The sequence below is a fragment of the Geobacillus sp. GHH01 genome, assembly GCF_000336445.1.
Lineage (GTDB): Bacteria > Bacillota > Bacilli > Bacillales > Anoxybacillaceae > Geobacillus > Geobacillus zalihae.
This window is the reverse complement of record NC_020210.1, coordinates 507,501-564,438: the sequence shown is the minus strand read 5'-3', so window position 1 is coordinate 564,438 and position 56,938 is coordinate 507,501. Positions and strand designations below refer to the sequence as shown.

Below are 56,938 nucleotides of genomic sequence, written 5' to 3'. Positions count from 1 at the left end.
CAGCGGGCATACATTCATGTTGCTTCCTCCTCTAGGATGTTCCTTATCTTTACATATTCCCTAATGGTGACAGCGGTAAAACGTTAAAAATTCCCATATTCTCCCCATGCATAACAGGCAAAAAACGTCCCAAACTATGAGTACCGCCAGCGAAACCACCCATCCGTTGCAACAGGGACGCTGGCGAAGCCAAAAGCGGGTGGGCCGGTGGGTTCAGCCAAGCTTGGCACATGCCTTGCAACGTGAAGTGTTGGTGCAAATCCAACCACCCCAACCATCAAAAATTTTTAAGAGGAGATGATCAACGATGGCACGCAACAATAACAACAACCAACTGTTAGTCGCTGGTGCTCAACAAGCCATTGATCAAATGAAGTACGAAATCGCCCAAGAATTTGGTGTGAACCTCGGCGCTGACACGACTTCTCGCGCGAACGGTTCGGTCGGCGGCGAAATTACGAAACGTCTTGTCGCCATGGCTCAGCAACAACTTGGCGGCCAATTCGGCAACATTCAATAACCGCCTTAACGAACAACTTCATATAGATGGCAAACGCCCCGGGCCGTCAGCCCGGGGCGCTTTCATATGGGAACGGGGAGCGAATCAGGCGCCTCCCGCCTGCTCGGCAAGCGGTTGGCTCAATGAGACAAGCACTTTGCGAATACGGCGATTGTCGACTTGGCGGACGGTGAACGTCAGCGATCCATATTGCAACGTTTCGCCGACGGCTGGAATGCGCTCAAACATCTCAAAAATCCAGCCACCCAACGTATGCGATTCACTCTTTGGCACGTCGATGTTCATCACTTCGCAAAATTCATCCAGCGGCAGTTCGGCGCTGAACTCGAAGCTGTGCTCGTCGATTTGACGCACCGTTTTCACCGCCTCATCATGCTCATCCCATATTTCGCCGACAATTTGCTCGAGAATATCTTCGAGCGTAATCAAGCCAGCGGTGCCGCCAAACTCGTCGACGACGATCGCCATATGCACTTTGCTTTTTTGCAGCTCCGGCAGGAGATCGGACACTTTCATGGACTCGACAACGAACAACGGCTGGCGCAACAAATCGCGGATGCGCACCTCCCGCTTTTGCACAAGCTCGCTGAAAAAGTCGCTTTCCGACAAAATGCCGATCACGTTGTCAATATCCCCTTCATAAACCGGGATGCGGGAATATTTCTCTTCCAAAAACACGTCGCGAATCTCTTCAATCGGCTGGTTCACTTCCACCGCCACCATATCAGCGCGCGGCGTGAAAATTTCTCCGACCAAAATTTCATCAAAATCGAGCGAACGTTGGATCAATTCTTTTTCTTTGTTGTCAATGACCCCTTCCTCTTCACTCAGCTCAACCATCACTTTAATATCTTCCTCCGTCACAGCCGGCACAGCCACCCCATTGGCGAACCTCTTGGCGATTCGATCTTTTAAGGCTTGGAGCGACGCCGTAACCGGCGTCATCAACTTCATCAGCGCATAGGCAAGACTGGCGTATCGGATGGCGAGCTGCTCCGCATGCTCTTTCGCCATCGATTTTGGCAAAATTTCACCGAAGACGACAAATAATACGGTCATCACCGCCAGCGTGGCAAACAAGCCCATCTGTTCCCCAAGCAACGAAACGGCGATGTCCGTAAACAGCACGACCGTCACGACGTTGGTGAAGCGGTTGGCCACAGCAAGCGCCAACAACACGCGGTCAAGCTGACCGATCACCGCTTGGAGGCGCTTATTGTGCAGATGCTCTTCCGCATAATGCCGCAACCGTGCCTTGCTTGCCAGGGAAAACGCGGCTTCTGCTGAAGCGAACAGCACATTGGCAAGCAGGGAGAGGAAAAACCACCCGAATAACCTTAACGGCCACTCTTCCAATGAATCTTCACACTCCTATGGATGGTGACGATGTTATTCATATCCATTTTTCCGCCGAATCATGCTTATGGAAACAACGTTGGCTGCACGGAGCGCGCGGCCGGCGGAAGCCGGCGTTGCCCTCCTTACTTTAAATATAACAAATTTTTCGCCAACTGACTACAGCTGGCGGTTTTTCTTCCACCATAAATCCAGTTTCTTGAATGAAAACATGGCTGTCTTAAAAGACCGTGCTCTCCTAAGCAGGGAGCAATAGATCGTTTTGATCGTGTTGAATTTATACAGCAAATAACAAATAAGAAAAGGTGTCCCGATCCTTTTGGGACACCTTCACATCATGACTCAAACCAACAAGAACCAATGAAATACACAAGAACAAGCAATGAGGCAATGTTGAACGTCACCGACCACTCGTCCATTCCTTCTCCCTCCCTTTCCATCCCCGCTTTCATCATACCATATAGATGGCGAAAAAAAGGGGAGAGGAAGGACATGGATTTGACAGTTTGATGACATTGCCATATTAAGACGAAAGCGGCCGCCAATGCATGGGGTCTCGCTTTAGCCTAAATAGCGATAATAAATGGCTTTGGCTTCCTGCACGTCTTTCGTGCCGTGCACAAGCGCACGGCCGTCGCGAAAGACAACCAATCGCTTGTCACCAAGCGAAACGGAGACAAGATACGGGTTCGCTTCCGCTTGAAGCCCTTGGCGGCGAAACAGCTCCGCCAATTCATTCAAGTCGTACTGGCGCAAAGCAGGCGGACGGATTTGCACGGAATCGCGCCCGCACAAGACGGCAGTCTTCGTCCGTTGTTCATAGGAAAGAAACGGATAAGATGGATAACGTCCGCACGTCGGGCAACTGTCCTTTTTCACCCCATCAATCCGAATGGCGGCATATTCGTTCGTCCAAAGGTCAAACGAAACGAGCTTGCCGCGGAGCGCCGACCAGTCCTCCACTAAAATTTTTAACACCTCAGCCATCTGATAGCTGACAACCATTTGCACCGCTGGGCTGATAATGCCGGCCGTATCGCACGTCAATCCCCCTTGCGGCACCGTTTCAAGCAAGCAATACAAACAAGGCGTGCGGTTCGGAATGAAGGCGCAGCTTAAACCGTAACTGCCGACACAAGCGCCATAAATCCACGGAATGTTGTACTTGTAGGCAACGTCATTGATGACAAGGCGCGTATCAAAATTGTCTGTCGCATCGATCCATAAGTCAGGGCGTTGCTTGAGGGCGATCGTTTCCAATTCTTCCGGGCCGGCGTCGCCGACAATGGCCTCGATCTCAACCTCGCTGTTGATTTGTTCAAGGCGCCGTTTGGCGGCGATCGCCTTTGGCAGCCGCTCCTTCGCATCCGCTTCGCTGTAAAGCTGCTGGCGCTGCAAGTTGCTCCATTCGACGTAATCGCGGTCAATGATCGTCAATTTGCCGATGCCGGCGCGAACGAGCGCTTCGGCGTTGCCTGTGCCGAGCGCTCCGGCGCCGACTAACACGACATGCTTTCCCCGTATTTTCTTTTGCCCTTCCACGCCAATCGGTGCAAACAATTGCTGCCGGGAATACCGTTCGTTCAAACAACACTCATTCCTTCCGTTGGACTGCTCGCTGACGCGTACCGTTTTTTCGGGATGCGTCCGGCTTCATAGCCGAGCCGGCCCGCTTCCACCGCCAGCTTCATCGCTTTCGCCATTTTCACTGGATCGGCCGCGCCGGAAACAGCGGTGTTCAAGAGCACCCCATCCGCGCCAAGCTCCATCGCCAGCGCCGCGTCCGCCGGTCCACCGATGCCGGCGTCGACAATGACCGGCACGTTCGCCTGCTCAATGATAAAGCTCAAATTGAGCGGATTGATGATGCCTTGCCCGGACCCGATCGGCGAGGCGCCCGGCATGATCGCATGGCAGCCAAGCTCCTCTAGCCGCTTCGCCAGCACGACATCATCGGATGTGTACGGCAACACGATAAACCCTTCCTCAAGCAGCATTTCCGCCGCTTTCAACGTCTCGATCGGGTCTGGGAGGAGCGTTTTGTCGCAGCCGATCACTTCTACTTTTATCATATCACACAATCCGGATGCCTTGGCGAGTCGGGCGATGCGCACCGCTTCTTCGGCCGTTTTCGCCCCGGCGGTGTTCGGCAAAAGCTTATATTTGCTTAAATCGAGCTGCTCTAAAAAGTTCGGCTGCTCCGGGGAAAAGATGTTCATCCGCCGGACGGCGAACGTTAAAATTTCCGCCCCTGATGCTTCCACCGCTTCTTTTTGCACGTCCAAGCTCGGATATTTGCCCGTGCCGAGCAACAGCCGCGAAGAAAATTCATATGGGCCAATTTTCAACATCATCAACCGCCTCCTACAAAATGAACGATTTCCACGCGATCACCATCGCATAGCACCGTCGTCCCATACTCATGTTTTTGGATGATGCGGACATTGACTTCGACGATGCAAAGCTTGTTCTCAAGCCGGAAATGGGCAAGCAAATCGCCCACCGTTTTCACCTCGTCGGGCACGGCGACCGTCTCCCCGTTAATCACTAACGTCATTCCACCCCCACCTTTCCGATATGGCGTGTCAACGAAAATGGCGCAAGATCAAACGCCGTCTCTTTCCGCTCCACTAAGTCGGCGACAAGCAGACCGGTCAATGGGCTGAGCAAAATGCCGTTCCGGTAATGGCCGGCAGCGACGAATAAGCCGCGCCGCTCCGGATGCTCGCCTAGATAAGGCAAGCCGTCTTCGGTCTGCGGCCGAATGCCGCTCCATGATGCCACCCATTCCGCCTGTTCGATGTCCGGAACAAGGTGGGCGGCGCGGTGAAGCAAGTTCATCACCCCACCGGCCGATACGCGCCGATCGAACGTGCCGGGCGTGGACGTCGCTCCGATGAGCAGCCGGTTTCCTGATTTCGGAACGATGTAGCAGCCGTTTTTCGCAAATACAGTCGTTTTTAACAACGGAACCGGAGTGCGCACCATGACGCATTCCCCTTTGACCGGATAAACGGAAAGCGAAAGCCCGACCCGCGCGCCGAGCCGCGCCGCCCAAGCGCCGGAAGCGATGACGACCGCCTCGGCGGCAAACGTCCCGCCTGTTGTGTCTACCACATGCCCACTGCTGTCGGAACGGATGTCGAACACTTCCGTATACTCGTACAGACAAGCGCCGGCGGAGGCGGCGGCATAGGCGAGAGCAGCGGCCAAATCCGGAGCGCTCACTTGCCCATCGCCAGGGATGTACATCGCGCCGGCAAGCGCTTCCGCCGCAAGACGCGGCTCCATTTCAAGCGCCTCCCCTTTCGTGAGCCACTGCACCGGTTCGCCTATGCCCCGCCAAAATGTATAATGGCGATAGAGATCGTCTGCTTCCTCTTCCGTTGTCGCTAGTTTGATCAATCCTTTTTCGACAAGGCCGATATCGATGCCGGTCCTCTCCCTCAGCTCTTCAGCCAAGGCCGGCATGAGAGCTCGGCTTTGCAAGGCAAGCGGCACAAGCGGGCTTGACGTCGAAAACTCGGATTGCGCCCCAAGCATGCCGGCTGCCGCGCTTGACGCCCCGCTTCCCATCGTTCCTTTTTCAAAAATGGCGACGCGATGCCGCCGCTTGGCGAGCTCAAAACCGATGGCCGCCCCAATCACTCCGCCGCCGACGATGGCGACGTCATACCAATGCGTCATCCCCTATCCCCTCCCTTTCACGATGTCTGCCAGCCGTTTGGCCTCAGCAACGGGGTCAGCAGCGAAAAAAACAGCCGACAATACTGCCACCCCGGCTGCGCCCGCTTCCAGCACCCGACGGGCGTTGCCGGCGTGAATGCCGCCGATGGCGATGACTGGAATGGACACGGCGGCCACGATTTCCGCAAGCGAGTCCAGACCGCGCGGCGGCAAACCGGGCTTGCTGTCCGTCGGAAAAATATGGCCATACAAACAAAAGTGAGCGCCATCCTGTTCGGCTTGTTTCGCCTCCTCCGACCCGTGCACCGAGCAACCAACCGTCAAGTCCGGAAACGAGCGGCGGACGGCGCGGACCGGCAGGCTGTGATAAGCAAGCTGCACACCTTTGACACCGTAGACAGCGGCGACATCAACCCGGTCATTGACGATGATTTTTTGCAGCGGCACCCCGACGCGAAGCAGTGCCGCGACAAACGCCGCCACTTCACGCGCCGTCTTCCCTTTTTCGCGAATATGAATCAGGTCGGCATACGGATGGGTGTGCGCACAAATCGCGGCGAATTCGTCAACCGTCTGACGCCCGGTGGAAACGAAATGGAGAACCCCCATCGCCATCCCTTTCTTTCTACCGTACATCGCTTATAGAAATATACGGATAATGAACACCGACATAGTAGGCGGCGAACATCAAAGCGGCAAACAAGGCGACAAGCCAAATATCATATTTGCCGAACCCGATTTCATAATAAAACGTGCGCCGCCCGCTGCCGGAAAATTGTTTCGCTTCCATCGCCACGGCGATGCGCTGGGCGCGGCGGATGCTTTGCGACAACAGCGGAATGGCGTAGCGCTTCATTTTGCTGAGGACGCCCTTATTCGGCACGCCGCGCACTGTTAACGCATAGCGGATCGCCTGAAACTCTTCAAGCATAATCGGCAATAGGCGAACGGCCGCCAAAAAACTGTACGCATACTTTGGCTTCAGTCTCAACTGCTGCATGAGCGAATAAAACAACGGAACCGGCCGGGTCGTCAGCGAAAAAATCAAGCCGAGAAGCCCAAGCGCCAAAGCGCGAAACCCGATGTGCACCCCGCGCCAAAAACTTTCCGCTGTAACATGGATGAGCCCCCAGCGAAACCATGTCGTCGTTCCCTCGCCAAACATCATCATCGATGAAGCCGTCGAAACAAACACGAGGAAAAACGGCAAAAACAGCCAAAACAACACATTCGCCGGATAGCCGGTGCCAAAGCAAAACAAAACGAAGAGAGCGAGCGAAACGTTAATCAGCACGTTCGGGTTATGAATGAACAACACCGCAAAAAAGAGCATGACGAGCACAATGAGCTTCAAACTCGGGTTCGCTTCATAAAGCCATGTTTCACGGCGCTGAATGTCCCAGTTCATCGCCATGTTCCTCCTTCGGCCAATACAGGCTCCACAGCAGCAAGGCGCTCATCGCGAACAAGCGCTCCATCTTCAACGACCCACCGTCTCGTCGCAAAACGACGGACAATTTGCTCGTCGTGGGTGACCATGATGATCGCCGCCCCTTGCTCACGGTATGATTCAAGCATCGCCAGCAACGCGAACGTGTTTTTCGCATCCTGCCCAAATGTCGGCTCATCAAGCAAAAAGAGGCGTTGGCCGGCGACGATCGAAGCAGCCACGCTCAGCCGCCGTTTTTGCCCGACTGACAGCTGGTACGGGTGCTGGTCTTGCTGCTCAACAAGGTCAAATTCACGCAACAGGCGGGTGATGGTTTCCTCGATTTCCGCTTCCGGCCGCCCTTCAAGCCGAAGCGAGTAGGCGAGCTCTTCGCGGACGGAATGGGCGACAAATTGCCACTCCGGATTTTGGAAAACAAACGCAATATGGCGGTAGATCGGGTGTTGCCGCTTGATGTCGGCGCCTAGCAGCATATACTCTCCGTCCGTGCGGATGAGTTGCATAAGCGCGTGCAGCAACGTGCTTTTACCGGCGCCGTTTTTTCCGGTGACGGCAATCCATTCGCCGGCGTGCACCGTTGCTTTAGGAACATAGATTTTCGCCTCCCGGCCGCGGAACCCGCGAAAACGGTCGAGGCGAAGAAGCTCCTCGCCTTGATGGCGAGTTCGCTGCCTTGCCGTCCGGTCATAGTCGTCCCAGACGCCTGGATACCAGATCCCTTCAGCGGCAATGACGTCTTTATAGTCGGAAAACACCGCCTTCGCCTCGCCGTCGGCGATGATGCGCCCATCGCGGCCGAACAAGACAATGCGATCCACAAAGTCGAGCACATGGTCAATTTTATGCTCGACGATGATGACCGTTTTGCCGCGGCCCACCTTCTTCACCGTTTGCCATACCGCCTTCGTCCCTTCTTCATCAAGCAGCGCCGTCGGCTCATCCAAAAACAAGACATCCGGCTCAAGCGCCAGCACCGAAGCGAGCGCCAACCGCTGTTTCATCCCGCCGGAAAGCGTATGAATATCAGTATGCGGAGCGATCTCCAAACCGACTTGGTTCAGCAGCGCACGGATGCGGACGGGCATCTCGTGGCGCGGCACGCTTCGATTTTCGAGGGCAAAAGCGATTTCCTCGTCCGCATACGGCATGCAAAATTGCGCATCAGGATCTTGGAAAACATAGCCCCACCGTTCCGGCCGCTTAAGGCGCTCCGCTTTCATCGGCACATCGATCGAGTGGGGAATGATGCCAGCCATCACTTGCAATAATGTCGACTTGCCGCATCCCGACGGACCAAGGAGGAGCACTTTCTCCCCCTCGGCAATCGAAAGCGACAAGTCGCGAAACAGCAGCCCGTCGCTCCCGGGAAATTTCAGGCGCAGCCGATCAATCGCAATTGCTTGTTTCATCGCCATTCGCCGCCTTACCGGTTCAATGCATCGTAATCGTCTTTCGAGGCCGGCCGCCACATTTGCGTCACTCCGGTTTTTTCGAGCGCTTTCGCCAATGAAACAGCAAGCACGCCGGAGATGAGGATGGCGCCGATAAAACGCGCCAGCAAAAAGAGCGCCATATTCCATGGGGCGAGCGCCTCAATATAGCCTTTGTAAAAGTCCATGATGAGCGAGCCAATCGTCGCCCCGACCGCGCCGAGCGATACAACGAACACATCAAAGCGCCGATAGCGGAAGGCGGCAAAGACGAGCTCGGCAAACAGCCCTTGAACGACCCCGTAAATGAGCACTTCAAGCCCCCATTGCGATCCCATGATCAGCTCGCCGGACGAAGCCGCAATCTCCGCGAGCAACGCCACCCCTGGCTTGCGAATGAGCAAATAAGCGAGCGAGGAGGCGATAAACCACATGCCGTAAATGAGTTGATCGAGATGAAACCCTACTGCTCCCACCGCGCTATATAGCGGGCCCCATAATTTGTAAATAATGCCAAACACAATCGCAATGACGATCGTCGTTAAAATATCCGCCAATTTTAACCCTTTTGTCTTCACTTCCATCCTGTTCTCCTCCTTGTCTTGCGTCAACGGCTCGCCGCCAATTCAGCCGACGGCCACTGCTCAAGCCGATACGCCATCTCCCAAAACTCGTACTCATATTCGCTGCTGATGAGGAAATGCTGCTTCATCCGATGGCGATCCTCTTCGGTGACCTCGTCAGCGATGTCGTCAAGCCGCGCGATTTGCTCTTCCACAAGCGAGCGGAACCAGTCCGAACTGTAGGTGCCGATCCATTTTTCATAAATCGGATCATTCGGGCGGCACATTTTCAAGCGCTCGCCAATTTCGTAATACAGCCAGTAGCACGGCAAAATGGCGGCGATAACATCACCGAGATGCCCTTCGTACGCCGCGCGGTACATGTGCGACGTATAGGCGTACGCCGTCGGCGCCGGAATGAACGCCGCCCTTTCCTCTTCCGTAATGCCCAAGAGCTCGGCGAACGTTTCATGCAGCGACAGCTCGGCTTCGCACGTGCTTTGTGCATGGTGCGCCAACCGGGCTGTCGTCGCCAAATCCGGCGATTTCGCCGCCCCGATCGCCTGCACGCGGGCAAAATGGCGCAAATAATAGGCATCTTGCATCACGTAATAGCGAAACTTCTCGCGCGCAAGCGTCCCTTGGCCAAGCTCCTGAACAAACGGATGGCGGAAACTCGCCTGCCAGATCGGATCGGCCGCTTGGCGCAATTGTTTGGCAAATGACATTCGTTTTCCCCCTTTTTGGCAAAATAAAAACGCCGCTTCCTTTGCCGATTGGCGTAAAGAAAGCGGCGTGGGCATGCGACGTTGGCAAGGCAAAGCCTAGCCTTGCTGTGCTGCTCCTCCACTTCCCTACGCTGGCATTACCCAGATCAGGTGCTAAGGGTCTCAAAGGCACACTTTGATCTCAGCCTTTCTAAAGGCCCCCCTAGTGGATGATGGTGCAATTTTCAGTTTTCTTTACACTTAATCATACCATGGCACGAACGATTGTCAATCTTTTTTTCTCCGACGTTGCGCTATGCGTTGCAATCCGCTATGATGGAAACGCAGCAATTGACGACGGAATGGGAGTGGAAACGATGGCGAAGGTCATCCTGAAAAGAGAACGGAAAAAACGGCTTGAGCAAGGGCATCCATGGATTTTTCGAAGTGAAGTCGACCGCATCGAAGGCGATGCGACGCCGGGCGACTTCGTTGACGTTTACAATCATCAAGGTTATTGGCTGGCGAAAGGATATATCAACCCCGCTTCGCAAATCATCGTCCGCGTCTTGACGCAAAACCCAAACGATGAACTCGATGAGCGCTTTTTCATCGACCGCATCCGTCAGGCGTGGGCGTACCGTGAACGGATGATTCCCGGCGTTCGCTCCTGCCGCGCCGTCTATGGCGAAGCCGACTTTTTGCCCGGATTGATCGTCGACAAATATGAAGATGTGCTTGTTGTGCAAATTTTGGCGCTCGGCATGGAAAGGCGGAAAGACTGGATTTTGCGCGGCTTGCTTGACGTGTTTGCCCCAAGGGCCATTTATTTGCGCAACGATGTGTCCGTTCGGGAGCTTGAGGGTCTCAAACAAGAAAAAGGCTTTTGGTACGGGGAAGCGGAAACGGAAATCGAAATCGAGGAAAACGGCGTGAAATACATCGTCGATATTGAAAACGGACAAAAAACCGGCTTTTTCTTCGACCAACGGCAAAACCGCGCCGCTCTTCGTCCGCTCATCGGTCCGGAGACAACCGTGCTCGACTGCTTCACCCATACCGGCTCGTTTATGCTAAACGCTTGTCTGTATGGGGCAAAACATGCTACTGCCGTCGATATTTCCGAACATGCCATCGAAACGGCGAAACGGAACGCCGCGTTAAACGGATTCACGAACGTTGAATTTGTCGTCGCCAACGCCTTCGACTATTTGCGCGAATCAGTGCGCGCCGGCAAACAGTGGGATGTCGTCATCATCGACCCGCCGGCATTCGCGAAATCGGCCCATGCCGTCCCGAAGGCGCTGCGCGGCTATAAAGACATTAACTTAAACGGATTGAAGCTTGTCAAAGACGGCGGCTTTTTCGTCACATCAAGCTGCTCGTACCACGTCCGCCCGCACCTATTTCAAGAAATGATCGCTGATGCGGCATTTGACGCAAAAAAAGTGCTGCGCCAAGTATATTGGAACGGCGCCGGCTACGACCACCCGAAACTCCTTGCCGCGGAAGAAGGCGACTACTTAAAATTCGCCATTTACGAAGTGCATTCCCGGCGGTGACGAGCCGCTCTCAAAGGCCGTTTCGATGCGCCGCTGGGCAGAAAAAACGCCTAGGGGTTATCCCTAAGCGTTTTTTCGTTCCCTGGGGCGAAGCGATTGTTCTTTATGCAAGACCGACAGATAGACAAGCATCGAAAGGAGCACCGAACCGCTAGCAGCTAAATAAATGCTCGGATAGCCGAACCAATGGCTGATTTGGCCAAACACCATCGCCCCGACGCCGACCCCTAAATCAAAAAACGAGAAAAATGTCGCGTTCGCCATTCCCTTGCGGTGGGCAGGCGCCCGCTCGACGGACCACGCCTGCAGCCCCGGTTGCACCATGCCAAAGCCGAAACCGTACAGCACCGCCGCCAAAAGCAACGCCCATTCTCCCGGCAGCCAAGCGAGAAGAAGCATCGCCAGCAAAATAAGCCCCGCACCAGGGAGAAAGACGGCTCGATGCCCTTTTCGGTCATACAACTGGCCAGCGAACGTTCGCGTCACCATCAAGGCCAGCGCGTAAAGCAAAAAGTACAGCTGCAGGCCGCCGATCTGTTTTTGCGCCGTATATAGAGGCAAGAATGAGGCGATGCCGCCGAACGTCACCGTCAAGAAAAACAACAGCAACGACGGGGTCAAAGCGCTTTTTTCATACAAATCCCATCTGTTCGCCCCTTTGCCATGCACGGCTTCCGCTTTTTTATACGTGATCGCGGCGGCAAACAGCACCGAAGCGACTCCAAGCGCCGCACAAATGGCAAACAGATGGCTAAACGGAATCATAGCGGCAAGCACAAGTCCAAGCGACGGACCAAACGCCAAGGCGATATTCCCCGACAGCCCGTAATAGCCCATTCCTTCCCCGCGGCGGCTCGCTGGAATGATGTCCGTCGCCACCGTTCCGGAAGCGGTTGTCGAAAACCCCCAGCCAATTCCTTGGACGACCCGCATCAAAAAGAGAAGGAAAATGCTTGAGATCAAGCTGTAGGAACCGACAGAAATGACAAAAATGAGAAGCCCCAATAAAAACACAAACCGGCGCCCTTTCGTCTCAAGCGCATGGCCGGCGAACGGACGGACGATGAGCGCCGAAAACGTAAACACACCGACGACAACGCCAATCAGCTGATCGTTGCCGCCCAAATGCTCGACAAACAGCGGAAGGGTCGGCAGCGTCATTTGAAACCCAAGAAACACAAAAAAATTGGCCAAACAAATCAAAACAAAATCTTTCGTCCATATTTTTTCTTTTTGTTCTGCCATAAGCGGCTGCTGCTCCGCTCCCATACCGATCCCCCTTGCGAACGATGTATTTCGTGTCCCTTAATATTTGTTAGTATAACATAATCCTATGCCGCCGTTTAAGCAAAATGTGATTTCACCGTTCTCCCGGCAAGATGACGACAAAAAAGCCCCGCCCAGCCGGCGGTTCCCGGGTGTTGTTTGCGCAGCACCATCCTTCTATGATGCGTCAACTACCCCCACTTCGCGAACGCTTGAAGTGAGGGCTTGCAACTCCCCAGAAGTGCAAACGGACTTCGTCCTCCTTCCTTGACTTGGGGTTGCATCAGGGGGCAGGTTGACGACTGCCCAACGACGCAGGTCATGCCTGCATCGTTACCGATTCTCTCGGTGTGTCTGTTGGCAGTACTTGGCTTCCACACACAACAGACGGACCTACGCTCGATGTTTTGCGGTTGCAACGTTTCCTGCAACCAACTCCATACATCGAGCAGCCGTTATGGGAGTGCCTTTATTGAACGGTTTTCTCCACGCCTTTATTCTATCATACACAAAAGAAAGGGGGAACGCGCATTCCTCTCCCACTTACTCCCTTTGGTCGTTGAAGTGGGAGTCTCCTGCGCGAAATAGGATGAAGAAAAAAGCCGCCGAACAATCGGCAGCCTTTACCATCCTTTTCGTTTGCGCAACGACACAATTTGTGCGGTATGATGTTTCCCATGCCATGCATACAACGCGGTCAATACATACAGCGGCATCTCCCCCGCTGCCCCTTCCGGCCGAATGGTTCGGTGAAAATCCACCTCCGTCATCGATTCAAGCAACACCGTCCAGCGCGCATGCAGCCCGTCAAGCAGTAAAAGCGACGATTCAATCGACAATGTACGGGCATCAGCTGTTTTCGCCCATTCACTTTCCGCAAACGGCTTCACCGTTGGGCCGTCTTCCGTCACTCCCCATTTCGTGCGCAAAAACGCATTCATGCTTGCATCAGCCAAATGATGGACGACTTGGGCCACCGTCCAGCCGCCGTCGCGATACGGCGTGTTCAGCTGCTCATCGTTCAAGCCGGAAACAGCGGTTCTTAAGTCGTTCGGCAGTCCGCGGATGGCAGCAATCCACTTTTGCACCTCCTCAGCCTCAAAACGCTCCGGCTCTTGAAACGTTCCGATCGGGTAGCGAATCGGATCGACCGTCGCCATGTTGATCATCTCCCTTCCGTATTCATTCATTCCACACAGAAAGGCAAATTCCTTCTTATTCTTTCCAGATGTATACGCGCGCCTCGTACGGCTTCAGCTTAAAACGCGTCGCATTTTTATGCGGACGGACCGGGTAGTTCGAGAGCGCCAAATCGCTTGACTGAAGGCGGAAGCCGTCATAGCGGTAAAGTGAAGGACGATCAGATACGTTGACCATGATAAGCGCCCGATCGCGGCCAAGCGTTCTTGTGTACGCGTAAATGGATGGGTGGTTTTCCAAAAGCAGATCGTACGTTCCGTAAACAAACAGCTCGTTCGCTTTCCGAAGCTGAATCATTTGTCGATAAAACGACCATACCGAGTTCGGGTCGCGCCGCTCGGCCTCGACATTGATCGTACGATAGTTTTCGTTCACCTTGATCCATGGCGTACCTGTCGTGAATCCAGCGTTTGGGGCACCAGACCATTGCATCGGGGTGCGCGAGTTGTCGCGCCCGGTTTGCCAAATGATCTTCATCACTTCCTCATGCGTCCGGCCGTTCGCCCGTTCGAGTTCATACAGACGCAAGGCAGCGACATCGCGGTAGTCGCGAATGTCGGAAAATTGCACGTTCGTCATCCCGATCTCTTGCCCTTGGTAAATGAACGGCGTCCCTTGCATGAAAAAGTAGAGCGCGCCAAGCGCCTTCGCGCTCTCCGCCCAATACTCGCCGTCATTTCCCCATGTCGACACTGATCGAGGCAAGTCGTGGTTTTCCAAAAAGAGCGCGTTCCACCCACGGTTTTCCAATCCTTTTTGCCATTTCGTCAACGTCCGCTTCAGCCGACGGACATCGATCGAACCATCGGCTTTCCTTTTCCAAAGCCCTAAATGCTCAAACTGAAAAATCATATGAAACACGCCGTTTTCTTCCCCGACCCATTGTTCGGCCTCATCAACCGTTACTCCGTTCGCCTCGCCGACCGTCATAATGTCATATCGTGCAAACGTTTGCTCTTTCAACTCTCGCAAATACTCCATAATCCCTGGCTGGTTCATGTGCGCAGCAAATGACGGCACGTACTTCAGCCCCTTCGGATTTGGCAAATCGGGAAGACCCGGCTTTTTCTTAATGTGGGAAATCGCGTCGATGCGAAAGCCGTCGATGCCTTTATCCAGCCACCAGTTGATCATGTCATACAGCGCTTCGCGCACCTCTCTGTTTTCCCAGTTCAAATCGGGCTGTTTCACATCGAAAAGATGTAAATAGTACTGCCCCGTCCGCTCGTCATACTGCCATGCCGAGCCGCCGAAAATGCTTTCCCAGTTGTTCGGTTCGCGCCCGTCTTTGCCGTCGCGCCAAATGTACCAGTCGCGCTTCGGATTGTCTCGCGATGACCGCGATTCGATAAACCACGGATGCTCATCACTCGTATGATTGATGACCAAATCCAAAATGACTTTCAACCCGCGCCGATGGGCTTGGGCAAGCAATTCATCGAAGTCATCCATCGTTCCAAACTCATCCATAATGGCATAATAATCGCTGATGTCATATCCGTTATCGGCGTTCGGCGACCGGTAAATCGGACAAATCCAAATGATGTCGACTCCAAGCTCCACCAAATAATCCAGCTTTTCGATGATGCCGCGAAGATCACCGATGCCGTCGCCGTTGGCATCCATAAAGCTGCGAGGATAAATTTGATACGCAACGCCTTCTTTCCACCATGTTTTTTTCAAGGCTGCCTCCTCCTTGCGCACACGTTTTCACTATTAACTGTACACGATATTGGTGCGATAAACAACTTCTCTTTTTCTCAAAAAAACAGCCGGTTGACGGGGCTGCACGCTCCTGCCAACCGGCTGGGGTTGATCAACTCGTTGCGCGGCTCGCTTCATAAATTTTTAAATTGTGATATACTGCCTCAAGCATCGGGGCATGGATGCCATGCCGTTTCGCCAATGCCAGCAAATACCCTTGCAAATGGTCGGCTTCGATGAGCTGTCCTTTTTCCATATCGCGCTGCATGGACGATTTCATCGTTGGGGCGATCTGTTCGAGCTGGGTGCGTTGCCGCTCGGCCATTTCATCGGTCAACGGCGCCCCATGCGCTTGGATGATCGTTTTGATTTCGCGAAACAGCCGGTCGATGATGACGCTCCCGTACTCGCCGGAGCGAATCGGCCCGATCGGGGCGCGGAACAGCGTCGTCACGCCCGACATCGTCGCAATGAACAAATATTTATTCCACATATCAGCCGCAATTTGTTCGCTTAGGCGAAAACGGGCATTGGCGCCGGCAAACAGCGATTCGAGCGCCTTCACCCGTTCAGTCCGTCCTGCGGGCCATTCGCCGAAACGCATCTCATGCGCCGGGCTCGTTTGGATGATCTCCCCTCTCTCGTTTAACGTCGTTTCGATAAAGCAAAGCCCGCCTAAGACATTCTCGCGGCCGAACGCCTTCCATAACGCCTCCATATGGGCCATGCCATTTAACAACGGCAAAATCATCGTCGCCTCTCCAACATACGGTTTCGCATCGGCGATGGCGCCGTCTAAATGGTACGCTTTGTTTGAGAACACGACAAGATCAAATGGCTCGGCCGATTCACCGGCAACAAGCAATCTCGGCGCCAATACCGCATCGCCATGGATGCTGTGGATGACAAGCCCGTATTTCTCCAGTTCCTGTTTTCTGCGCTCGCGGACAAGAAACGTTACGTCCACCCCTTTTTCAAGAAGACGGCCGCCGAAATACCCGCCGACCGCTCCCGCTCCGACAAACAGAATGCGCATCGTATGTACAGCTCCTTTCTCTACTTGAGGGTTGATCCTACGCTTCCAACGTCTTTCACAAAAGCCATGCCGCCAATCGAACATGTTTCTCCACGATGATAAACAAGAAGAAAAAAGGAAGAAGGGAACGCGCCCCTCCTTCCTTCTCGTCCGCTAGCAGCAACGCGACACTTTGCCGCCCTTGGCATTGTAGCGCGCCTCTTGCGCCTCGCAGAAAAACTCTTTCCGCGACTTGATCGGCTCACCCGGATGATGGGTTTTCATATGCTCGACATATTTTTCATAACTCGGCACGCCGACAAGCAAGTCAAGAAACTGCCGGCGATAGGCCAACACAGTTTGCAGCCATTTAGGCATAATGCTTCGCTCCTTCTCCATCGCGCGGCACGTACGGCGCTTCTTTGAGCGGCACATGTTTGTTTTGCAGCACTTTGATCCAGATGTTCAACGCCGAGATCAACATCGCAATCACAACGAGCATGAAAATCGCACACAATGTCGCATCAATGTAGTCGTTCATAATAATTTGCCGCATTTGCGCCTCATTCGTGGCCGGCGCCAAAATTTTGCCTTGGCTCAAGCTGTCTTGGAACATTTTCGCATGCGACAAGAAACCAATTTTAACGTTTTCATGGAACAGCTTTTGATACCCCGCCGTCAGCGTGACGACCAAAAGCCATGTCGTCGGCACGAGCGTCACCCAAACATAAGCCTTTTTGCCCATTTTAAATAGAATGGTCGTCGCAAACAACAAGGCGATGCCCGCCAACATTTGGTTGGCGATGCCAAACAGCGGCCATAGGGTGTTGATGCCCCCAAGCGGATCGACGACGCCTTGGTACAGGAAGTAACCCCACGCCAACACACAAAGGGTCGTGGCGATCAAGTTCGAGGCAAGCGAATCCGTTTTGCCAAGCGGCTTGTAGAACGTCCCCATAATATCTTGGATCATAAAGCGGCCGACGCGCGTGCCAGCGTCAATCGTCGTCAAGATGAACAGCGCTTCGAACAGGATGGCAAAGTGATACCAGAACGCCATGAGCGCCTTGCCGCCGATGGCGCTCGATAAAATGTGCGCCATCCCGATCGCCAACGTCGGCGCCCCGCCCGTGCGCGACAACACCGTTTGCTCGCCGACGTCCTTCGCCAGCTCCGTCAGCATGTCAGGGGTGATCGTAAATCCCCACGACGACACGACTTTGGCCGCCTGAACGACATCCGTGCCGATCACTGCCGCCGGGCTGTTGATGGCAAAATACGCCCCTGGCGTCAAGACGCAAGCCGCCACCATCGCCATAACCGCGACGAACGACTCCATCAACATCGCACCGTAGCCGATCGGCCGCGCATGGCTTTCAAGCTCAATCATCTTCGGCGTCGTGCCGGATGAAACGAGCGCGTGGAACCCGGACACTGCGCCGCAGGCAATCGTGATGAACAAGAACGGGAACAAATTGCCGGCGAAGACCGGTCCTGTACCGTCGATAAATTTCGTCACTGCCGGCATTTGCAAATCCGGCATCACAACGAAAATGCCAAGCGCCAATCCGACGATGGTGCCGATTTTCAAGAATGTGCTCAAATAGTCACGCGGCGCAAGCAGCAGCCATACCGGCAGCGCCGAAGCGACAAATCCGTAAATGATCATTAAGATCGCGATCGTTTCCCCTTTGAGCGTAAACATCGCCGAAAGCGTCGGATGCTCTGCGACGTACTGACCGGCCACAATCGACAAAATCAACAGCACAAATCCCCCAAGCGACGCCTCGGCAACACGCCCCGGGCGAATGAAGCGCATGTAAATGCCCATCAAAATCGCAATCGGAATCGTCGCGGCGATCGTAAACATCCCCCACGGGCTTCCGATAAGCGCTTTCACAACAACGAGCGCCAATACGGCCAATAAAATAATCATAATGCCCAAAATGCCAAGCGCTGCGATCAAGCCCGTCACCGGTCCCATTTCTTCCTTGATCATTTCGCCAAGCGACTTCCCATTGCGGCGCATCGACGCAAACAAAATGACAAAGTCTTGCACCGCGCCGCCGAGCACAACGCCGATCACAATCCAAAGCGTCCCGGGCAAGTACCCCATCTGCGCAGCCAAAATCGGTCCGACAAGCGGTCCGGCACCGGCGATGGCGGCGAAGTGATGCCCGAACAGCACCCATTTGTTCGTCGGGACATAGTCTTTCCCGTCGTTAAACACTTCAGCCGGCGTTTTTCGGTTATCATCAAGACCGAACACTTTGCGGGCGATAAACCGGCTGTAAAAACGATAGGCGACCGCATACGTGCAGACGGCGGCGACGATCAGCCACATGGCGTTGACCGATTCGCCGCGGCTTAAAGCCAAAATGGCAAACGCTGCGGCCCCGAGGACGGAAATCAGGCCCCATAACAAAATCGATTTTAGCCCCTTCACACGGCTTCCTCCTTTTTTATTTGTCAAAATCCTTTACGCTACTATTATATTCATTATTCTGAAAAATTTAAAGATATTTTTTCATCTTCAACTAACGTATCGTTTGGTTCTATAGGAACGTTTTTCCCCATTCCTATTTCACAAAAGTATAAAACAAGTCTTTGGCGCAAAAAATGTAATTGCACCCATCGGCTTAACCAGCAACTGACTATGAAACACCCATTGATTGTCTCCAGCTCCATCTGACGGCGCAATGGACAAAACAACGATCAACTACTATTTCAGTAAAGGGTTCGAGAAGGTGAAGGCGATCGAAGCATTGTTATGGAGCATTGCTTTGCCTGGATTCGGGCAACTGTTGAACAAAAAGTATATAAAAGGAATTTTGTTTATTGCGTTGGAATTTGTGATTAACACCCAATCTCATTTCAATGAAGCCATCCGCCTCAGCTTTTTGGGACGTACGGATGAGGCCGCCCGCATCATCGATATCGGATGGCTGATGTTTTATCCATGTTTATACTTTTTTTCCATGTGGGATGCGTTTAAAGACGCTGGCGGCGGGCGGACACCGTACTCGTTTTTGCCGTTTGTCGTCTCCGCCTACTTTGTGACGATCGGCTTGATGTACTCAACGCACGTGACGATCGGCGGCGTGTTTTTTGGACCGATTTGGCTGCCGATCTTATCTGTCATCCCCGGGCTCTCCATTGGATGGCTACTGCAATTTCTGCTGCTGAAATGGAAATAGCCATCCGCTTGGTGATTGCCCCACCACAAAAGCCGCCAATTATTCATTGGCGGCTTTCGGTTGCGGCTCTTTAGCGCTTTTTCGTTTTTTCATCGTTCCCACCGCAATGACCGCAGCGACAACGAGCAACTCAAATCCATACTTCACAACAGGATTGGCAAAATACGCCTTTAAAAACGGCTCATCGACGATCATTTTCGCCGCCGTCCAGGCGAGGACACCGGCGCCGATCGTAATAATGATTGGGAAGCGCTCGATCCATTTTAAAATGAGCGTGCTGCCCCACACCATGATCGGCACAGAAATGAGCAGCCCAAGGAGCACGAGGAGAAAACTTCCGTGCGCGGCTCCGGCAACCGCCAATACGTTGTCAAGCCCCATCAACGCATCGGCAATGATGATCGTGCGAATCGCCTCCCATAAACTCCCCCCGGCTTCAACATCGTCATGGCCCTTCCCCTCAACAAGCAGCTTATAGGCGATCCAGACAAGCAGCACGCCGCCGACAAGCAAAAGCCCTGGGATTTTCAGCAGCCAGACGACAAAAATCGTTGCCAGCGCCCGGATGACGACAGCGCCGACCGTTCCCCAGACAACGGCCTTTTTTTGCTGATGTTTCGGCAAGTTGCGGGCCGCCAACCCGATTACGATGGCGTTATCCCCTGCCAGCAAAAGATCGATAATGATGATCGACAGCAACGCCGTCCAAAACTCTGCTGACAATACATCCATGGAACAATCCCCCTTCACAAGTTATATTTTTCCTTTAGCGAAATCGGCGCCATCTTGATGACTTGTTGCAAAATAAACATAAGAACGGCGAAATCATCGATAAAACCAAACAACGCAAGCCAATCCGGAATGAGGTCAAGCGGCAGCGCTATATACAAAAGCAGCAAACCGACGGAAAACAATTTTTTTCGCATTGGCACTTCATGAGAAACGAAAAATTCAAACAAAAACGGTAGAAAACGCCGGACATGGACGATGAAGCGAAGCCGTTTCCACCATTTACGCATGCCATCCCCTCCACTTTTTGTTCTTTTGAAACCGAACCTATCTTCCTTTACGATTATCTTCCCCCCTTTTGTTTCATGAAATGAAAGAAGGCCCTTACCATCTTTGGTAAAGGCCTCCATAAATAAAATAGACCTTTACCAACATCGGTAAAGGTCTCGCTAACAACGTCGCCGTTGCCAACAAAGCCGAGGGCATGCGCCCTGAACTGACGACTTTGCTGTTAAAGCTACTCCCCTTTAACAAAAGAAACTATATTCGTTTTTATATTTTCATGATATTCAATATTTATACCTGTTGTCAACTCTTTTTCTTGACAAGAAATGAATCCAATTTATTGCCCCGCCGTAAACTTCAAACCAATGACTCCGACAAGAATGCAAAGCAAAAACGCCACACGCGGCGCGTTGACTGGCTCGTTTAAAAACAACATGCCGACCAAGGCCGCGCCGAGCGCTCCGATTCCCGTCCACACCGCATAGGCGGTGCCGATCGGCAACGTTTTTATCGCCAGTGATAAAAAGTAAAAGCTCGCCGCCATCCCCGCAATCGTCACAACAGAAGGCCAAAAGCGGGCAAACCCGTTCGTATATTTCAGCGCGATCGCCCATACAACTTCGAACAAACCAGCAACTATTAAATAAACCCACGCCATGCCCCGTCCTCCCTTTTTAGCGAAAATAAAAAAGCCGCGAGAACGATCGAAACGATGCTCCTCCCGGGCTTTTGTCCCTCCGTGCACGCGGCGATGCCGCGCGTTTTCTCTCGGTCGCAGGCCGGCCGCAAAGCAGCCGCGGAACCCTAGAAAACCTTTTTCTTCTTTTTTTCCGCTGTTATTGTACCATGTTTGTGGCCAATCGGCTACTGATTTAACCATCGTGCCGCTGGCATAGCAAGAAAGCAGATGGGACATTCCCATCTGCTTTATACCGGATCGTTATCAACATCGCTGTACGATTCAATCGCTTGATCCAGCGCCCGATACGCCTCAGCGAAGGCGTTCGTCGCCGATTCATCTCCAGCCTCGGCCAGCTCCATTCGTGCATTGCGCGCATGGGCGACGGCGCGAATGACGTCTTCAATCATTTGTTTCTTCTCCCCAGCGCTCGCCTTCAATTGTTCAAGCTCATGGAGCGCCCCGTCAAGGCTCGTCGAACGCGGCTCTTCAAATGCCTGCTCCAATTGTTCTTTTACACGTTGCAGCACTTCTTTCATGATCGCCCACCCTTCCTTGATTCGTTGTCATCCGCTAGTGTAAGCGATTGGCGGCAAACTATGCATTACCAAGACGCTGAAATTGTGTTTACTCATTTACGTGCACATCTTTCAAACCAGCCCAAAACGCGGCGATGATCGACAGGGCGACGATGATCATCGGCGCATACATGATCAAAAATGTTTGCATTATCCTTTTCCCCCTTCCCATTTTCCTTTAACGTACGCCTTGTTAAACAAAAAGAGGCGCATAAGCAAATAAAGTGACGGAATTAATAACAGGAGGCCGGCAATAAACGCGACGATCAACGCCATAGCCATCGTCTCATTCGTAAACCCGTCATAAATCGTCAAATACGGGTATAACAAATACGGATAATGTGAAATGCCATAGGCGTAAAAGGCGAACGCATATTGAAACAACAGCGCAATAAACGCCCAGCCGAACCGCCGCTGCCGCCAAAGCAGCCAAACGGTAATGACAAAAAACAAAAAGGAAATGACCAGCATCCACGCCACATTCCATAGGTTGGCGTAATGCTCGGGATTATGGTAGCGGAGCTGGTAAATAATGAGCAGCGCTGACAACATCGTCGGCCCGCTCCAAAGAAGAGCGTAGCGGCGCAACAGCGCCCGCGCCCGTTCATCCTTGGCCTCGTCCGCATAGTACGTTAAGAAAACGGCAGAAATGTAAAGAACGCTCGTCACACTGAGCAGCACAATGCTCCATGACAACGGGCTTGCAAACAGCTTCCCATAATCCAGCGCAACGCCTGAGGTGCCTGCCTCCACAAACCCGCCTTCGGAAATCGTCAACACGATGGACAGGGAGGCCGGAATAAACAACCCCGTCAATCCATAAGCGATTAAATACCAGTTCCGTTCCGTCCCCCCATACGTATGAAACGCATAGTACGAGCCGCGAATAGCTAACAAAATGATGGAGATGCTCGCCGGGACAAGCAAAATAGAACCGTAATAATACGCCGTTTTCGGAAAAAAGCCGACAATGCCGACAAAGAAAAAGACAAGAAAGACGTTCGTCACTTCCCATACAGGGGAAAGATAGCGCTGAATGATGCGGTGCAAAATATGCTGTTTGTTTGCCCAATGGCTATAGGCGCTGAAAAACCCAGCCCCGAAATCAATCGAGGCAACGATAATGTACCCGAACAAAAACAGCCATAACACCGAAATGCCAATGACTTCGAGCGTCATGGCGCCACCTCCCCGTTATTGGCCCGCTCTGCCAGCTCCCGTTCAACCGGGTTGCGGCGGAACATACGGATGAGCACTGTTGCGCTCGCAATTACTAACACCATATACAAAAGGCAAAACAACACAAGCATCGTATCCACATGCGCCGACGATGTCGCTCCTTCCGCCGTTTTCATATAGCCGCGCAAAATCCACGGCTGCCGCCCGACTTCCGCTAAGTACCATCCCGCCTCAATCGCAGCCATCGCCAGCGGCCCTCCCGCCACCAGCAGTCCAAAAAACCACTTTTTCGCCGTCCACTTCCAGCGGAAAATCGATCCGAGCCAATACGCGGCTGCGACAACCATTAAAAACACCCCGATCGTGACCATCACATCGAATAAGTAATGAATGTACAGTGGTGGGCGTTCATCTTCCGGAACTTCGTTCAGTCCGGTCACAACCGCAGCGGGATGGTTATGGGCCAAAATGCTAAGGGCATATGGAATTTCCAAGGCATATTTCACTTCCCCGTCTTCTTGGAGCGCGCCGAACAGGATCAACGGTGCATGGGAGCTCGTTTCAAAATGCCATTCAGCGGCCGCCAGCTTTTCTGGCTGGTATTCGGCTAAAAATTTGCCCGATAAGTCGCCAATCAATGCACTGGCTACCGAAAAAATAAAAGCTGTTTTCATCATTAAATGAAGTGCCTTGCGATGATAAATGTGACGATTGCCTTTCCATAAATGCCAAGCGGCGATCGAAGCAAGCACGAATGCTGACGTCATATACGCCGTCGCCAGCACGTGGGCGACTTTTGTCGGCATGGCCGGATTGAACATTGCGGCGATCGGGTCGATGTTGATAAGCTCGCCGTTTTTCAACTCAAACCCTTGCGGCGTGTTCATAAAGGCGTTCACCATCGTAATAAACATGGCCGAAGCCGAAGAGCCGATCGCCACCGGAATGAGCAACAGCAAATGTTTTTTCTGGTTTTCAAACCGGTCCCATGTATACAGATAAATGCCGAGAAAAATGGCTTCAAAAAAGAAGGCGAACGTCTCCATAAACAGCGGCAAGCTGATCACTTGGCCAGCCAGCTGCATAAAGTTCGGCCATAAAAGCGACAGCTGCAAGCCGATCGCCGTTCCGGTCACAACCCCGACCGCCACCGTGATGACAAAGCCGCGCGTCCAACGACGGGCAAGCAAAATATAATGCATATCATGTTTCCGAATCCCAATCCACTGGGCAATGGCGATCATAAGCGGAATCCCAACGCCGATCGTGGCGTAAATGATGTGAAACGTCAGCGTCAACTCTGTCAGCACGCGGCTGAGCCACACTGAATCATACTCGCGCATATTTCATCCCCCCTGTGAAAACAGCCGTCCCATCAACGAAACGAACACGGCGGCCGCCGCCAAAAAACTAATCCATATGAGCCACGTTTCTTGCCGTTTCCACACGTTCATTCCCCTCCGTAAAGTCCTACATGACATAATTGTGATAAACATCACAAACCAGTTGTGTTTATTATCCCATAAACTTCCCGCTCTTATCCATCGCAAATTCGAATAATTTGTGACATTTTTCACATATCTGCCGTGACAAACAAAAAAAGCAGGATGCCCCTGCCGTTCGTGATCACAAATACTTCCGATGCACCGTCTTCCCGTCATACGTAAACAACATCGGCTTCTCTTCAACAACCGTCTCCATATGGACCGGACGGCCCCACAACTGATAAATGTAGGGCAATACTTTTTCCAAATACTTCAGATCGAGTTCGATCCCTTCATACCAATGTTTTAAATACAGCTCCCCATTGCGCATGTAGTCGCCGTCATTGACCGTGATATACGGAAACCCGCCGTTGACCCGCATGCTGACGAGTTGGTCGCGGATATGCTCCCAGTTTTTGTCGACGATTTTATATTCTTTCCCCTGTTTTTGGAACAAATACATATCTTCGCGCATAACGAGCTCTTTCGTTAAATAGTTGCGCAAAAACGAAATGTCGGATTCGAGTTCGCGCACTTCAAAAATTTTCGCCCTCCCCGACCCCGGCTTGACGCCGTATTTTTTCATCTCCTCAGTCGGGTTGTTCCACCGCTCTTCAATGTCTTCAAAAATTTTCAGTCCTAAATAATACGGATTGATGCCAGTGCGCGACGGTTGCACGACGTTGGCGTTCAGTTTCGCAAATTCAATCGCCTCATCGCTCGTCAAATCCATCTCGCGCAAAATGCGCTGATGCCAATACGTCGCCCATCCTTCGTTCATGATTTTCGTCTCCAGCTGCGGCCAAAAATAAAGCATTTCCTCGCGCATCATCGTTAAAATGTCGCGTTGCCAATCCTCCAGTTCGCGGCTGTATTCTTCAATGAACAATAGCACATCTTTTTCCGGTTGCGGCGGAAACTTGCGCCGTTTTTTTCGCGGCGGCGTTTTCAGTTTGTTCCGCTCGTCAAGCGACCATAAATCGTCGTACGGCGTCGATGTTTTCGGAGGCTCCTCCTCTTCGTACACTTCCGTATCTTCCCACGTCCATGACAGCTTCGGCCGCAGGAGCGAGGGATCGATATGCTCCTGAATGGCCAAGACGGCATCCAAAAATTTTTCCACTTCCAATTTTCCGTATTGATGTTCATAATGCTTGATCCGCTCCGCTGTCGCCGCCATGCTTTCCACCATATCGCGCTTCGTGTTGCTGAAGCGGACGTTGTTTTTGAAAAAGTCGCTGTGAGCCAACACATGGGCGACGATCAGCTTATTTTGGATGAGCGTATTCGTATCGAGCAAAAACGCGTAGCAAGGGTCCGAATTGATGACGAGCTCGTAAATTTTGCTTAACCCTAAATCATAATGAAGCTTCATTTTGTAAAACTGTTTCCCAAAGCTCCAATGGGAAAATCGCGTCGGCATTCCGTAGGCGCCAAACGTATAAAGAATGTCCGCCGGACAAATTTCATAACGCATCGGATAAAAATCAAGGCCAAATCCTTCCGCAATTTCGGTAATTTCGGCAATGGCCCGTTCCAGCTCTTTCAGCTCGCCCTTCCGCATCCATCTCCCCCCTTTTTCCTCTTATCACAATGTATGAGGGAAACGGCGTTTTGATACGTTCCATCGTTTGGCATGAACGCGCAGCGCCCCATTTTCATTTGTGGACCGTTGGCTTATAATGGTCATATACAAGAAATCGCGGCAAAGCGTGGTGGTCATTTGCAGCACTATTTGCATTATCTTATCGAACACTTCGGCTACATCGGCATTATGGTTGCGCTGATGCTCGGCATCGTCGGGCTGCCGATCCCCGACGAGCTGCTGTTGACATATGCCGGTTACCGCGTTTCAACGGGGGCGTTTTCGTATCCGCTCGCTTTTCTTTCCTGCTGGCTTGGAGCCATCATTGGCATCTCGCTCAGCTATATGCTCGGGATTACGCTCGGGCTGCCGTTTTTGCATAAATTTGGTCCGAAGCTTCATCTTACGGAGAAGCGGCTCGAGCAAACGAAAGCGCTTTTTTCGAAGCTCGGCCCAGCGGTATTGTTCATTTGCTATTTCATCCCCGGCGTTCGGCATCTCGCCGCCTTTTGGGCCGGCATGAACGCCTACCGTTGGAGAAAGTTTGCCTTGTTCGCCTACAGCGGGGCGATGGTGTGGGTCGCTGTCTTTTTGACGATCGGCGCCTATTTTGAAAGCCGCTGGATGGCCGTCAAGCAGTACATCCATGCCTACCGTCCATTCTTATTTCCAGTCTTTTTGGTCGCTCTTGGTTTCGCCATCTTCTATTGGTACATCCAGCAAAAGCGAAAAACACCGGGGTAATCACCGGTGTTTTTCATTCTCTATGCGCGCTATACGTTCTCGCGCGGGCCGCGATGGTACGTTTCCGTCAGCAGACCCATAAACAGGCCGAATCCGAACATAAACATCGAGGCCCCGATAATGCCGAGACTGATGATCGTCAAGAAATAGTCTTTGTTGTAAGCGCTTGCGATAAAACTAAGCAAAAACAGTACAACTCCGACAATCAATCCCACTGACGCCATCCATTTGCACATGTTGATGATTTCTTGCCCTTCGTGCCGTTTGTTCATTCTCATCATCCCCTTATTTTGAGGATACTATCCTTGTCACAAAATTGCAACATTTATTTTTCCTTTTTCGTTTTCATTTCGGTTATAATTTATATTTTGCCTTCTGTCGCAACATTTACAGGGCAACAAAACGCCCCGCCGTCATACACTAACAATGACTCCTTCTTGATAAAGGAGGCATGCCGCTTGAACACCGTCGACTATGATAAGGCGCTCTATTACACGCATCGCTCCGAATGGGACAATTTGCTCATTTTAATGGTGCGTACGCCTGATGATATTCTGTCGAAAAAAATTGAAAAGTTTCTCCACGCTTATAATTTTGAACATGACTACTCCGTCATCCAGGAGCGGTTGCACGCCTTGCTTCGCTATATTGACCATGCGCTTGAAGTGAGCGAACAAAAAATGGGAGTCGAGCAGTACGCGCAGTTTTACTCGTAAAACGAACGGGGAATTGGCCGATGCCAATTCCCCGCAGATTGTGCTGATCATTGCGCATAAGAAGGCGAAACGGTGCTAAGCACATCCTTTACGCGTTGCATGACGGCTTCTGTTAAGCGCGCTAGTCTTTCTTCGCTGTCCCCCAGCGACGTCCCTTTGACGCCGAAGTACGCCTTCATTTTCGGCTCCGTCCCTGATGGACGCAGACAAAACCACGAGCCATCCTCCAAGATATACTTGAGCACATTGGATGTCGGCAAATTAATGGCCGTTTTTTCGCCGGTCAACGTGTTCGTCCGCTCTTTCGTTTTGTAATCCTCAATCACCGTCACCTTTTTCCCCGCGGCCTCCACCGGCGGCTGTTGGCGGAACGACGCTAAAATCGCGGCAATCGCCTCTGCTCCTTCTTTGCCTTTCAGCGTGAGCGATCGTTGTCCCTCGCGGTAATAGCCGTACTGGTCAAACAATTGCAAGAGCGCCTCATACAACGATAGCCCTTGCTTTTTATAAAACGCACACACTTCCGCCGCGAGGACAGCCGCCTGCACGGCATCTTTGTCACGGACAAAATCGCCGATCAAATACCCATAGCTTTCCTCATATCCGAACTGGAACACATATTGCCCTGTTTGCTCGTATTCCTTTATTTTTTCACCGATGAATTTGAAACCGGTCAACGTATCGACCGTCTCAAGACCAAACGATTGGGCGATCGCCCGACCCAATTCAGACGTCACGATCGTTTTTAAGACAACACCATTTTCCGGCAGAGTGCCTTGAGCTTTTCGTTGCGACAGCAAATAGTGGAGCAACAAGCCGCCGGTTTGATTGCCGGTCAGCACGACATAGTTTCCCTTGTCATTTTTCACCGCCACGCCCAGCCGGTCGGCATCCGGGTCGGTGGCGATCAACAGATCAGCGTTCACTTGCTTGCCCAACTCCATCGCCATGGCGAAGGCCGCGTGTTCTTCCGGATTGGGCGAGGCGACCGTCGAGAAATTCGGATCCGGCAACTCCTGCTCTTTGACGACAAAGACGTTTTGGTAGCCGAGCTCAGCGAGCGCGCGGCGCACCGGTTTGTTTGACGTGCCGTGAAGCGGCGTAAACACGATATGGATCGCCGTTTCCCGAGCGAGCTCCGGATGGATGGAAATCGTTTTGACCGCATGGATATAAGCATCATCGACTTCGCTTCCGATGATGCGAATAAGGCCTTTTTCTCTTAACGTTTTCTCATCTTCCACATGAATGGCGAGCTCATTTTCGACTTCATTGACATAGCGGATCACTTGGTCGGCGACAGCAGGCGGCAGCTGTCCCCCGTCCTCTCCATACACTTTATAGCCGTTATATTCGGGCGGATTATGGCTAGCGGTGATGACAATGCCGGCAAACGCCCGCAAATAGCGAACAGCAAACGACAGTTCCGGCGTTGGACGCAATTCATCAAACACGTATGTTTGAATGCCGTTCGTCGCCAACGTTTTCGCCGCCTCCATCGCAAATTCCGGCGACTTATGCCGGGAGTCATAGGCAATGACGACCCCGCGTTGCTTCGCCTCATCGCCAAACGATTGTATGTATCGCGCCAATCCTTCCGACGCTTTTCGCACCGTATACATGTTCATTCGGTTCGTCCCCGGGCCAATCTCGCCGCGCATGCCGCCGGTGCCGAATTCGAGATTTTTGTAAAAGCAATCCTCCAGCCATCGTTCATCATGGCGGCGTTGTTCCAACAACCGCTTCAATTCCGGATCGAGCTGCGGCTCACGCAGCCATTGTTCGTATTTTTGTCTCCACTCCATCGCTGTTCCCCCTTGATTTTCATTTTCCCTGTTTATGTATTCGCTCCCATCATACAATATACCTGCCAAAAGAAAAAGGATGCCCTGGAAAAAATGTGGGCATCCTTTTCCCCCATTACCCTTGCGGCTGCGACGGTTCGGAAATGCTCGTCAACGCCTGTTCAGCCGCTTCGTTTGATGCGCTGTTCGTCGCAATATCGCCTAAAGCGACAATGCCTTGAAGCTGGTTGTTTTCCACGATCGGCAAACGGCGAACTTGATGTTGGGCCATGACATTCGCGGCTTCCTGTACGCTCATATTCGGCGTACCGGTGACGACTTGGTTCGTCATGACCTCCGCTACTTTGACGGTCGACGGGTCTTTTCCTTGGGACGAGACGCGCAACGTAATATCGCGGTCCGTAATCATCCCTTTGACTTGCCCGTTTTCCACAACCGGAAGCGCCCCAATATTTTTTTGGCTCATGATTTGCGCTGCTTCTTGCACCGTTTGGTTCGGCGAAATCGTTGCGACGTTTTTCGTCATAATGTCCTGCACTTTGTTTCCGCTGTTGTTCGTCAATGTGATCCTCCCCTTTCACCGATTAGTATGGCTCGTTTGTCGAGCGATATAGATAGAAAATGTTGTTTTCTTTCCTGCCCTTTGCCGGTTATGAATGGACGTTCCGTTTTCCATCCCTTATAATGGAGCTGAACAGTGTAAGATCGGGCAACGGTGTCTGCAACGGAAGAAGGGGAGAAGGATGGAACAAGAAAAACGCGCGGAACACTTGCTTTTGGCCGCATGGGCGACCGCGCTCATCGCCACCCTCGGAAGCCTTTATTTTTCGGAGGTGCTTGGGTACATTCCGTGCGACCTGTGCTGGTTTCAACGCATTTTTATGTATCCGCAAGTCATCATTTTAGGAATCGCCATCGTGCGCAAAGACGCTGCGGCAGCTCGCTATAGCTTCACACTGTCATTGATTGGCGGGGGTATTTCTCTGTATCATTATGGATTGCAAAAAATTCCGCTGCTTCAAGAATACGCCATCAGCTGCGGCCGCATTCCGTGCACAGGGCAATATATAAACTGGCTTGGATTTATCACCATTCCATTTTTGGCGTTCACTGCCTTTATGATCATTATTTTGTTAAGTTGGACCGTCATGCGCCAGCAAAGAAAGGAGAGCGAACGTTGAAAAAACTGCTCGCATTTGGCGGCATCATTGTCGTCCTGTTCGCTGCGATCGCGTTTATTACGATGTACGAACAAAAAGAAGCCGCAAGCAACAACCCTTACCATAAAAGCGAGCTGAACCCAGCCACTGTCGCCCAACTTGACGACCCGAACTACCGCAACATTATTTTGCCCGCGGAGTTGAAACAGCAGCTGGCTGACGGCAAGACGCTCACCGTTTACTTTTACAGCCCGACATGCCCGCACTGCCACCGGACAACGCCGATCGTCGTGCCGCTAGCAAAGGAGCTTGGCATCGATTTAAAGCTGTTCAACTTGCTTGAATTCGAAGACGGGTGGGATGCGTACCATATTGAAGCCACCCCGACGATCGTCCATTACGAAAACGGCAAAGAGGCAAAACGCATCGAAGGATACCATGATGAAAAAACGTTTCGCCGATGGTTTGCCTCACTGCCAATGCCAAAAAAATAAGGAGCTGCGCCTTTTACAAGACGCAGCCCCTTGCCCTACATCACCCACTGGTTCACAGCGGGAACATACATGCTGCACGGCATCGCCCGCTTATGGAGAAACTGCTTGGCCCGAAATGGGAACGTGATGCCATGGCGGGCCAAAATCTTTTGATTGCGAACAAACAGCCATTCATACTGTTCCAAATCCCCATGCTCTCCGATGTGCTCGATGACGGTAATGAGCGACTGCAGCGCCGAAATGATTTGGAAAGCCTCTTTCATTGTCCCATTATATGCCACATGTTCGTGGTCCAGCGAAAGAATGCCCCATTCCTCAAATTGACGGATTTGTTCATCATCGAAGTAATACGGGAACACATCGGTATAAAAGTAGTTGAGCAAATACTGCATGTAATGCTCTTGTTCCGGAGTCGCCGCATACATCATTTTCAACGTCCATACCACCTTTTCTCGCCGCAATGCTTGCGTTCTCCATCACGAAGACGATACTATGAGTGTACCATATCTCGCGCAAGGATAGGGGTAGAAAGTATTTCCACAGCTAACAAATAATTGGGAGTGTGACAACCTTTGTGGACAAGAAAAGGCGATTGGCTGGAATGCATCATCCCTAGCTGGTGGAGCGGTTTGACGATTGAACAGCTCCTGAAAGACGTATGGGCCGCCTCGAAAAAGCTCGCCCACCGTTGGCGGATGGAACACGGCGTCAAACTGAACGGCCAGGCTGTTCCCTGGAAGACGGTGCTCAACGAACGCGACCGGCTTCAGCTTTACGCATATGAGCCAGAGCCGTCGTTCATCGTTCCAGAATATCGGGAACTTTCGATTTTATGGGAGGACGACCATCTGCTCGTCTTGAACAAAGAAGCCGGCATCGACATTCATCCGTCCGAACCGGGGCAAACCGGCACGCTCGCCAATGCGGTCGCGTTTTATTTGCAGTCGCAGGCAATTTTAACAAAAGTGCGCCACATTCACCGACTTGACCGCGACACGTCGGGAGCGATTTTATTTGCCAAACACCCGCTTGCCGGTGCGACGCTCGATCGGATGCTCGCCCACCGTGCCATCAAGCGGACGTACGTCGCCCTTGTTCACGGTCGTTTGTCCCCGAAATCAGGAACCATTTCCGCGCCAATCGGCCGCGACCGCCATCATCCGACGCGCCGGCGCGTCTCGAAGACGGGGGCAAAAGCGGTGACACACTATCGCGTCATCAAAACATTCCCGTCAGCATCGCTTGTCGAGCTTTCTCTCGAGACCGGACGGACGCACCAAATCCGCGTCCATTTGGCCCATCTCGGCCATCCGCTTGTCGGCGATGTGCTTTATGGCGGCCAGCCAGTGTTTCATCGCCATGCGCTTCATGCCGCCAAACTAACGTTCCGCCATCCGTTTACAACTGAAGAAGTCATTTGTTTCGCGCCAACAAGCGATTTTCCCACCGACCTTTCGCGCATTTACAATTGATCTACTCCACCGTCCTTCAATGGAGGAGGAGATTTATCGGCCGAAACGAGAAAAGGCAGACGCCCCCGTCTGCCTTACAAACGCAACTCCTCCTCTTCGGCGCCTGCCGTCTCCTCCTCTTTGTTCGGCTCTTTTTTTGCCACTTCCAGCGTTTTTACATGATGTCCATCCATTTCCTTCACCGTAAACAAGTAGCCATCGATTTCGACACTCTCGCCAGGTTTGATATCATAATGCTTCGTTAAAATCCAGCCGCCGATCGTATCGACGTCATCATCGTCAATATCCAGCCCAAGCAAGTCATTCACTTCGCTGATCAACACTTTGCCATCCAAAATCAATCGATCGTCCATTTTTTGAATGAGCGGCGTTTCATCAATATCAAACTCATCTTGGATTTCGCCAACGATTTCTTCCAAAATGTCCTCGACTGTAACCAGTCCAGACGTGCCGCCGTATTCATCGACCAAAATCGCCATATGGATGCGTTCTTTTTGCATTTTGACCAACAAATCGTGAATGGCGATCGATTCAATCACTTGAATGATCGGGCGGATATAGTCTTTCATCTGCTTTTCGTTGGACGGATTGGCAATAAAGTCCGTAAACACCTCTTTCACGTTGATGAGTCCAAGCACATGGTCTTTATCGCCGTCAATGACCGGATAGCGCGTATACTTTTCTTCGCGAATGATGTCCAAGTTTTCCTTGACGCTTTTGTTAATATCGAGCGCCACAATTTCTTTGCGCGGCACCATAATTTCTTTCGCGATGCGGTCGTCAAAACGAAAAATGTTATTGACATAGCGGTACTCTGACTGATTGATCTCCCCGCTTTTGTAGCTTTCGGATAAAATGAGGCGCAGCTCCTCCTCAGAGTGGGCGATTTCATGCTCCGCCACCGGCTTGAGGCCAAACAGGCGCGTCACGAGCCGCGCAGAGTTGTTGAGCGTCCAAATGAATGGATACATGATTTTATAAAACCAAATGAGCGGCTGAGCCGTAAACAGCGTAATCGCTTCCGCCTTATGAATGGCAAACGTCTTCGGCGCTAATTCACCGACGACAACATGCAAAAAGGTGATGAGCGAAAACGAAACGATAAACGCTAAAAAATGGGAGACAGATTCCGATAGATGGAGGCGTTCAAACAGCGGCAGCAACATCCGCGCCACCGTCGGCTCCCCCAGCCAGCCAAGGCCAAGCGAGGTGAGCGTAATGCCGAGCTGGTTCGCCGATAAATAGCCGTCCAAATTCGAAATCACTTTTTTCGCCGCGACCGCCCGTCGATTCCCTTCATTGACAAGTTGATCGATGCGCGAGCTGCGCACCTTGACGATCGCAAATTCAGAAGCGACAAAAAAGGCGGTGCAAGCGATGAGAAACGCCACCAACAGCAAACTGGCTATATCCAATTCGTCTCCGAGCGCGGATGAAGCGCCCAGGTTACACCTCCTGCACATAAAAGTTTCCATTGCAGCTGATAGACGGTGATGCCGCTGGGCCGCCTTAGGCGGCCCAATATGTTACGATTCCTCATTATTGTTCCCTTGGGTGAAAATGAGCACATATTTCAGCAATTCAAACACGGCGATCAACGTTGCCGCGACGTATGTCAGCGCCGCCGCGCCAAGCACTTTGTTTACGCCGCGCGCTTCATTTGGGGCGATCAACCCTTCAGCCAGCATAAACCGCTTCGCCCGTGCGCTCGCGTTAAACTCCACCGGCAAGGTAATGATTTGGAAGGCCACCGCCAGCGAGAAAAACAAAATGCCGAGTCCAATCAGCGAAAATTGATGGAGCACAAATCCAACGAGCAACAACAACGGCGCAACGCCCGAAGCGAAGTTCACAATTGGAAACATCCGGTGGCGAAGGACGAGCGCAGCGTAGCCTTGCTGGTGTTGAACGGCATGGCCAACCTCGTGGGCGGCAACGGAAATGGAAGCGATTGAACGCCCATAAAAGACCGGCTCCGACAAACGGACCGTGCGGGAAATCGGATCATAATGGTCGGACAATCTCCCTGGCACGACCTCCACCGGCACATGGTGCAGCCCGTGGCGGTCTAAAATCATGCGCGCCACTTCCGCCCCCGTCAACCCCGATGAGGCTGGAACTTCAGACCAGGCATTGAAATTGCTTGATACCTTCCATTGCGCCCAAAGCGATATCAGGAAGGCGATAAAAATGAAAATATCCATCGGATGGAATAGCATCACAGCACCCTCCGTTTTTTCAATGTTCATCAAATGTGTATACTATTATTTATTGTACTTGCTCACCTTTTCATACGTCAAACGGCCCGCTCCGGTTTCAAAAAAAAACAGCGCCTGCATCGAGGCGCTATTTGGCTGATGGGGACATCAAAAATTGAAATTGTCTGGGTCAGGACCGACCCGTTTGTTCAAGTTCAACGCGTCGATCTGTTTCATTTCTTCGTCGGTCAGCGAGAAATCAAAAATATCAGCGTTTTCCTTGATCCGCGCCGGCGTCACCGACTTCGGGATCGTCACAACGCCGTGTTGCAAATCCCAGCGCAACACCACCTGCGCCGGCGTTTTCCCGTACTTGCGCCCAATGTCAATGATCGTCGGTTCGCTTAAAATTTCCCCGCGCATGAGCGGCGACCATGCTTCAAGCTGGATGCCGTTTTCCCGGCAAAACGTAAGCAACTCTTTTTGCGTCAGGCGCGGGTGATACTCGACTTGGTTGACCATCGGCTTGATTTCACAATCCGCCAGTACATCTTGCAAATGGTGGATATGGAAATTGCTTACGCCGATCGCGCGCACATAACCGTCTTTATACAACTTTTCCAGCGCCTTGTACGTCTCTTTATACTTCCCTTTCACCGGCCAGTGGACCAAATACAAGTCGACATAATCGAACCCGAGTTTTTTCAAACTTTTGTCAAACGCCTTCAGCGTCGTCTCATACCCTTGATCAGTGTTCCATACTTTCGTTGTCACGAACACTTGTTCGCGAGGAATGCCGGATTCGCGGATCGCTCGACCGACACCTTCTTCGTTTTCATAAAAAGCGGCTGTATCGACATGGCGGTAGCCGATCTCGAGCGCGGTGCGCACCGCGCTTCTTACTTCCTCCCCTTCTTTGACTTTATAAACGCCAAGGCCGACCCAAGGCATTTTCACCCCGTTATGCAAAGTGGCGCAATCTTGCAGGCCGTTCATATCCTCTCCTCCTCGAGCGTCATTATAGTTTCATTATGGGAAAAGAGGGAAAGAAAATCAAAATATATGCTTGCTCTCCTTTCTCACTTCCCCACGTCCCTCTTGTTCTTTCTTTAGGGGAAAATCAACGCAAAAACGAGGGGAAACGTTCCCCTCGCGCTGTCATTGCATTCCTTCTTTCATCCATTCGGCGATTTGCAGCGTGCGGCTCCTTTCCCGACGCAGTCAGAAACATGCGAACGGAAAAGCTGTCAATTGGACTTGCAGATCGGCTCCTGACTCTTATTTGGCCACGCTCATCGAGGCGCGCTCCACTTCAGCTTCGTTCGGATGAAACTCGTTTTCCATTTTCGAAACAACCACTGTCGCTACAGCATTGCCGATAATATTCGTAATCGCCCGCGCTTCCGACATGAAGCGGTCAACCCCAAGCAACAAGGCGATGCCTTCGACCGGAATCATCGGGAACGCCGCCAAAGTCGCTGCCAACGTAATGAATCCCGAACCGGTAACCCCTGCTGCCCCTTTCGAGGTGAGCATTAATACGCCAAGCAACGTCAGCTCTTGCCAAATGGTTAAATCAATGCCGTACGCTTGGGCGATGAAAATGGCTGCCATCGACAGGTAAATCGATGTGCCGTCTAGGTTAAACGAATACCCTGTCGGAACGACAAGACCAACAACCGATTTCGAGCACCCGTATTTTTCCAAACGTTCCATCAGCCGCGGCAGCGCTGATTCAGACGAAGACGTGCCCAAAACAAGCAACAGTTCCTCTTTGATATAAGCGAGAAACTGAAAGATGTTAAACCCATAAAACTTGGCAATCCCGCCAAGCACGACGAAAATGAAAAGCGCCATCGTAATGTAAACAGAACCCATCAGTTTACCGAGCGACACGAGCGATCCGAGGCCGAACGTGCCGATCGTGTACGCCATCGCGCCGAACGCGGCGATCGGCGACACCTTCATAACCATGTTGACGACGCCGAAGAAAATTTCTGCCAGCCGTTCAAACAAGGAAATCACTGGTTTTGCTTTTTCCCCAAGCGCGGCAGCCGCTAAACCGAACAACACGGCGAAGAAGAGCACCGGAAGCAGTTGGCCGCTCGCCATCGCGGCAACGACGTTGTCGGGAATGATGCTTAAAATGAAGTCAACAAAACCGTGGCTTGTTTCTTCCGCTTGTTTCGTGTATTGTGAAATGTCGCCGCCTTTTACTGCATCGGTATGAAACCCAACCCCTGGTTTGACAAGGTTGACGACGACAATCCCGATCGCCAACGCAAACGTCGTGACAATTTCAAAATAAATGAGCGCCTTGCCGCCGATGCGGCCGACCTTTTTCAAGTCGCCCATATTGCCGATTCCGATGACGACGGTGAAGAAAATGATCGGGGCGATCACCATTTTAATCAGCTTAATAAATCCGTCTGCCAATACTTTTAACTTCGCTCCGAATTCTGGAAATAGAAATCCGACAATGATCCCTAAAATAATGCCGATGATGACTTGCACCGTCAAGTTTTTCAGTTTTCTCCGCATTTCTCCCACTCCTTTCGATATATTGGCAACGCTTTCAACATTATCATAAAGAAAAATCGTTGAAATCAAAATATTATGGTGATAATGGTCGTTTTGGTCTTTTTGGTCTTGACCTTTTTTGGCTCTTCACCACAACATGTTACTTGACAAGCAATACGGTTTCCTGCACAAAGATGTGCCAAAATCACGGATTTGTTGGTTTTCCTTCACAAGCGTAAATAGGGTATGTTCAGAAAAAATCAAGTACAACTTTTGGTGAAGAGCCACTTTTTTGCTGTTCAAAAACAAAAAAGCTTCCGCCCGCGGAAGCCTATTACGATCCTCTAATTTCATTCAAAAGCCCGGAACCAAACTGCCTCGTAAACTCGTCGTACAGCGGGGCGAACTTCTGCTCCCATTTCCGTTTCTCCTCTTCCGACAGCCGGTAAAGGAAGACATCTTCACGCCGCTCGAGCTGCTTGAGCTCCCGTTCGTTTTGCTCTTTCGACTGCTCTAAATTCCAACGCGTCGCTTCAGCCATCGCTTCGGTTATGTTTTGCTGGATGTCTTTCGGCAAATGGTCCCAAAATGACTGATTCATCATGACGGCGTACCCGAGATATCCGTGATTGCTGATCGTAATATACGGTTGAAATTTGTAAAACCCTTTCGAATAAATATTGGAAATCGTATTTTCCTGCCCATCAAACTTATGCTGTTCAAGCTCCTGATAAACGCGGTCAAATGAAACGGCAATCGGTTCACCGCCAAGCAAGCGAAACTGCTTTTCAATCACTTCGCTCGGCATAATGCGAAAACGCAAGCCGCGAAAATCGTCAGGGGCGATGAGCGGACGGGTTGTGCTCATCATTTGCTTAAATCCATTGCTCCAAAACGCCAGTCCTTTCATTCCTTTTGCCTCCAGCATCCGAAGCAGCTCGGCGCCCACTTTTCCAGTAAACACGCGGCGCACGTCGTCCTCATCGCGGAACAAAAACGGCAAATCGAGCACTTGCCATTCGGGGACAAGCTCTGTCACCTTTGAAAATGATGGCGCGATCATTTGCACGTCGCCGCGCAACAGCGCATCAAGCTCTTCCCCATCCGAATAAAGCGAGCCGTTCGGGAACACTTCGACTTTGACGCGGCCGTTTGTTTTTTGCTCGACAAGCTCGGCAAACTTTTGCGCCGCCAGCCCTTTTGGCGTATTCTCTGCTACGACATGGCTGAAATAAATAATGATTTGCTTTTCCAATCCTTTTTGCTCGTCGTCATAAACAAGTGGTTCACGTCCCAGTTGACGGCTAGCTGCCCAGCCGACTAGACCGAGGCCGACAAACAAAAGGATTGTCCATGCTCTCCACTTTTTCCCCATTGTTCACACCATTCTTCCATCCTATTGCTAAAATGGCACTCCAACGGAATGCTCCCCGCCGACTCGAATCATTGAAGCAAAAAAGCGGCTGGAGCCCACCGATTCGGTTTGAAAGCAGCAATCGCCACGCCTTACGTATGCACCATCTTCTATGCTGGCGGGCAGAATATTTGTTCCCCACCGCCATTTTACACCTTTCGTTTCTTTCCATTCAAGAAGATTTGGTATAATGAAAAAAACGTTGATTTATTCCTTTCCCGATTCATATGGCATGTCCAACAGCCATCACGACTGCCAAAAAGGAGTTCCGCCATGAACCGGCTGCCGATTCGCTGGAAAATTACGATGTTGATTTTCGCCATCGTCAGCTTTTCCATGTTGCTGAGCGGTGCATTCATCATCAGCGACTTTTTCCATACAAAGGAGGAGGAACTCAGCCAGCGCGCCTTATTGACCGCGCGCACCGTCTCCGAGCTGCCCGAAGTCAGGCGCCATATTGTCGGAAACAAACAAAGCCGGGCGCTGATCAATCCGGTCGTCGAGCGGGTGCGCGTCATTCACAGCGCCGACTATATCGTCGTTCTCGATATGAACAAAGTGCGCCTCTCCCATCCGCTTCCGGCAATGATCGGCACGATCTCCCGCGGTGCTGATGAGGGGCCGGCATTTGCCGAACATACGTACACTTCCAAAGCCCGCGGGGAAATCGGGACAGTGGTTCGCGCCTTCGTTCCCATTATGAACAGCGATCACGAACAAATTGGCGTCGTCATCGCCGCCTACCGGTTGCCGACGTTTTTTGAAGCCATTGATTCTTTGAAAGAAGAAGCTGCCGTAGCGGTCGTTTTGTCGCTCGTTGTCGGTGGAATTGGTGCATGGCTGCTCGCCTCCCATATCAAGCGGCAAATGTTTGAGCTGGAACCGCATGAGATCGCCAAGCTGCTGATCGAACGGACGGAAGCGTTTAACGCCATGCACGAAGGCGTCATCGCCATTGACAGCGATGAAAACATTACCATCTTCAACGACCGGGCAAAACAAATGCTCGGCGTCAAAGGGGATGTCATCGGCCGGTCGATCCGTTCCGTCATTCCAGACACACACCTTCCGGAAATCTTGGAAGTAAACAAGCCGATTTACAATAAGGAGTTGCAGATCGGCAATTTAACGATTTGGAGCAACCGCATCCCGATCAAAGTCAACGGGAAAACGGTCGGCGCCATCGCCATTTTCCAAGACCGGACGGAAGTGAAGAGACTCGCCGAAGAACTGACGGGCGTCAAGGCGTTTGTCCACGCCTTGCGCGTGCAAAATCATGAATACATGAATAAGCTTCATACGATCGCCGGCCTCATCCAGCTCGGCCATATCGAAAAGGCGCTCGAGTACGTCTTCCAAGTCACGGAGGAACAAGCAGAACTGACACAGTTTTTAAGCCGCAACATTAAGGACGAAAGCATTTCTGGATTGCTCTTAAGCAAAATCCGCCGCGGCAAGGAGCTCGGCATCCGCGTGACCATCGATCGGCACAGCCGGCTGCACCGCTTTCCGCCGCATCTCGATCACCATGATTTTGTTGTTCTCCTTGGCAATTTAATTGAAAACGCCTTCGACGCGTTCCGTGATGTAACCGACCGGGAAAAAGAAATTTACATCAGCATCGAACAAAATGAAGACATTTGTTCCCTCTCGGTCGAAGACAACGGCCAAGGCATTGCCCGTGAGCATATCAACCGCATTTTTGATGAAGGCTTTTCAACCAAAGGGGAGAGCGGTCGAGGCATCGGCTTGTATTTGGTGAAGCAAATTGTGGAAAAGGGAAACGGGCGCATCGATGTGCAGTCGGAAAAGGGGAAAGGAACGGTGTTTACGGTGACCTTTGACATGTGAGGTCCATTTAGGCAACGGCGGCCGCGAAAGACACCCCCGTCGAGACGAAGGAGGAAAAGGCTATGTATCGCGTGTTGTTGATCGAGGATGACCCGATGGTGCAAGAAGTGAATCGGCAAATGATTGAACAAGTCGACGGCTTCACCGTCATCGGCCTCGCTGGAAACGGTGAAGAAGGACTCCGCCTCATCGACGAGCTGCACCCGGATTTAGCAATGATCGATATTTACATGCCGCAGCTGGACGGCCTTGAAACATTAAAACAAATCCGCGCCCGCGGCCATGAAGTCGATATCATCGCCATTACCGCGGCGAGCGACATTGAAACGGTGCGCCGCGTCCTGCAAAACGGCGCCTTCGATTACATTGTGAAACCGTTCAAATTTGAACGGCTCAAACAGGCGTTGGAAAATTATCGGACGTTCCGCCGGTCGCTTGCGGAAAAGGAATCGCTCACCCAGGTGGAACTCGATGCCCTAAGGCGGGCGGCTGAACAACCGGCCGGACCGTCCTCCGAGCTTCCGAAAGGACTGAATGAGGTCACATTGGAAAAAGTGATCGCCTATTTGCGCGGGCACCGCTTCCCCGTTTCCGCCGAGGAAGTGGCCGAAGGAGTCGGCATCGCCCGCGTCACCGCCCGCCGCTATTTGGAGTACCTTGAGAAAACAGGAAAAGTCGTGCTCGATGTTCAATACGGCGGCGTCGGACGACCAGTGAATCGGTACCATCTGAAAGCAACATAACACGGCGCCGTTTCACTTGGCTTTAAGCTGGTTGTCAGAGACGGAAAGCCAGGCCTTATTATGCCGTATCCCGCACCAGCAACCGGGCAGGCAGCTCTTCCTGTTTTCGCGCCACACGGCCTGTCTCCAGCCAATGGTGAAGAAGGCGGAACGCTCTTTCCCCGAGCGTAAAATGGGGGAGTGCCACGGTTGTAATGCCCAGCATTTCGGCCAATGGATCATTATCAAAACCAATAACGGCAAGCTCATCTGGAATGCGCACCCCGATTCGGCGCGCATGGAGCACGATTCCGGCCGCCACTTGGTCACTCGTCACAAGCAACGCGCTCGGCCTCTCCTCCATCGCGATCCATTGCTCCATAACCCGCTTTCCATCTTCAAGAAATAGACAACCATCGAAAACCCACTGCCGACGAGGAAGGACGCCGACTTCACGCAACACATCCTGGTACGCCCCTGCCCTCGCTTGGCTGTTCGGCCCGGTCATTCTTCCGATGCAATAACCGATGCGCCGGTGCCCCTTTTTGATCAAGTAGCGAAGCGCTTGGACAAACGCTTGGTAGTGATCGATATAGACAGTGAAAAAATCATACCTTTCCACCTGCTCACATAAAACAATGGGACCGTCTTCCTGATAAGCCGCAAACGCTTCCCAGTCCACTTCATGGGAACATACGATCAACCCATCCATTTGCTTCATCCGCAGCCGTTCCAACGCCTCAAGCTCCCTTTCCACCTCATAGTTTGTCTGAAACAAAAGCAACTGGTAACCATAACGAAGCGCCTCTTTGGAAATCCCTTCGATTACAGCGGAAAAATAAGGATGGTGAATGTACGGAAGCATGACCCCGACAATCGCTGTTCTTCCCTTCGCCAAGTGAACGGCTTGAATATTTTTCACATATTGAAGCTTCTGGGCTGCTTCCCAAACTGCCTTCCGCTTTTCCTCGCTCACATACGGATATCCGTTCAATACCCTCGATACAGTGGCCACCGACACACCCGCTTCTTTCGCCAAATCACGGATGTTCGCCACGTTCCCACTTCCCTCCATAAAAGCTCTTGACTTGAAACGCGTTTCATACATTACATTCATCCTGCCATCTAGTTCTAGTATACACGAGGAGGTGACCGCATGCTTTGCGGATTGGCTTCACTCATTCTGCTCGTCGCCGCTGTTTGGGGCGGGGCGCATATCGCCTTGCACGCGAAACAAACAAAAAAATAGGGAAACGAGTCTGTTTGTTTCCACCGTTTCAATTGGTATAATGGGGGGTATATGGAACGTAGGGAGGAATGAACATGATTCGATACTGGAAACTGTTGTTCTCTCTCGCTGTCGCCTCCGTCTTGCTGGTTGGCTGTGGAACGAAAGAGCACGAGACGACACAGGCGGCAAAGGAAGAGCAGACAGCCGACGATCCAAAACCATCGTCTGATGCGCCGTCATCCACAGAACATTCTTCCTCGAAAGAAGCAAAAGAGCAAACATCACCAACCGGGAAAGAGGAAGAGCAATCAACGACAAAAGAAGAGCAATCTGCTGCTTCACAACCGACCGTTTCCTTGTCCTATCAAGAAGGGAAACAAACCATCACGAAAACGGCAACGCTGCAAACGAGCGACAATCAACATTTTTCCCTCTATGTTTTGGAAGGATGGACCCTTGACGCCGAAGAACCGGGCGCCGATGTCTTGCTTCATGGCGACGCATTCGCCCGCATCCGCTTGCTTTCGGAGGGGGAAACAAACTACGAGCAACTAGCGCAAGAACATGCCCAAGCGGTTGACGCCAACGCCGCCCGCCAACAAACGAACGGATTGCCTAAGCCGTTCGCTGATGCCGTTTGGTACACTGCCCAAGCGGACGGTGTCACCGTTCATGTCATCGCCAGCGCCCAACCAACGCCGATGCTATTGACCGTGCACGCTCCAAGCAACGAAGACGTGCTTGGCGCCGTACTCGCCATGGCGGCGACGCTGCAAAAGCAATAACTTATTTTAGGGAGGGCCTCGCCCTCCCGCCTTTCCAAAAAGAAAAACCCTCTTTTCGCCATATGAAGAGGGTCAAACGAGCTGCTTGCTTTCTTCTTTGCGGAAAAATGTTCTCATCGCATGGAACACATCCGATTTTTGCTTCAAAATATAATAGCGGAATTTTTCGTCTTTAATATTGCGATACGCCGACATGAGCGTGGAATGGCGGTTGTACTGGTTGACTTCCCCGTACCCAAACATGTTCGACACTTTCATCAGCTCTTGAACAAGCTTCACGCAACGGGCATTGTCCGATGTCAAGTTGTCGCCGTCGGAGAAGTGGAACGGATAAATGTTGTAGCGCGACGGAGAATACTTCGTTTCGATCAGTTCAAGCGCCTTGCGGTAGGCGGATGAGCAAATCGTCCCGCCGCTTTCCCCTTTCGTGAAAAATTCGTCCTCGCTGACAACTTTCGCTTCCGTATGGTGGGCGATAAAGGCGATCTCAACGGTTTCATATTTCGTGCGCAAAAAGCGCGTCATCCAGAAGAAAAAGCTGCGTGCCATATATTTTTCCCACATGCCCATCGATCCGCTTGTGTCCATCATCGCCAAGACGACCGCCTTCGATTCTGGCTTGACGACTTCGTTCCACGTTTTAAACTTCAAATCTTCGCGGTAAATCGGATAAAAACCTGGTTTGCCATTCATGGCATTGCGCTTGAAGGCAGCGAGCATCGTCCGCTTCTTATCGATGTTCCCCATCAGTCCGGTGCGGCGGATGTCATTAAATTCGATATGTTGAGTTACATTTTGATCCAGCTCTTTTCGTTGCAAGTTCGGCAGCTCCAGTTGGCTGAAGAGCGCTTCTTCGATTTCCATCAACGACACTTCAGCCTCGTAATAATCTTGGCCCGGCAAATCGCCAGCCCCTTGGCCTTTTCCTGGCCCTTGCCCCTCCCCGCTTCCGTCTCTGGCCACGACATCGCCGACTTGGCTGTCTCCGTTTCCTTGGCCGACGTGTTTGTTTTTCTCATAATTGTAGCGGATTTTGTATTCATCGAGCGAGCGGATCGGAATTTTAATCACATCGCGCCCGTTGGACATGATAATGCTTTCTTCCGTAATTAAGTCGGGCAAATTGTTTTTGATCGCTTCCTTCACTTTTTCTTGATGGCGCTTTTGATCATCATATCCTTTGCGGTGGAGGGACCAGTCTTCTTTCGATACAACAAAATTCCCCTTCATGTTTTCCCCTCCTTTGAAAAAATCATTTTCACACTTTTCGCTTTCCCGCATATACTTATGTTGGCGTCATCAAAACGGGCCATCACGATGCCAAGTTGGTTTATTTTATCGTATGCAAAAATTCAAAATAATTGACCAATGAATGAGGAAAATAGAAAAGTAGACAAGCCCGATTATCAGCTTCGCGCCCTCTTGTTCGCTTCCTTTTAGCGAAGCTCGCTGCGTCGTCTTCGCTCGACCCTCCCTGTGCAACTCGGTCAGACAGGGGAGGAGGATAAAAAAAGCATGCCTCAGCGCTTGAGGCATGCCTAGCGGTTCAACAAGCTGCCGACATAACGGAGCAATTCATTGGCTGACGTGGAGTTGTACCCGTATTCATCAATGAGGCGGGCGACGACTTCGTTAATTTTTTTCAACTGCTGCTCATCCGGTGTTTTCGTCGACGTTGTAATTTTGACAATGTCCTTTAAATCCGCAAACAATTTCTTCTGGATCGCTTCCCGCAACCGTTCATGTGAATTATAATCAAACCGCTGTCCTTTTCGTGCATATGCCGAAATGCGAATTAAAATTTCTTCGCGAAACGCTTTTTTCGCATTTTCGGAAATGCCGATTTGTTCCTCGATCGAGCGCATCAGCTTTTCATCCGGATTCATTTCCTCACCCGTAAGCGGATCGCGCAGTTTCGTCTTGTTGCAGTACGCCTCGACGTTGTCCAAATAGTTATCCATCAACGTTTTCGCTGACTCTTCATACGAATAGACGAACGCCTTTTGCACTTCTTGTTTTGCGATTTCATCATACTCCTTGCGCACGAGCGAAATGAAATTCAAATACCGCTCGCGGTCTTCCTTCGTGATCGACGGATGCTGATCCAATCCTTCTTTCAACGAACGAAGCACGTCAAGCGCATTGATCGACGGCACTCCTTTGCGGATGATGCAGGCAGAAATGCGGTTGATGACATAGCGTGGGTCGATGCCGCTCATCCCCTCATCCGGATGCTCCTTTTTCAGCTCCTCCACATCGACCTCGCTGAATCCTTCAATCATTTCGCCATCATACAAGCGCATTTTCTTCAATAAATCCACATCCGGCCGCTTCGATTCTTTCAGCCGCGTCAAAATCGTAAACATAGCCGCAATCCGCAGCGTGTGCGGGGCGATATGCACGTCGGCGACGTCGCTTTCGCGGATCATTTTTTCATAAATGCGCTCTTCTTCCGAGACGCGCAAGTTGTACGGAATCGGCATGACGATGATACGCGAATGGAGCGCCTCGTTCTTTTTGTTGGCAATGAACGACCGATATTCCGTTTCGTTCGTATGCGCGATGATCAATTCATCGGCGCTGATTAAAGCAAACCGCCCAGCCTTGAAATTGCCTTCTTGCGTCAGCGACAGCAAATGCCAAAGAAATTTTTCATCGCACTTTAACATCTCTTGAAATTCCATAATCCCGCGGTTGGCTTTGTTCAGCTCGCCGTCAAACCGATACGCGCGCGGGTCAGACTCGGAACCGTATTCCGCGATCGTTGAAAAATCAATGCTTCCCGTTAAATCGGCGATGTCTTGCGATTTTGGGTCAGACGGACTGAACGTCCCGATGCCGACGCGGCGGTTTTCCGAGAAGAAAATACGCTCCACCAGCACGTCTTCAATGCGTCCGCCGTACTCTTTCTCAAGCCGCATCATATTGAGCGGCGACAGCTCACCTTCAATGCGAATGCCGTACTCACGGTAAAAATCGTCGCGCAAATGGTGAGGAATGAGGTGAAGCGGGTCTTCATGCATCGGGCACCCTTTAATCGCATAAACGGCTCCGCGCTCCGTTTTGGAGTACTCCTCAAGCCCGCGCTTCAGGAGCGTTACCAACGTCGACTTCCCGCCGCCGACCGGCCCCATCAGCAGCAAAATCCGTTTCCGCACATCAAGCCGCTTCGCCGCCGGGTGGAAATATTCCTCAACGAGCCGCTCAAGCGCCTCCTCAAGCCCGAACAGGTGCTGGCTGAAAAACTTATATCGTTTCCGCCCATTCACCTCTTCGACCCCAGCATCTTTGATCATATTATAAACACGCGAATGAGCCGACTGGGCCACCCACGGCTTTTCTTTTAAAATCTTTAAATACTCGGCAAACGTTCCTTCCCATTTCAACTTTTCTTCTTCTTCCCGATACCGGGCGATTTTTTGCAAAATATCCATAAAGGACCTCCTCACCCTTGGATGTCTAACAGCAAGATTATTACAATTTATGCGAGGATGTCCCGTATCATTCGCCGCAAAAAAAATTTTGTCTCCTAACAACCAGCTGCGGTCATTCACATGCTTGGCCATATTCGCTATAATAAAGAGGGAAACGCCTGCCACTTTCATTATGAAGGAGGAACAAACGATGCGCACGTTGCTTGTGCTAGGGGTTATTATTGCGTTTTTGACGGCCATTTTCACCGCTGGCTATGAAGACAAACCAGGCGTCAGACAATAAGACCAAAAAAACGACCTCCAGAGCGAAGGTCGTTTTTTTGTTTATGACAACCCATAAAACCGTTGTTGGCGCAACGCTTCGTACACTAAAATGGCCGCCGTGTTCGACAAGTTTAACGAGCGCACTTTGTCATTCATCGGGATGCGAAGGCAACGATCCATATTGGCCTCAAGCAGCTCCTTCGGCAATCCGGTCGTTTCACGGCCGAACACAAAGAAAATATGTTTTTCTGTATCGCTGAAATCAAACGAATCATAATACCGGCGCCCGAATTTCGTAATGAAATAAAACTCCCCTTCCGGAAAGCGGGCGAATAGTTCGTCAAGCGAGTCATAATACGAAATATTGACATACGGCCAATAATCAAGCCCGGCGCGCTTTAACATTTTATCATCCGTTGAAAACCCAAGCGGACGAATCAAGTGAAGCGCCGTATCCGTAGCCGCGCATGTGCGGGCGATATTCCCGGTATTAGCCGGAATTTCTGGTTGGTACAGTACTACATGGAGCGGCATTTCGTTCACCTCAGCAACATCGTTTATTTGCGGTCAATGATGTGAAAAAATTTATACCGAATGTTTGGCGTATAGGCGCTTGAATCTTCATACGACCAGTAACGCATGCGGCTGTTTGTCGTATGGGCGTTTACAAGCGGCATCCCGTTCTGATCTTTCGCCACCACAATCGTTGAGTGGTCGAAGCGTCCGTCCCCTTGAAAATCATAACAGATGACATCGCCTGCCATCAATTGCTCTGGCTCCGCCACTTCCACCGCCTGCAAGCCGATGCGCGACCCGCTCAAATACCAACGAAAAGCATGGGCCACAGCCCAGCTGTAACTCCAACTTCCGTTTTGACACCACCATCCCCTCGCACGGTTCGGATAGCCCGTCATCGGCGCCCCGCCTGCATACAAGCATTGAGAGACAAAATTCGTGCAATCCACCGGAAACGACGGAAACACCGGGTTATGCCGATTCCACCACGTTTCCGCATACCGCACCGCCCGGGCGCGGTCATACTGGTAAGAAAGACGCTCCCCCGTCCATTGCTCTCGTTCGACGCGCGGCGCCTCCATATACCCCCCCAACCGGTTGATCGGTTCATCAGCTACAAGCTCACCGCGAACAAAACAGGCGCATCGCTCCTCAACCTGTTCTTCTATATATAGTGAACCCCTTTGCTTAATTAAAAATTGATGGTGGGCAATATACATCACTTTCGCTTCCCGCTCGATGGTCTGCCTGCCGATAATTTGTCCCCGGATCGTGCAACGGACGATCTCCGCACCGCGCTTTTGGCAAAGCCGTTGCTTTCTTGCCGCCTCTTCGCTTCGGATATTGCTTTCCGACACAAACGAGCGGGCTCGCTCATCCAACCACGCGCGCAACTGTTTTTTCATGCTGCTTTCCACCACTTTCGTTTTTGTTACTACCTTATGTGGGGAAGCTGCGTTTTTTTCCCTATTCCTTTGCCTCAGCCAACAGTTTCAGTCCTTTTTCAATCTCAGCGATCACATCGGCATCCGCCTCCGTTTGCCGCGCGGCCTCCAAATAAGGCTTAGCGCTTGGATCCCCGATTTTCCCGAGCGCCCACGCCGCCGTCCCGCGGATGACTGGACGGCTATCCTCTTTCAACAAACGCAGTAAGTGCGGCACCGCGGTTTGGTCTTTGTAATGGGCGAGCGCCAGAATGGCATTGCGCTGAATCGGCTTTTTCCCACGCCATGAACCCGCCATGGCCCCAAATGTTTCTTTAAATTCACGGTTGCTCATCTGAAGCAGCGGGATGAGTTTCGGCTTTACCGCTTCCGGATCCGGCTCGAATTCTGGATGCAAATGAAAGTCTTTCCCCTTATTTTCCGGGCAGACTTGCTGGCATGTATCGCAGCCGTACAGCCGGTTCCCGATTTTCTCCCGAAACTCGTCGGCCAAAAAGCCTTTCGTTTGCGTTAAAAAGGAAAGGCACCGCTGTGCGTTCAGTTGTCCCCCTTGTACAAGCGCCCCGGTCGGGCAGGCATCAATGCATTTCGTGCACGTGCCGCATCGGTTTTCAACCGGTTCATCAGGGGGAAATGGAATATTCGTAATCATTTCTCCCAAATACACATACGATCCAAACTCCGGTGTAATAATAGAGCAGTTCTTGCCGCTCCAACCGATCCCTGCCCGTTCCGCCACCGCCCGATCGGCGAGCTCTCCGGTATCCACCATCGAGCGAACGCGGGCATGGGGCACTTTGGCCAGCAAAAACTCCTCGAGCTGCTGCAAACGTTCCCGCAACACATCGTGGTAGTCCTTTCCCCATGAAGCGCGGCAAAAAACGCCGCGCCGTTCCGTCTTTGTCCCCCGCGGCGCATTTTTCATTTTGGACGGATAGGCAAGAGCAATGGCAATGATCGATTTTGCTTCCGGAAGAAGCAATGAAGGATTCGTCCGTTTCTCAATATCTGGTTCCTCAAAACCGGACTGATAGCCGAGCTCCTGCTGGCGGCGCAGCCGTTCCTTTAATTCAACAAACGGATCAGCGCTCGCAAATCCGATTTTATCAATGCCGATTGACCGACTATACTCAATGACTTCCCGCTTTAATGCCATAACATCCATCGTTTTCCCTCCTTTCGTCATATATGATAAAATGAAATCCGAGGTGATCAAGATGAAATTCGTGATATCAGAACAACTAAAGCAACGCCTTCCTTCTGGTAAATTCGGCGTCATCCGCTATCATCATATCGAGGTCAGCGATTCACCGCAAATGTTAAGGGGGCGGCTTGAGCTGTTTCAAGAATCTCTTTACATCGAGCTGCAGGAAAAGTCGATTGCCGACATTCCTGAGATGGTCGAATGGCGCCGTACTTTCAAACAAATCGGAACGGACCCAAGCCGCTATCGACCGTCAAGTGAAAGCCTGTACCGACGCATCCAGAAAAAAAGCTTCATTCCGCCTATCCATTCAGCGGCAGACATAAACAACTTTTTTTCACTCTATTATAAAATTCCACTCGGCATCTATGATCTAGACCGCATCAACGGGACAGTGACGCTCACGATCGGCACGGAACAAGATGAATACATCGCGTTAAACGGCCGCACAGTCAACTTTGCCAACAAACTCGTCAGCAAAGATGAACGAGGGCCGTTTGGCAGTCCGATCGTCGATTCGGAGCGGACCGCCGTGACGAGAGAAACGAAAAACGCTTTGCAAATCGTTTACTTTCTCCCATCAACGCCAGAAGAAACCGCCAAGCGCCAGCTTCAAGCCATCCAAACGATGTTTGTGCAAATTCATGGCGGCGAAGCCGACGCCCAATTGTTCGTTTGATCTTCTCCCCCCACTTTCCTGCCGTTGGAAACGGGGGACTCCCTCCCTACTTGAACGCTCTCCCACCTACGCTCACGCGTGGAAGTGGGGGTCTTCTCGGTTTAGGGTGATAAATAAAAAAACGCAATGCCTCGTTCTTTAACGAAACGAAACACTGCGTTGTCCCCAAGCATCATAACATAATTTTAAAGCTAACGAGAGACATTATAACAGACTTCCACACGCATCGCAAGAAAAAAACGCAAAAATCGACAAAAGAAATTGTACAAAAGGGCACCAGAATCTCTGGTGCCAGCAACCAGTGACCCGTACGGGATTCGAACCCGTGTTACCGCCGTGAAAGGGCGGTGTCTTAACCACTTGACCAACGGGCCATTATGGCGGAGAAGGCGGGATTTGAACCCGCGCGCCGCAAAACTGCGACCTAACGGTTTAGCAAACCGTCCCCTTCAGCCACTTGGGTACTTCTCCGTAACATGGCTCCGCAAGTAGGATTCGAACCTACGACCTACCGGTTAACAGCCGGTTGCTCTACCGCTGAGCTATTGCGGAATGATGAATAACTATATGTTATGCACATCTTCCAAATGTGCTCGTTGCCTCTTCCTCTGCCAGCTAATTCAAGGAAGCGAGATGCGTCGAGGCAACTCGCAGCGAATTCGAAGATGTGAAGCTCGTCGCTCCGCTTTTGCTGTGGAACGATGGGGCATTGTTCGCCCATTATTATAGCGAATAGCCAAAAAACATTCAATGGAAAATAATGGGCCTAAGTGGACTTGAACCACCGACCTCACGCTTATCAGGCGTGCGCTCTGACCAGCTGAGCTATAGGCCCATAAAAAGCGGGTGATGGGAATCGAACCCACGACATCAGCTTGGAAGGCTGAGGTTTTACCACTAAACTACACCCGCATAATTTTTGATGAAACACCCATCACAATCTTTCATGCCTCTTCCTCTGCAAGCTAATTCGAGGAAGCTGGATGCGTCGAGGCAACTCGAAGCTAATTCAATGATGCAAATGCTCGTGGCTGAGGTTTTACCACTAAACTACACACGCATATCATTTGGAGTCAACATCTGCCACGCTCTTCCATGCCCCTTCCTCTGCCAGCCGATTCAAAGAAGCTGGATGCGTCGAGGCAACTCGAAGCTAATTCAATGATGCGAATGCTCGTGGCTGAGGTTTTACCACTAAACTACACACGCAAATATAGAATATAATGAAAAGGGCGACTAGTGGGAATCGAACCCACGCATGCCAGAGCCACAATCTGGTGCGTTAACCACTTCGCCATAGTCGCCTCGATCTGGTGCCGGCTGCAGGACTTGAACCCGCAACCTACTGATTACAAGTCAGTTGCTCTACCAATTGAGCTAAGCCGGCACATTTAAAATTAGCTAGTGATTCATGTTGTCTGCCTGGTTGTGCCTCTTCCTCTTCAAGCTCATTCAAGGAAGCCTTGTGCGTCGAGGCAACTCGCAGCCAATTCGATGATGCCGATGCTCGTCTCTACCAATTGAGCTAAGCCGGCACATTTAAAATTAGTTAGTGACTCATGTTGTCTGCCTGGTTGTGCCTCTTCCTCTCCCAGCTAATTCGAGGAAGTCAAATGCTCGGTGTCCCTTCCTCTGCAAGCTTATTCAAAGAAGCAGGATGCGTTGGGACAACTCGCAGCAGATTCGACGATGCGAATGCTCGTCTCTACCAATTGAGCTAAGCCGGCATGATTTTAAAGTGCATGGCGGAGGAGGAGGGATTCGAACCCCCGCGCGCCTTGCGGCGCCTCTCGGTTTTCAAGACCGACCCCTTCAACCACTTGGGTACTCCTCCAAAAAAGCAACAATAATAATGGTGGACCTTGTAGGACTCGAACCTACGACCGGACGGTTATGAGCCGTCTGCTCTAACCAGCTGAGCTAAAGGTCCGATAATGGTGGCGGTGGAGGGGATCGAACCCCCGACCTCACGGGTATGAACCGTACGCTCTAGCCAGCTGAGCTACACCGCCAAATTTAAGTCAAAAGGTGGAGCCTATCGGGATCGAACCGATGACCTCCTGCTTGCAAAGCAGGCGCTCTCCCAGCTGAGCTAAGGCCCCATGATAAATCGGGAAGACAGGATTTGAACCTGCGACCTCACGGACCCGAACCGTGTGCTCTACCAAGCTGAGCTACTTCCCGACAAAACGCGCTCGAGAGGATTCGAACCCCTAACCTTCTGATCCGTAGTCAGATGCTCTATCCAATTGAGCTACGAGCGCACAAGTGCCGAGGGCCGGACTCGAACCGGCACGGTAGTTACCTACCCCAGGATTTTAAGTCCTGTGCGTCTGCCAATTCCGCCACCCCGGCGGAAGTGGAGCGGAAGACGGGGCTCGAACCCGCGACCCCCACCTTGGCAAGGTGGTGTTCTACCGCTGAACTACTTCCGCAAGACGATGAGCCATGGAGGACTCGAACCTCCGACCCTCTGATTAAAAGTCAGATGCTCTACCTACTGAGCTAATGGCTCACGAGTTGGATAACACTCTAGGATAGTGATGTCCCTTCCTCTACAAGCATATTCAAGGAAGCAAGATGCGTCGGGACAACTCGAAGCGAACTCGAAGATGTAGCGCTCGTTACTGAGCTAATGGCTCGCGGTTGCCGTCTTAATGGCTTAAGAGGTTATTAAGGAATAAGAATGCCGGCTGCAGGACTTGAACCCGCAACCTACTGATTACAAGTCAGTTGCTCTACCAATTGAGCTAAGCCGGCACATTTAAAATTAGTTAGTGACTCATGTTGTCTACCTGGTTGTGCCTCTTCCTCTTCAAGCTCATTCAAGGAAGCCTTGTGCGTCGAGGCAACTCGCAGCCAATTCGATGATGCCGATGCTCGTCTCTACCAATTGAGCTAAGCCGGCACATTTAAAATTAGCTAGTGATTCATGTTGTCTGCCTGGTTGTGCCTCTTCCTCTTCAAGCTCATTCAAGGAAGCCTTGTGCGTCGAGGCAACTCGCAACAGATTCGACGATGCGAGTGCTCGTGGCTACCCATTGAACTAAGCCGGGGTGGTTTGAACATCTGACATGTCTGTGAACTACTCCCACTTAGCTTTGCATGAAGCAGGAATCTTCTTTCGGAACTATGATAAAAATGGTGGCTCGGGACGGAATCGAACCGCCGACACAAGGATTTTCAGTCCTTTGCTCTACCGACTGAGCTACCGAGCCGTATTATATTTTTCACACTGCCTATTGATACCGCTTTGTGCCTCTTCCTCTGCCAGCGGATTCGACGATGCTGGATGCGTCGAGGCAACTCGAAGCGAATTCGATGAAGCAGATGCTCGTCTCTACCGACTGAGCTACCGAGCCTTATCTTATTTTTCCCTTGTTCGTTGATGATTTTTGTGTCCCTTCCTCTACTAGCCCATTCGAAGAAGCCAGATGCGTCGGGACAACTCGCAGCAGATTCGACGATGCGGATGCTCGTCTCTACCGACTGAGCTACCGAGCCATATTTTTTCATCTTTCACAATTTTGAAAGAATGGCGGTCCCGACGGGACTCGAACCCGCGATCTCCTGCGTGACAGGCAGGCATGTTAACCACTACACTACGGGACCAATTTTGGTTGCGGGGGCAGGATTTGAACCTGCGACCTTCGGGTTATGAGCCCGACGAGCTACCGGACTGCTCCACCCCGCGGCGATAAGAAAGTAAATTAATTTGCACAATGCTCTTATCGTTGTTGTTCGTCGCCTCTTCCTCTACAAGCTGATTCAAAGATGCCAGATGCGTCGAGGCAACTGGAAGCGGATTCGTTGAAGCAAAGGCTCTTTGCTCCACCCCACGATGATGAGAAAGCAAGTCAGCTTTTATATTAAGATGGTGGAGGATGACGGGATCGAACCGCCGACCCCTTGCTTGTAAGGCAAGTGCTCTCCCAGCTGAGCTAATCCTCCACGAAATTGCCTAGCAGCGACCTACTCTTGCAGGGGCGCTGGCCCCAACTACCATCGGCGCTGGAGGGCTTAACTTCCGTGTTCGGGATGGGAACGGGTGTTTCCCCTCCGCCATAGCCACTAGGCAACAATGGACAAGTCTTATTATAAGGAAAGTTGACCTGTTGTCAAGACTTTTTCATTCCCTCAAAACTAGATAACCGTGCTCAGGAAGAAGCCGCTCGCCTGCGCTTTTCGCATTGTCCAGCTCCGGCTCGCCGCCGCTCGGGGTCAAATAACCTTCGCCTTCGGGATGTGAACATCCCTGCAGGCGAAGAACATTTGCCCGTCGCGGCGACCCGCTCGCCTGCGCTTTTCTTGGTTAAGCCCTCGATCGATTAGTATCCGTCAGCTCCACGTGTCGCCACGCTTCCACCTCGGACCTATCGACCTCGTCATCTTCGAGGGATCTTACCCGCTTTGCGCGGTGGGAAATCTCATCTTGAGGGGGGCTTCACGCTTAGATGCTTTCAGCGCTTATCCCGTCCGCACATAGCTACCCAGCGGTGCCCCTGGCGGGACAACTGGTACACCAGCGGTGCGTCCATCCCGGTCCTCTCGTACTAAGGACAGCTCCTCTCAAATTTCCTCCGCCCGCGACGGATAGGGACCGAACTGTCTCACGACGTTCTGAACCCAGCTCGCGTACCGCTTTAATGGGCGAACAGCCCAACCCTTGGGACCGACTACAGCCCCAGGATGCGATGAGCCGACATCGAGGTGCCAAACCTCCCCGTCGATGTGGACTCTTGGGGGAGATCAGCCTGTTATCCCCGGGGTAGCTTTTATCCGTTGAGCGATGGCCCTTCCATGCGGAACCACCGGATCACTAAGCCCGACTTTCGTCCCTGCTCGACCTGTCCGTCTCGCAGTCAAGCTCCCTTGTGCCTTTGCACTCTCCGAATGATTTCCAACCATTCTGAGGGAACCTTTGGGCGCCTCCGTTACCTTTTGGGAGGCGACCGCCCCAGTCAAACTGCCCACCTGACACTGTCTCCCACCCCGCTAAGGGGTGCGGGTTAGAATTTCAATACCGCCAGGGTGGTATCCCACCGCCGCCTCCACCGAAGCTGGCGCTCCGGCTTCCCAGGCTCCCACCTATCCTGTACAAGCGATACCAAAATTCCATATCAGGCTGCAGTAAAGCTCCACGGGGTCTTTCCGTCCTGTCGCGGGTAACCTGCATCTTCACAGGTAGTATAATTTCACCGGGTCTCTCGTTGAGACAGCGCCCAAGTCGTTACACCTTTCGTGCGGGTCGGAACTTACCCGACAAGGAATTTCGCTACCTTAGGACCGTTATAGTTACGGCCGCCGTTTACTGGGGCTTCGGTTCGCACCTTCGCTTCCGCTAAGCGCTCCCCTTAACCTTCCAGCACCGGGCAGGTGTCAGCCCCTATACGTCGCCTTTCGGCTTCGCAGAGACCTGTGTTTTTGATAAACAGTCGCTTGGGCCTTTTCACTGCGGCTCTTCAGGGCTCTTCACCCCAAAGAGCACCCCTTCTCCCGAAGTTACGGGGTCATTTTGCCGAGTTCCTTAACGAGAGTTCTCCCGCGCGCCTTAGGATTCTCTCCTCGCCTACCTGTGTCGGTTTGCGGTACGGGCACCTCTTCCCTCGCTAGAGGCTTTTCTTGGCAGTGTGAAATCGGGGACTTCCGGATCACTCCGTCGCCGTCACCGCTTGGCCTTATGATCCGCGGATTTGCCTGCGGATCAGCCTCACGGCTTGGACAGGCTCTTCCAGCCGCCTGCTCGCCCTATCCTCCTGCGTCCCCCCATCGCTCAAACGGGAAGAAGGTGGTACAGGAATCTCAACCTGTTGTCCATCACCTACGCCTTTCGGCCTCGGCTTAGGTCCCGACTAACCCTGAGCGGACGAACCTTCCTCAGGAACCCTTAGGCTTTCGGCGCAGAGGATTCTCACCTCTGTTTTCGCTACTCATACCGGCATTCTCACTTCTAAGCGCTCCACCAGTCCTTCCGGTCTGGCTTCTCTGCCCTTAGAACGCTCCCCTACCGATGACCAACGGTCATCCCGCAGCTTCGGCGGCACGTTTAGCCCCGGTACATTTTCGGCGCAGAGTCACTCGACCAGTGAGCTATTACGCACTCTTTAAATGGTGGCTGCTTCTAAGCCAACATCCTGGTTGTCTCGGCAACTCCACATCCTTTTCCACTGAACGTGCACTTCGGGGCCTTAGCTGGCGGTCTGGGCTGTTCCCCTCTCGACCACGGATCTTATCACTCGCAGTCTGACTCCCGGGCATAAGTCGTTGGCATTCGGAGTTTGACTGGGTTCGGTAACCCGTTTGGGGCCCCTAGCCCAATCAGTGCTCTACCTCCAAGACTCCTAAACCCGAGGCTAGCCCTAAAGCTATTTCGGGGAGAACCAGCTATCTCCAAGTTCGATTGGCATTTCACCCCTACCCACACCTCATCCCCGCACTTTTCAACGTGCGTGGGTTCGGGCCTCCAGCCGGTGTTACCCGGCCTTCACCCTGGACATGGGTAGATCACCTGGTTTCGGGTCGACGACGACGTACTCACACGCCCTGTTCAGACTCGCTTTCGCTGCGGCTCCGCCTCTTCGGCTTAACCTCGCACGCCATCGTCACTCG

The 56,938-nt window shown here is 51.9% G+C and carries 52 protein-coding genes, 21 tRNA genes, 2 rRNA genes and 2 riboswitches (2 of these 77 only partly in view); of the genes, 12 read left to right on the top strand and 63 right to left on the bottom strand.

Annotated elements, in window-relative coordinates; translation table 11 throughout:
* A protein-coding gene (locus tag GHH_RS02905; RefSeq protein ID WP_011230134.1) for a hypothetical protein crosses the window boundary here: on the bottom strand, window positions 1-18 show its beginning. Its footprint begins 225 nt before the window's first position; only the first 18 of its 243 coding nucleotides appear in the window; it begins with the start codon at window positions 16-18; its stop codon lies off the left edge, out of view.
* A gap of 289 nt (window positions 19-307) precedes the next feature.
* Here GHH_RS02905 and GHH_RS02900 point away from each other — a divergent pair, with 289 nt between their 5' ends.
* Complete coding sequence (locus GHH_RS02900; RefSeq protein ID WP_011230133.1) at window positions 308-520, top strand: alpha/beta-type small acid-soluble spore protein; 213 nt, start codon at window positions 308-310, stop codon at window positions 518-520.
* Window positions 521-604: 84 nt separating this feature from the next.
* Here GHH_RS02900 and GHH_RS02895 read toward each other — a convergent pair whose 3' ends face one another.
* The 10 genes from GHH_RS02895 to tenA form a co-directional block, all read right to left on the bottom strand.
* Entirely contained in the window at window positions 605-1,876 is a 1,272-nt protein-coding gene (locus GHH_RS02895) for a hemolysin family protein (RefSeq protein WP_015374018.1), read from the bottom strand.
* 561 nt (window positions 1,877-2,437) lie between these two features.
* A complete protein-coding gene (locus tag GHH_RS02890; protein ID WP_015374017.1) occupies window positions 2,438-3,463 on the bottom strand; it encodes a thiazole biosynthesis adenylyltransferase ThiF in 1,026 nt (341 codons plus the stop codon).
* Entirely contained in the window at window positions 3,460-4,227 is a 768-nt protein-coding gene (locus tag GHH_RS02885) for a thiazole synthase (protein WP_013146257.1), read from the bottom strand. Before GHH_RS02885 ends, GHH_RS02890 begins: the two co-directional genes overlap by 4 nt.
* Before the next feature lie 2 nt (window positions 4,228-4,229).
* On the bottom strand, window positions 4,230-4,433 hold the full coding sequence (gene thiS, locus GHH_RS02880) for a sulfur carrier protein ThiS (RefSeq protein ID WP_011230128.1): 204 nt from the start codon (window positions 4,431-4,433) through the stop codon (window positions 4,230-4,232).
* Window positions 4,430-5,563: a glycine oxidase ThiO gene (gene thiO / locus GHH_RS02875; RefSeq protein ID WP_015374015.1), complete on the bottom strand. Its 1,134-nt coding sequence runs from the start codon at window positions 5,561-5,563 to the stop codon at window positions 4,430-4,432. The genes thiS and thiO overlap by 4 nt, the downstream gene beginning before the upstream one ends.
* Window positions 5,564-5,566: 3 nt before the next feature.
* A complete protein-coding gene (gene tenI, locus GHH_RS02870; protein ID WP_013146260.1) occupies window positions 5,567-6,172 on the bottom strand; it encodes a thiazole tautomerase TenI in 606 nt (201 codons plus the stop codon).
* A gap of 16 nt (window positions 6,173-6,188) precedes the next feature.
* Window positions 6,189-6,971, bottom strand: coding sequence for an energy-coupling factor transporter transmembrane protein EcfT (locus GHH_RS02865; RefSeq protein ID WP_015374014.1), 783 nt, complete (start codon window positions 6,969-6,971; stop codon window positions 6,189-6,191).
* A complete protein-coding gene (locus GHH_RS02860) occupies window positions 6,968-8,422 on the bottom strand; it encodes an ABC transporter ATP-binding protein (RefSeq protein ID WP_015374013.1) in 1,455 nt (484 codons plus the stop codon). The genes GHH_RS02865 and GHH_RS02860 overlap by 4 nt, the downstream gene beginning before the upstream one ends.
* A gap of 14 nt (window positions 8,423-8,436) precedes the next feature.
* A complete protein-coding gene (locus tag GHH_RS02855; RefSeq protein WP_015374012.1) occupies window positions 8,437-9,027 on the bottom strand; it encodes an ECF transporter S component in 591 nt (196 codons plus the stop codon).
* Between the two features lie 23 nt (window positions 9,028-9,050).
* Window positions 9,051-9,734, bottom strand: coding sequence for a thiaminase II (gene tenA, locus GHH_RS02850; protein WP_015374011.1), 684 nt, complete (start codon window positions 9,732-9,734; stop codon window positions 9,051-9,053).
* A gap of 106 nt (window positions 9,735-9,840) precedes the next feature.
* Window positions 9,841-9,948: riboswitch (TPP riboswitch) on the bottom strand.
* A gap of 142 nt (window positions 9,949-10,090) precedes the next feature.
* Here tenA and GHH_RS02845 point away from each other — a divergent pair.
* Window positions 10,091-11,275 (top strand): class I SAM-dependent rRNA methyltransferase, encoded by a 1,185-nt coding sequence (locus GHH_RS02845; protein WP_015374010.1) that lies wholly within the window; start codon window positions 10,091-10,093, stop codon window positions 11,273-11,275.
* A gap of 63 nt (window positions 11,276-11,338) precedes the next feature.
* On the opposite strand, the gene GHH_RS02840 is transcribed toward GHH_RS02845, so the two are convergent.
* From GHH_RS02840 to GHH_RS02815, 6 genes are all read right to left on the bottom strand, one after another.
* On the bottom strand, window positions 11,339-12,544 hold the full coding sequence (locus tag GHH_RS02840; protein ID WP_015374009.1) for an MFS transporter: 1,206 nt from the start codon (window positions 12,542-12,544) through the stop codon (window positions 11,339-11,341).
* 620 nt (window positions 12,545-13,164) lie between these two features.
* Window positions 13,165-13,701: a YfiT family bacillithiol transferase gene (locus GHH_RS02835; protein ID WP_015374008.1), complete on the bottom strand. Its 537-nt coding sequence runs from the start codon at window positions 13,699-13,701 to the stop codon at window positions 13,165-13,167.
* Between the two features lie 55 nt (window positions 13,702-13,756).
* Window positions 13,757-15,424, bottom strand: a complete 1,668-nt coding sequence (locus tag GHH_RS02830; RefSeq protein WP_015374007.1) for an alpha-glucosidase — start codon at window positions 15,422-15,424, stop codon at window positions 13,757-13,759.
* A gap of 133 nt (window positions 15,425-15,557) precedes the next feature.
* A complete protein-coding gene (locus GHH_RS02825) occupies window positions 15,558-16,481 on the bottom strand; it encodes a ketopantoate reductase family protein (RefSeq protein ID WP_015374006.1) in 924 nt (307 codons plus the stop codon).
* A gap of 153 nt (window positions 16,482-16,634) precedes the next feature.
* The gene (locus tag GHH_RS02820; RefSeq protein WP_015374005.1) at window positions 16,635-16,838 is read right to left on the bottom strand and encodes a YbdD/YjiX family protein; all 204 of its coding nucleotides are present in this window, start codon (window positions 16,836-16,838) and stop codon (window positions 16,635-16,637) included.
* Window positions 16,831-18,906 (bottom strand): carbon starvation CstA family protein, encoded by a 2,076-nt coding sequence (locus tag GHH_RS02815; RefSeq protein WP_015374004.1) that lies wholly within the window; start codon window positions 18,904-18,906, stop codon window positions 16,831-16,833. Before GHH_RS02815 ends, GHH_RS02820 begins: the two co-directional genes overlap by 8 nt.
* A 301-nt stretch (window positions 18,907-19,207) precedes the next feature.
* Between GHH_RS02815 and GHH_RS02810 the strand changes: the two genes are divergently transcribed.
* Entirely contained in the window at window positions 19,208-19,657 is a 450-nt protein-coding gene (locus tag GHH_RS02810) for a hypothetical protein (RefSeq protein WP_041470402.1), read from the top strand.
* Window positions 19,658-19,696: 39 nt separating this feature from the next.
* Here the strand turns inward: GHH_RS02810 and GHH_RS02805 are convergent, their stop codons facing one another.
* The 8 genes from GHH_RS02805 to GHH_RS02775 form a co-directional block, all read right to left on the bottom strand.
* Window positions 19,697-20,389 carry a TerC family protein gene (locus GHH_RS02805; RefSeq protein WP_015374002.1) on the bottom strand — a complete coding sequence of 231 codons (693 nt, stop codon included), beginning with the start codon at window positions 20,387-20,389 and terminating at the stop codon, window positions 19,697-19,699.
* Between the two features lie 14 nt (window positions 20,390-20,403).
* Window positions 20,404-20,676, bottom strand: a complete 273-nt coding sequence (locus tag GHH_RS02800) for a YkvA family protein (protein ID WP_015374001.1) — start codon at window positions 20,674-20,676, stop codon at window positions 20,404-20,406.
* Window positions 20,677-21,008: 332 nt separating this feature from the next.
* Entirely contained in the window at window positions 21,009-21,329 is a 321-nt protein-coding gene (gene sugE / locus GHH_RS02795; protein ID WP_011230112.1) for a quaternary ammonium compound efflux SMR transporter SugE, read from the bottom strand.
* A gap of 58 nt (window positions 21,330-21,387) precedes the next feature.
* Window positions 21,388-21,490, bottom strand: a riboswitch (guanidine-I (ykkC/yxkD leader).
* A gap of 108 nt (window positions 21,491-21,598) precedes the next feature.
* The gene (locus GHH_RS02790; RefSeq protein WP_015374000.1) at window positions 21,599-21,889 is read right to left on the bottom strand and encodes a hypothetical protein; all 291 of its coding nucleotides are present in this window, start codon (window positions 21,887-21,889) and stop codon (window positions 21,599-21,601) included.
* Window positions 21,890-21,977: 88 nt separating this feature from the next.
* Complete coding sequence (locus tag GHH_RS19680; protein ID WP_011230110.1) at window positions 21,978-22,079, bottom strand: hypothetical protein; 102 nt, start codon at window positions 22,077-22,079, stop codon at window positions 21,978-21,980.
* Entirely contained in the window at window positions 22,079-23,107 is a 1,029-nt protein-coding gene (locus GHH_RS02785) for a cytochrome d ubiquinol oxidase subunit II (RefSeq protein WP_015373999.1), read from the bottom strand. The genes GHH_RS19680 and GHH_RS02785 overlap by 1 nt, the downstream gene beginning before the upstream one ends.
* Window positions 23,104-24,450, bottom strand: a complete 1,347-nt coding sequence (locus GHH_RS02780; RefSeq protein ID WP_015373998.1) for a cytochrome ubiquinol oxidase subunit I — start codon at window positions 24,448-24,450, stop codon at window positions 23,104-23,106. Before GHH_RS02780 ends, GHH_RS02785 begins: the two co-directional genes overlap by 4 nt.
* 283 nt (window positions 24,451-24,733) lie before the next feature.
* Window positions 24,734-26,155, bottom strand: coding sequence for a SpoVR family protein (locus tag GHH_RS02775; protein WP_013146276.1), 1,422 nt, complete (start codon window positions 26,153-26,155; stop codon window positions 24,734-24,736).
* Between the two features lie 159 nt (window positions 26,156-26,314).
* Here GHH_RS02775 and GHH_RS02770 point away from each other — a divergent pair, with 159 nt between their 5' ends.
* Complete coding sequence (locus tag GHH_RS02770) at window positions 26,315-26,920, top strand: DedA family protein (RefSeq protein WP_011230077.1); 606 nt, start codon at window positions 26,315-26,317, stop codon at window positions 26,918-26,920.
* Between the two features lie 29 nt (window positions 26,921-26,949).
* On the opposite strand, the gene GHH_RS02765 is transcribed toward GHH_RS02770, so the two are convergent.
* A complete protein-coding gene (locus tag GHH_RS02765; RefSeq protein ID WP_013146279.1) occupies window positions 26,950-27,198 on the bottom strand; it encodes a hypothetical protein in 249 nt (82 codons plus the stop codon).
* A 180-nt stretch (window positions 27,199-27,378) separates the two neighbouring features.
* On the opposite strand from GHH_RS02765, the gene GHH_RS02760 reads away from it, so the two are divergent.
* Window positions 27,379-27,636: a YhdB family protein gene (locus tag GHH_RS02760; protein ID WP_013146280.1), complete on the top strand. Its 258-nt coding sequence runs from the start codon at window positions 27,379-27,381 to the stop codon at window positions 27,634-27,636.
* 47 nt (window positions 27,637-27,683) lie between these two features.
* Here GHH_RS02760 and GHH_RS02755 read toward each other — a convergent pair whose 3' ends face one another.
* The gene (locus tag GHH_RS02755) at window positions 27,684-29,441 is read right to left on the bottom strand and encodes a phospho-sugar mutase (RefSeq protein WP_015373995.1); all 1,758 of its coding nucleotides are present in this window, start codon (window positions 29,439-29,441) and stop codon (window positions 27,684-27,686) included.
* Window positions 29,442-29,556: 115 nt separating this feature from the next.
* Window positions 29,557-30,003 carry a CBS domain-containing protein gene (locus GHH_RS02750; RefSeq protein ID WP_013146282.1) on the bottom strand — a complete coding sequence of 149 codons (447 nt, stop codon included), beginning with the start codon at window positions 30,001-30,003 and terminating at the stop codon, window positions 29,557-29,559.
* A gap of 181 nt (window positions 30,004-30,184) precedes the next feature.
* Between GHH_RS02750 and GHH_RS02745 the strand changes: the two genes are divergently transcribed.
* Together GHH_RS02745 and GHH_RS02740 are read left to right on the top strand one after the other, a co-directional pair.
* Window positions 30,185-30,622: a disulfide oxidoreductase gene (locus tag GHH_RS02745; RefSeq protein ID WP_013523012.1), complete on the top strand. Its 438-nt coding sequence runs from the start codon at window positions 30,185-30,187 to the stop codon at window positions 30,620-30,622.
* Complete coding sequence (locus GHH_RS02740; RefSeq protein WP_015373994.1) at window positions 30,619-31,095, top strand: thioredoxin family protein; 477 nt, start codon at window positions 30,619-30,621, stop codon at window positions 31,093-31,095. Before GHH_RS02745 ends, GHH_RS02740 begins: the two co-directional genes overlap by 4 nt.
* A 35-nt stretch (window positions 31,096-31,130) precedes the next feature.
* On the opposite strand, the gene GHH_RS02735 is transcribed toward GHH_RS02740, so the two are convergent.
* The gene (locus GHH_RS02735; protein WP_015373993.1) at window positions 31,131-31,529 is read right to left on the bottom strand and encodes a YhcU family protein; all 399 of its coding nucleotides are present in this window, start codon (window positions 31,527-31,529) and stop codon (window positions 31,131-31,133) included.
* Window positions 31,530-31,667: 138 nt separating this feature from the next.
* On the opposite strand from GHH_RS02735, the gene GHH_RS02730 reads away from it, so the two are divergent.
* The gene (locus GHH_RS02730) at window positions 31,668-32,567 is read left to right on the top strand and encodes an RluA family pseudouridine synthase (RefSeq protein ID WP_015373992.1); all 900 of its coding nucleotides are present in this window, start codon (window positions 31,668-31,670) and stop codon (window positions 32,565-32,567) included.
* 74 nt (window positions 32,568-32,641) lie between these two features.
* Here the strand turns inward: GHH_RS02730 and GHH_RS02725 are convergent, their stop codons facing one another.
* The 5 genes from GHH_RS02725 to GHH_RS02705 form a co-directional block, all read right to left on the bottom strand.
* Complete coding sequence (locus GHH_RS02725; RefSeq protein WP_015373991.1) at window positions 32,642-33,982, bottom strand: hemolysin family protein; 1,341 nt, start codon at window positions 33,980-33,982, stop codon at window positions 32,642-32,644.
* A 111-nt stretch (window positions 33,983-34,093) separates the two neighbouring features.
* Window positions 34,094-34,786 (bottom strand): zinc metallopeptidase, encoded by a 693-nt coding sequence (locus tag GHH_RS02720; protein WP_011230067.1) that lies wholly within the window; start codon window positions 34,784-34,786, stop codon window positions 34,094-34,096.
* 147 nt (window positions 34,787-34,933) lie between these two features.
* Entirely contained in the window at window positions 34,934-35,761 is an 828-nt protein-coding gene (locus GHH_RS02715) for an aldo/keto reductase (RefSeq protein WP_011230066.1), read from the bottom strand.
* Between the two features lie 282 nt (window positions 35,762-36,043).
* Window positions 36,044-37,306 (bottom strand): dicarboxylate/amino acid:cation symporter, encoded by a 1,263-nt coding sequence (locus GHH_RS02710; protein ID WP_015373990.1) that lies wholly within the window; start codon window positions 37,304-37,306, stop codon window positions 36,044-36,046.
* Window positions 37,307-37,619: 313 nt separating this feature from the next.
* Window positions 37,620-38,660, bottom strand: coding sequence for a TRAP transporter substrate-binding protein (locus tag GHH_RS02705; protein ID WP_015373989.1), 1,041 nt, complete (start codon window positions 38,658-38,660; stop codon window positions 37,620-37,622).
* A gap of 312 nt (window positions 38,661-38,972) precedes the next feature.
* Here GHH_RS02705 and GHH_RS02700 point away from each other — a divergent pair, with 312 nt between their 5' ends.
* Window positions 38,973-40,550, top strand: coding sequence for a sensor histidine kinase (locus GHH_RS02700; protein ID WP_015373988.1), 1,578 nt, complete (start codon window positions 38,973-38,975; stop codon window positions 40,548-40,550).
* Between the two features lie 62 nt (window positions 40,551-40,612).
* Complete coding sequence (locus GHH_RS02695) at window positions 40,613-41,293, top strand: response regulator (RefSeq protein ID WP_013523005.1); 681 nt, start codon at window positions 40,613-40,615, stop codon at window positions 41,291-41,293.
* Window positions 41,294-41,351: 58 nt separating this feature from the next.
* Here the strand turns inward: GHH_RS02695 and GHH_RS02690 are convergent, their stop codons facing one another.
* Window positions 41,352-42,329: a LacI family DNA-binding transcriptional regulator gene (locus tag GHH_RS02690; RefSeq protein WP_033005858.1), complete on the bottom strand. Its 978-nt coding sequence runs from the start codon at window positions 42,327-42,329 to the stop codon at window positions 41,352-41,354.
* 266 nt (window positions 42,330-42,595) lie between these two features.
* On the opposite strand from GHH_RS02690, the gene GHH_RS02685 reads away from it, so the two are divergent.
* Entirely contained in the window at window positions 42,596-43,288 is a 693-nt protein-coding gene (locus GHH_RS02685; RefSeq protein WP_015373986.1) for a hypothetical protein, read from the top strand.
* 72 nt (window positions 43,289-43,360) lie between these two features.
* Here the strand turns inward: GHH_RS02685 and yhbH are convergent, their stop codons facing one another.
* From yhbH to queG, 5 genes are all read right to left on the bottom strand, one after another.
* Window positions 43,361-44,518, bottom strand: a complete 1,158-nt coding sequence (gene yhbH / locus GHH_RS02680; protein WP_015373985.1) for a sporulation protein YhbH — start codon at window positions 44,516-44,518, stop codon at window positions 43,361-43,363.
* 308 nt (window positions 44,519-44,826) lie between these two features.
* Entirely contained in the window at window positions 44,827-46,722 is a 1,896-nt protein-coding gene (locus tag GHH_RS02675; protein WP_011229990.1) for a PrkA family serine protein kinase, read from the bottom strand.
* A 324-nt stretch (window positions 46,723-47,046) separates the two neighbouring features.
* Complete coding sequence (trmL, locus tag GHH_RS02670) at window positions 47,047-47,520, bottom strand: tRNA (uridine(34)/cytosine(34)/5-carboxymethylaminomethyluridine(34)-2'-O)-methyltransferase TrmL (RefSeq protein WP_015373984.1); 474 nt, start codon at window positions 47,518-47,520, stop codon at window positions 47,047-47,049.
* 23 nt (window positions 47,521-47,543) lie between these two features.
* Entirely contained in the window at window positions 47,544-48,407 is an 864-nt protein-coding gene (locus tag GHH_RS02665; RefSeq protein WP_015373983.1) for an amidase domain-containing protein, read from the bottom strand.
* A gap of 61 nt (window positions 48,408-48,468) precedes the next feature.
* Window positions 48,469-49,611: a tRNA epoxyqueuosine(34) reductase QueG gene (gene queG, locus GHH_RS02660; RefSeq protein WP_013146296.1), complete on the bottom strand. Its 1,143-nt coding sequence runs from the start codon at window positions 49,609-49,611 to the stop codon at window positions 48,469-48,471.
* A 52-nt stretch (window positions 49,612-49,663) separates the two neighbouring features.
* On the opposite strand from queG, the gene GHH_RS02655 reads away from it, so the two are divergent.
* Window positions 49,664-50,329 carry a B3/4 domain-containing protein gene (locus GHH_RS02655; RefSeq protein ID WP_013146297.1) on the top strand — a complete coding sequence of 222 codons (666 nt, stop codon included), beginning with the start codon at window positions 49,664-49,666 and terminating at the stop codon, window positions 50,327-50,329.
* 302 nt (window positions 50,330-50,631) lie between these two features.
* On the opposite strand, the gene GHH_RS02650 is transcribed toward GHH_RS02655, so the two are convergent.
* The 23 genes from GHH_RS02650 to GHH_RS02540 form a co-directional block, all read right to left on the bottom strand.
* A tRNA-Glu gene (locus tag GHH_RS02650) sits at window positions 50,632-50,703 on the bottom strand.
* Between the two features lie 4 nt (window positions 50,704-50,707).
* Window positions 50,708-50,800 (bottom strand) — tRNA-Ser (locus GHH_RS02645).
* A gap of 6 nt (window positions 50,801-50,806) precedes the next feature.
* A tRNA-Asn gene (locus GHH_RS02640) sits at window positions 50,807-50,881 on the bottom strand.
* A gap of 209 nt (window positions 50,882-51,090) precedes the next feature.
* Window positions 51,091-51,164 (bottom strand) — tRNA-Ile (locus GHH_RS02635).
* A 6-nt stretch (window positions 51,165-51,170) separates the two neighbouring features.
* A tRNA-Gly gene (locus GHH_RS02630) sits at window positions 51,171-51,241 on the bottom strand.
* A gap of 319 nt (window positions 51,242-51,560) precedes the next feature.
* A tRNA-His gene (locus tag GHH_RS02625) sits at window positions 51,561-51,633 on the bottom strand.
* Between the two features lie 7 nt (window positions 51,634-51,640).
* A tRNA-Thr gene (locus GHH_RS02620) sits at window positions 51,641-51,716 on the bottom strand.
* 356 nt (window positions 51,717-52,072) lie between these two features.
* Window positions 52,073-52,163 (bottom strand) — tRNA-Ser (locus GHH_RS02615).
* A 19-nt stretch (window positions 52,164-52,182) separates the two neighbouring features.
* Window positions 52,183-52,259 (bottom strand) — tRNA-Ile (locus GHH_RS02610).
* A gap of 5 nt (window positions 52,260-52,264) precedes the next feature.
* A tRNA-Met gene (locus GHH_RS02605) sits at window positions 52,265-52,341 on the bottom strand.
* Window positions 52,342-52,358: 17 nt separating this feature from the next.
* Window positions 52,359-52,431 (bottom strand) — tRNA-Ala (locus GHH_RS02600).
* An 8-nt stretch (window positions 52,432-52,439) separates the two neighbouring features.
* Window positions 52,440-52,513 (bottom strand) — tRNA-Pro (locus GHH_RS02595).
* Between the two features lie 6 nt (window positions 52,514-52,519).
* Window positions 52,520-52,593: transfer RNA gene (locus GHH_RS02590), tRNA-Arg, on the bottom strand.
* Window positions 52,594-52,598: 5 nt separating this feature from the next.
* Window positions 52,599-52,684 (bottom strand) — tRNA-Leu (locus GHH_RS02585).
* 5 nt (window positions 52,685-52,689) lie between these two features.
* Window positions 52,690-52,764, bottom strand: a tRNA-Gly gene (locus GHH_RS02580).
* Window positions 52,765-52,771: 7 nt separating this feature from the next.
* Window positions 52,772-52,844, bottom strand: a tRNA-Lys gene (locus GHH_RS02575).
* A gap of 172 nt (window positions 52,845-53,016) precedes the next feature.
* Window positions 53,017-53,089: transfer RNA gene (locus GHH_RS02570), tRNA-Thr, on the bottom strand.
* Window positions 53,090-53,471: 382 nt separating this feature from the next.
* Window positions 53,472-53,547, bottom strand: a tRNA-Phe gene (locus GHH_RS02565).
* A gap of 318 nt (window positions 53,548-53,865) precedes the next feature.
* Window positions 53,866-53,941: transfer RNA gene (locus tag GHH_RS02560), tRNA-Asp, on the bottom strand.
* Between the two features lie 5 nt (window positions 53,942-53,946).
* Window positions 53,947-54,023 (bottom strand) — tRNA-Met (locus GHH_RS02555).
* 181 nt (window positions 54,024-54,204) lie between these two features.
* Window positions 54,205-54,280: transfer RNA gene (locus GHH_RS02550), tRNA-Val, on the bottom strand.
* 8 nt (window positions 54,281-54,288) lie between these two features.
* Window positions 54,289-54,405: ribosomal RNA gene (gene rrf, locus GHH_RS02545) — 5S ribosomal RNA — on the bottom strand.
* A 232-nt stretch (window positions 54,406-54,637) separates the two neighbouring features.
* Window positions 54,638-56,938 (bottom strand): 23S ribosomal RNA (locus tag GHH_RS02540) (it continues 628 nt past the right edge of the window).

Bases quoted from the DNA above. Each gene is read 5' to 3' on its own strand.
- tenA (WP_015374011.1), bottom strand. From the start codon at position 9,734: ATGTCATTTGCCAAACAATTGCGCCAAGCGGCCGATCCGATCTGGCAG.
- GHH_RS02860 (WP_015374013.1), bottom strand. From the start codon at position 8,422: ATGAAACAAGCAATTGCGATTGATCGGCTGCGCCTGAAATTTCCCGGG.
- trmL (WP_015373984.1), bottom strand. From the start codon at position 47,520: ATGCCGCTCCATGTAGTACTGTACCAACCAGAAATTCCGGCTAATACC.
- thiO (WP_015374015.1), bottom strand. From the start codon at position 5,563: ATGACGCATTGGTATGACGTCGCCATCGTCGGCGGCGGAGTGATTGGG.
- GHH_RS02745 (WP_013523012.1), top strand. From the start codon at position 30,185: ATGGAACAAGAAAAACGCGCGGAACACTTGCTTTTGGCCGCATGGGCG.
- GHH_RS02775 (WP_013146276.1), bottom strand. From the start codon at position 26,155: ATGCGGAAGGGCGAGCTGAAAGAGCTGGAACGGGCCATTGCCGAAATT.
- GHH_RS02705 (WP_015373989.1), bottom strand. From the start codon at position 38,660: ATGGGGAAAAAGTGGAGAGCATGGACAATCCTTTTGTTTGTCGGCCTC.
- queG (WP_013146296.1), bottom strand. From the start codon at position 49,611: ATGGATGTTATGGCATTAAAGCGGGAAGTCATTGAGTATAGTCGGTCA.
- GHH_RS02695 (WP_013523005.1), top strand. From the start codon at position 40,613: ATGTATCGCGTGTTGTTGATCGAGGATGACCCGATGGTGCAAGAAGTG.
- GHH_RS02800 (WP_015374001.1), bottom strand. From the start codon at position 20,676: ATGCGTAAATGGTGGAAACGGCTTCGCTTCATCGTCCATGTCCGGCGT.
- GHH_RS02900 (WP_011230133.1), top strand. From the start codon at position 308: ATGGCACGCAACAATAACAACAACCAACTGTTAGTCGCTGGTGCTCAA.
- GHH_RS02885 (WP_013146257.1), bottom strand. From the start codon at position 4,227: ATGTTGAAAATTGGCCCATATGAATTTTCTTCGCGGCTGTTGCTCGGC.
- GHH_RS02685 (WP_015373986.1), top strand. From the start codon at position 42,596: ATGATTCGATACTGGAAACTGTTGTTCTCTCTCGCTGTCGCCTCCGTC.
- GHH_RS02780 (WP_015373998.1), bottom strand. From the start codon at position 24,450: ATGCGCGAGTATGATTCAGTGTGGCTCAGCCGCGTGCTGACAGAGTTG.
- GHH_RS02720 (WP_011230067.1), bottom strand. From the start codon at position 34,786: ATGCTATTCCATCCGATGGATATTTTCATTTTTATCGCCTTCCTGATA.
- GHH_RS02840 (WP_015374009.1), bottom strand. From the start codon at position 12,544: ATGGGAGCGGAGCAGCAGCCGCTTATGGCAGAACAAAAAGAAAAAATA.
- GHH_RS02675 (WP_011229990.1), bottom strand. From the start codon at position 46,722: ATGGATATTTTGCAAAAAATCGCCCGGTATCGGGAAGAAGAAGAAAAG.
- GHH_RS02765 (WP_013146279.1), bottom strand. From the start codon at position 27,198: ATGAGAATGAACAAACGGCACGAAGGGCAAGAAATCATCAACATGTGC.
- GHH_RS02835 (WP_015374008.1), bottom strand. From the start codon at position 13,701: ATGGCGACGGTCGATCCGATTCGCTACCCGATCGGAACGTTTCAAGAG.
- GHH_RS02700 (WP_015373988.1), top strand. From the start codon at position 38,973: ATGAACCGGCTGCCGATTCGCTGGAAAATTACGATGTTGATTTTCGCC.
- GHH_RS02710 (WP_015373990.1), bottom strand. From the start codon at position 37,306: ATGCGGAGAAAACTGAAAAACTTGACGGTGCAAGTCATCATCGGCATT.
- GHH_RS02665 (WP_015373983.1), bottom strand. From the start codon at position 48,407: ATGAAAAAACAGTTGCGCGCGTGGTTGGATGAGCGAGCCCGCTCGTTT.
- GHH_RS02855 (WP_015374012.1), bottom strand. From the start codon at position 9,027: ATGGAAGTGAAGACAAAAGGGTTAAAATTGGCGGATATTTTAACGACG.
- GHH_RS02825 (WP_015374006.1), bottom strand. From the start codon at position 16,481: ATGCGCATTCTGTTTGTCGGAGCGGGAGCGGTCGGCGGGTATTTCGGC.
- GHH_RS02790 (WP_015374000.1), bottom strand. From the start codon at position 21,889: ATGAAAGAAGTGCTGCAACGTGTAAAAGAACAATTGGAGCAGGCATTT.
- GHH_RS02865 (WP_015374014.1), bottom strand. From the start codon at position 6,971: ATGAACTGGGACATTCAGCGCCGTGAAACATGGCTTTATGAAGCGAAC.
- sugE (WP_011230112.1), bottom strand. From the start codon at position 21,329: ATGGCGTGGGTTTATTTAATAGTTGCTGGTTTGTTCGAAGTTGTATGG.
- GHH_RS02785 (WP_015373999.1), bottom strand. From the start codon at position 23,107: ATGACGCTCGAAGTCATTGGCATTTCGGTGTTATGGCTGTTTTTGTTC.
- GHH_RS02820 (WP_015374005.1), bottom strand. From the start codon at position 16,838: ATGCCTAAATGGCTGCAAACTGTGTTGGCCTATCGCCGGCAGTTTCTT.
- GHH_RS02655 (WP_013146297.1), top strand. From the start codon at position 49,664: ATGAAATTCGTGATATCAGAACAACTAAAGCAACGCCTTCCTTCTGGT.
- GHH_RS02755 (WP_015373995.1), bottom strand. From the start codon at position 29,441: ATGGAGTGGAGACAAAAATACGAACAATGGCTGCGTGAGCCGCAGCTC.
- yhbH (WP_015373985.1), bottom strand. From the start codon at position 44,518: ATGAAGGGGAATTTTGTTGTATCGAAAGAAGACTGGTCCCTCCACCGC.
- GHH_RS02715 (WP_011230066.1), bottom strand. From the start codon at position 35,761: ATGAACGGCCTGCAAGATTGCGCCACTTTGCATAACGGGGTGAAAATG.
- GHH_RS02805 (WP_015374002.1), bottom strand. From the start codon at position 20,389: ATGGATGTATTGTCAGCAGAGTTTTGGACGGCGTTGCTGTCGATCATC.
- tenI (WP_013146260.1), bottom strand. From the start codon at position 6,172: ATGGGGGTTCTCCATTTCGTTTCCACCGGGCGTCAGACGGTTGACGAA.
- GHH_RS19680 (WP_011230110.1), bottom strand. From the start codon at position 22,079: ATGCAAACATTTTTGATCATGTATGCGCCGATGATCATCGTCGCCCTG.
- GHH_RS02845 (WP_015374010.1), top strand. From the start codon at position 10,091: ATGGCGAAGGTCATCCTGAAAAGAGAACGGAAAAAACGGCTTGAGCAA.
- thiS (WP_011230128.1), bottom strand. From the start codon at position 4,433: ATGACGTTAGTGATTAACGGGGAGACGGTCGCCGTGCCCGACGAGGTG.